Source organism: Bacillus sp. AFS077874 (assembly GCF_002566505.1).
GTDB lineage: Bacteria > Bacillota > Bacilli > Bacillales > Bacillaceae_G > Gottfriedia.
Genome location: NZ_NUYF01000005.1, coordinates 1 through 57,671 on the forward strand (window position 1 = coordinate 1; position 57,671 = coordinate 57,671).

The window sequence follows — 57,671 nt, forward strand, 5'->3', positions numbered from 1 at the left end:
GCTATTGGAGTTTTACCATCGCACAACTTTATAACTTTTCCAATATTTTATAGATGAAACTTTTATCTTTCTAAATTTATTGAAAAGAATTATAAAAATTATAGTTTTTGGGGTATGAGTGAAATTAATAAAGATATTTGAGAACGAATCCTTAATGATATTGAGGGATTGAATCTATATTTAACAAATAACCCTACTGAGAGTGAATTAAAGAATAGGATAGGGTTATTGTTTGTGGGCGAAACAGAAAAAAATTTTAGAAAAAACTACGAGCAAAATATTTAAAGTTTAACTTTTTTATAAATGAATTTAAAAAATGGATAACAGACCAACTATAAGATCAAGAGTATATAACTATTTTAGGGATATTATTGAAATATCGTTCTTTAACTACGCATGCGTTAGATGTACATCGTGAAGGCTGCTACTGCGGTCTTTTTTTTGTGTTGATTTGCAGTTAAGTTCAATTAAATATGTCTGGAAAATTCAGGGAATGATATAATTTTAGATAAAGTATTACTCTACTTTGTTTTTTATATACGTATTTAATAGAATGGTTTGATTTAAATGAATGCTAAAAGTAAAAAGTTTGCACTATTATTAGTTGTTATTTTCATATCTATTTTAGGTGTCTTATACACTAAATCATTTATGAATGAAAAGGAAAAGACAAGAAATCTAAAATATAAAGTTGCTGATGCTACTACTGATTATTTTGGAGATGGTAGATACCAGATCAAGCAGTTTGACCCTAATGGGGATTACTACGTAAAGGATATGAAAAGTTCTTTTTTACTTTTCATTAGTAATATCAAAGCATACAAAAAAATTGGTAATCAGGTATATTTCATTCATAAAGAAGGTTATACAATACTGGATTATAAAAATAACAATAACAAAAGACTTATTAAATTTTGATTTTTTTATCTTTATAGTTTTTAAGTTGTATCTCAATTCTTTTTGCCAAGTCAGATGATACCTTATTTAAATACTCCATACCATATAATTATCAGGATTAGTACTTAATACCATTTTCCCTACTGGTGTTTATGAATCAGGACTACTTAAGGGAGGTCGAGGTGTGTTAAAAAGTGTGGATGGAGGAAAACTTGAACAAATCCTTCCAAGGATCTCGACAATAGAAATGCTATAACACTTCAACTTTCTCCGGACGAGGAATATTTGTTTGTCGGCACATAAGGTGGCAGTGTTCAGCGATTGAAATTGTCTAAAAAACAACATTAAAAAACATTCCCCATTCTTTTTTATGAAGTGGGAAATGTTTTTGTATAAGCTATCAGGAATTTATAAAAGAATATTCAGTATTTCCTACATAAAGATTTTTCTTATTCACATGTGAAAGCAACATGTCCATAAAATTTCTAGCTGCAGTTCCAATATACTTTTTTTTGTGATGTACAATTGCAATTTCTTTACAAATAACAGGATTAACTAATTTAATTACTTTAAGTGATTGAGGATTCTCAAAAGCGAGAAGAGAATTAGGAAGAATGGTAGCTCCAACACCTGCTTTCACAATTTTTAAAATAGATTGAACATCAGTTAATTCTATGATTGGCTGGATGACAAATCCTTTAGAAGTAGCGGCATCATCAATTAATTTTCGGCAATAGTGGTTATTCGGACTTATGACAAATGGAATGTCCTTGATCTTCTCAAATTCAACAATATCCCTTTTAGCCAAATGATGGTCAATGGGAACTACTAAAGAAAATTCTTCATTATATAAAGGTATATTTGTTAACTGTTTTTTCTCATAAGGCTGGTGTGTCAAAGCTATATCGATTTCATTTTGAATAATTCTTTCTTCAATATTATCTAACTTAATGATTTTCATTTGTAAATAGGGGTGCATTCTGTGAAGCTCTAAAAATACTTCAGACGCCAATTTACTTAACTCCCCAGACATTGCTCCAACAATAAGTTTTCCTCTTTTTACTTTTTGAAGCTCTCCAATTTGTTCATAGATAAATTTTATATTGGAAAATATTTTATCGGATTCTTCTTTTAGAATTTTTCCCGCTTCAGTAATAGCAATTTTTTTACCTAAGCGATCAAATAAACGAACTCCTAATTTGTCTTCTAGGGCTCTCATTTGACGGCTTAAAGCAGGTTGTGATATTCCTAATTTTTCTGCTGCTCGTGTAAAATGTAATTCATCACAAATAGCCAAAAAGTATTCTATTTCCCTTAATTCCATTAATTTAACTCCTCAATAGTTTTTTATTTTATGGAAAGATACTCTCTCAATAAACTATCATGTGACTACCACTCTCAAAAAGTATATAAAGTAGTAGAACTGAAGGTATAACTACATTCCAAATAAGAAAAGTCTTTAAAGTAATTGAGAAGTTCAAAGAAGAATAAATCGAATACCATTTTCACCTTCTAAAGTCTCAGCTTTTACACTACTCACAAAGGAGCCTCGCACCTTCCATTCCAGTCATAGATGATCCTGAGAGTGCTCAAAAAGAAATTATTTACAAGCAATAAACCTGTAAAAATCTACATATCTATGTTTTTTTATTTACCTTCATTTCCTTTTTTAGTCTTTGTAACAGTAAACTTGTTCTTGCGAGTAGTTCTCTAATATCAAAAGGCTTCGTTATATAATCATCAGCACCAAACTCTAATCCTAATAACCGATCTATAATGTCATTCCTAACGGTTAGTAAAATAATGCCCATGCCATTTTTACTTCCAACTTGTTTACATAAATCTAATCCATTCATTACAGGCATCACAATATCGGAAATCATAATTTCAGGTTGAAAAACAGAAACTTTCTCTAGTGCCTCTTTGCCATTAAATGCTGTTTCTACATTATATCCTTCCCTTCGAAAAGCATATGCTAAGGATTCTACTATACTTATTTCATCATCTACAATTAATATTTTCTCATTCATAGACTCACCTAAATTCATTGTTAATTTAAATACTTATATAAACGATTGTTTTAATAATAAAAAATTAAAGTAAATTTCACTTTCTTTTTAGATCAAGTAAGTTGTACTTGCATATACATTGGGACCTTTATAAGAACCAACTGCCTAATAAAAACTAAAGTGAGGTTGTTGATATTGCATTGTCATTTCCTATAATAAAAAATACTCCTTTCTTCTTGATGGTTTAATAATATTGAATTATTATTTCAAATTTAATCATCAGTTGTTTCTAAGTTGTAAACTTTCGTTAAATTCTAAAAAGGTAAACCACTACAATGATGACCTATTAAAAATATAATGTTTCACTATTTATTTAATGTACGTGATATTTTCTCACCTGAAATATATTCGATTATTTTAACTATTGTACAAAAGTAAACATAACTAATTAACCTGCCCCCGATAAACATCGTGAACAGGTTTAATTTCAACTAGTTTTATCAGACCTTTTAAAAACTAACTTTTTCAAAAAGTACATGTATTACTCCCTATTATCTTTTAAAAAAAATCAATTTCTTCTTGAGTTCAAGTAACACCTCTTATGTATATCAAATAGAAATCCTAAGACTTCAAATCCTATCTTCTCGAATTCTAAATATTTTCAGAATTATATAAGTTAATCTATTAAAACTCGATTTATTGAGTAATCGGCAAAAATATTCTATCTTAAAATACTTCCACTGATTTTAAGAAAAACTTATTCGTTCAAACTTAAAAAATTATTAATACTTCCGATGAAAAAATGCTCAAATTTTTATTATTTACAACTTAGATACAAGTTGTGTCTAAATTCGAAACATCCAAATCTTATTATTCTTTTATAAGGTTTCGAAGGGAGATGAATTTAGAACATATGTAATAGGAATTGTTATAGATTTCATTTATTTTTATTTAATCAAATTTAAAGTAACTAAATTTAATTATAAATACATGTAAATCTTTAATCTTTTTATATTGTTTATGAAAATTCATAACAATGAAAAAGGGATTTAAAGGGTTATATATTGAGAAAAATAGTTTAGGGAGATAAAAAAATGAGCAAGAATCGAAAAATAACTTCTAGAAGAAAAAACGAATAAAAAGAACCTTTTCTCTTCTTATTTTTTTAATAATTTTATTTGTTTGTAAAAATGTTTATTCAATAACATTTGGTAACGAATTAAAAAATGAAGAAAATACTACAAAAAATGTAAATAAACCAATTAAACATACAAATACAATTAAAGCATCACCTCAAAAACAAGTAGAGAAAACCATTAAAATAAGTGCAGCTGGCGACTTTACACTTGGTACTGATGAAAGTTTTAATTATTCTGATTCATTTGTAGATGAAGCCAAGAGTAATGGTTTACATTATTTTGTTGATAGATTAAATAATATATTTAATGAAGACGATTTTACTACTGTAAATTTGGAAACTACATTGACAAATGCCACAGAAAAAGCTGTAAAAAAATATAAATTTAAGGGAGATCCATCTTACGCCAATATTCTAAACTACGGCGGAATAGATGCAGTAAATCTCGCGAACAACCATAGTCATGATTATTTAGAAAAAGGTTATGATGACACGATTAGTAACTTAAAAAAATACAAGATAGGTTATTTCGGATATTCCAATCGCTATTTAACAACTGTTAAGGGGATAAAAATAGGAGCACTAGGATATGAAGGTTGGAATGATACTTCTGAATTGAGAGTTAAAATTGCTAATGATTTAGGTGAATTACGAAATGCTGGTGCAAAAGTAATTTTCATCCATTTTCATTGGGGGATAGAGCGAGAGTATGTACCTAATAATACTCAAAAAAGCTTGGCTCACTATGCGATTGATCACGGAGCAGATTTAATACTTGGGCACCATCCTCATGTACTTCAAGGAATTGAAGAATATAATGGGAAATTTATTGTCTATATTGACAAATGAAAATGAGTTGAAAGTGATACCTTTTTCTATTTCCTCTGTTTCTTCAAGAAACAACTATCAGCCAAAGTTATTAGATGGCCCAGAAAAAGAGAGAGTTAAAAATAAAGTTATTGATATTTCCGAAAAAATTTCAGGGAATAGTTGGACTATGTACGAAAAATAACTTTTTATCCTTCTATATATGAACACGAATTTCAAAAACGAAATCAAATTTTTGACATATTAACAATTAGACAAAGCAGCATGTGGGGGTACTTACTTTTATGAAATATTTAGTTAATTCTATTTTTATTATCTTACTATTATCTTTAAACGGTTGTAGTAACCAACACCATCATCACAATGATTCTAGTCCTAAAAAAGAGTATCACCAATCAAATAAAGAAAATGCTAATAATCAGATGAACAATACAAACAATGAAAATGCTAATAATCAGATAAACAAAACATCAGATGTACCTAAAAATGTTATATATAGGACGAAACAAAATAATGCAATTAGAACCGTTTCACACCCTGATGTAATTACAGTTTTAGTAAATAAAAGATATTTTTTATCTCAAAACTACGTTCCAAAGGATTTAGTTTATGCAAATGTTTCATTCATTTTTAAAGAAAAGATTGAAAAGCGAAAAATGAGAAAAGAAGCAGCAATAGCATTAAAGAAATTATTTGAAGGTGCAAAAAGAGATCATATATTTTTAAGTGGTGTCTCAGGATTTCGCTCTTATGCAACTCAGAAAGTTATTTTTAATCGATACGTTAAAGTAGATGGATATGCGAATGCAAGAAAATATAGTGCATTACCAGGTTCTAGTGAACATCAGACAGGCTTATCAATTGATGTAAGTAGTAGCACTGGAAAATGTGCGGCTTCAAGCTGTTTCGCGAATACAAAAGAAGCCAAATGGCTTGAAAAAAATTCCTCTAATTATGGTTTCATTATTCGGTATCCAAAAGGTAAGGAGCAAATCACAGGTTACAAATACGAACCTTGGCATATTCGATATGTTGGCGTAGCAGCAGCTAAACAAATGAAAAAAAGAAACTTAACGTTAGAGGAATATTTAAACGTCTATCCAGTTTCAAAATAAAAATGACCAAGAGCATATAAAATATAGAAAAACTATCCGAAAAGGAGTTTTTGTATTCAACTATAATTAAATCTGCCCATCAATTACAAGATTTAGAGCTTGTTAGTCATAGCTCATTTACATTAAATGGTGGTAGCCCTTAATAAAGCCTTAGCTTTTAATTTAGAAAGAAAAAAACTAGAAAAATGGCTATTCATTAGCCTTACTTATGTTTCTAACGCATGCGATTCTTCAATAGAAGATCTCTTTTTTATTCGCGTGCCCAGCAAGCCGTTAATTGCTAACTGGTGAAAGTCCAGTCTAGGTAAGAACCAAGTCGCCTAGTAGCTAACAGGCACTGGGGAGACCCTACTTTACCCTTGAGTTTAAAGGAGCTAGAAAGCCTATAAGTTAACGCGAAATGGCGGACTGTAAAGAGGGAGTCAGAGGAGGGCATAGTACCAATTATTATCATGACAACACAACATGATATAGGAAAGGATCTCTACTTTGTTCATGTGTTTAGAAGGAGGTAAGAGTAAGCTTGATCAGAGTGTGGCGTTACTTCCTATTTCAGTTTGTAGAACATTGGGATTAAATTATATAAAAATTACTGAACACTCTGCTACATATTCAGTCAGTTTATCTTGGAAAAGACATAAATTATTGTCTTCTTCGGTAAGAAGTTTTCGTGACTTTATTATTTCGTACTATAAAGATAACTATGAAATGTTCAAGGTTTATTAAAGGTCAATTATTTTTTAAAAAAATTGTGTTTTTTAGATTAATTTCACTTTAAGTCTTCACTTAAACTAACCTGCCATAATGTGAAATAGAGGATAATCAATTAATGATAATCAACATCTATTTGTTGTACAACTAAAGCAAGCGTTAGTTGCACAAGAATCGACTGCGGCAGTTTTTTATAGCACTAGGTAATAGGATGCTTAAATAAGAATTGAAATACATTCGATTAATAGAAAATACATATTAATTATTAGTAAGGGAAGTAGTTCTTTGTTAAAAATATTAAAGAGTGTTTTAGGCCTATTTTCAATAGTTTTAGCAGTATTTTATATGCTTTAATTACTGTTAGATTTGTAATAATGCCATATATGATATTTTTATTAGGGGCAATGTTTGATCTGAATTTCAACTACAACGAAAAAACCGTTCCGTTCTCAGTACTTAATTTTGTAGAAATCATACCTCAGAATTCCATATCGTATAGTAAGTGGCTGGCAATCCGGACCACTCACTATATGGCATCCACTAAAGTGGGTTTACAATTCAATACGAGATTCTGGGAGGAAGAAGGTTTATATGGGGGAAGGTCAATTACTGATTTACCTATACGGTTTACTTATTAACCTAGTAGAAATTTAGGTAGTGATGGACCTGGAACTGTATTAGCTAACTATACTTGGGAAGACGATGCATTATATTGGGATAGTCTGTCTGAAAATGAAAGAATATAGCAAGCTTTAAAAGATCTATCCTATTTATTTGGAAATCAAGTATATACAGAATTTGTTTCAGGCTTCACTCATAGCTGGACCCAAGATCCGTTTGAAGCTGGAGTAGTTTCAATGTTAAAGCCTGATCAACAAAAAGAGATTGGTGATTATATTGCTACTCCAGAAGGAAGATTACATTTCTCAGGGGAAGATACATCATCAATACCTGGCTGGATGCAAGGGGCAATTGAATCTGGAATTAGAGTTGCATATGAATTAACTTCAATGTTGAATAATAATTTAACAAATATGAGCTAGTTGTATTTAAAGTTGATTCGGCAATTTTTTTGGTTGTACAGCTTCCATGAAAGTAAGTATTAAACTTCCATTCACTGCGGTGAATTCTTGATTCATGGAGGGCTAACGTATGAATTAGTGCATAAAAAATGACTGCTTCGGCAGTCATTTTTGTTGTGCTAACTAATAGTATTCACTACATATTACATTTTTCCTAAACTCACTGCAAATGCATATTGATCAACAAATTGTACATTAGATAACAATTCTGACTAGTATTTTACTTCAAAAATAGGGGATTCTAACTAATATTTATAAGTTTGTAGAATCGACGATTGCCTTTAAAGAAGTAGAGAGGAATTAGATTAGGAAATTAAAATGTATGTAGTAAAGGATTAAGTTACTGGAGGCGATTTGAATATAAGTTTAGCTGTTAGGATAGGGTTTTAATCATATTAAACTTCAAGATGGAAGGGTTTCAAAATACATGACTAATACTTTGAATAAAGAAAAAAATGAAAAAAGCGAAATTCAGTCTGATATACAAAAATCCATTGTTTATGATACACACAATTTATCTCTTTGGTATGGTCAAGATAAAGCTTTGAAAGATATAAACTTAAGTATTTATGAAAATGAAGTCACAGCAATCATCGGACCAAGTGGTTGTGGTAAATCCACCTATTTAAAAACTTTAAATAGAATGGTTGAATTAGTACCAACCGTTAGAACTGAGGGTCGTATTTTATATCGTGATCAAAATATTTTTGATAAAAATTATCCTGTTGAAGAATTACGAACCCATGTTGGTATGGTATTTCAAAAACCAAACGTTTTTCCTAAATCGATTTGGGAAAATGTAGCTTATGGACCAAAAATTCAAGGTATTAAAGATAAAAAAGAGCTAAATCAAATAGTTGAGAAAAGTTTAAAGGGTGCTGCGATTTGGGAAGAGGTGAAGGATCGTATACATGAAAATGCTTTCGGTCTTTCAGGAGGTCAACAACAACGATTGTGTATAGCACGATGTTTAGCAATTGAACCAGACGTTATTTTAATGGATGAGCCCACATCTGCATTAGATCCAATATCAACCTTAAAAGTAGAAGAGCTTATTCATAATCTAAAAAAAGAATTCAGTATTATAATCGTTACTCACAATATGCAACAAGCTGCTCGTGTATCTGATCGAACTGCGTTTTTCCTCAGTGGTGAAGTAGTTGAATACTCTGATACGAATAAATTATTTTCTACACCAAAAGATAAACGTACAGAGGATTATATCACTGGACGTTTCGGTTAATGGAAGGATTAAGAGGTGATCATTAATGAGACATAAATTTGAAGAAGATTTAAGAACCTTACAAGAATTAATCATCGAATTAGCTGAGAAAACGAAAAAGGCTGTAATTAAAAGTATGGATGCATTTAGAACCGAAAATATTGAAAAAGCATTAGAAGTAATTGAAGAAGATAATCGTATTAATAAACTAGAAGAAGAGATAAATGAATTAATTGTTGTAATAATTACTAGACAGCAACCTGTAGCTGTAGACTTAAGAAGGAATTTAACAGCTATAAAAATTTCACATGACCTTGAACGAGTTGCCGATTACGCTGTAAATATTGCGAAGTCGACGATTAGGATACGTGATCGACAGGAAAATTTACCATTAGAAAATATTGAAAAAATGCATGAATTAGGAATTGATATGTTATCTAGAGCAGTGGATGCATATCGTACGGAAGATTTATATGCTGCTAAACAAATTGGAGAAATAGATGATCAAGTAGATGATTTATATGGAGAAACAGTTAAATTTTTAATGAATAGCATTGCCGATTCACCTGATCATGTTACAAATTTAATGCAGATGGCATTTATTTGCAGATATCTTGAAAGAATTGCAGACTATGCAACAAATATTGCTGAGAATATTTATTATCTTGTAAAAGGCAAACATTATTTCTTAAACCAATAAAAAAAAGATTATAAAATTTATGAAAAGTTACAAGTGCACTTTAGTTAATTTCTAAAATGCACTTTAGTTAATTTCTAAAATATTGAATAGACAAAATTAATCTAGAATGAATCTAGATTGCATAGTGAATTTTTTTTAACACAAACTATTTAGTAAATGTTAGATTGCAATAGTTTGAAGGTTAACTAATTTTACTTTGGAGGTATCTTATGAAACGTTGTATTAAACTGATGTTTGCAATTATGTTAGTAGCAATCATGTTGGTAGGATGTAATACTCAAAAAAATACGAATAAAAAGAATCAAACTGGTGGTGGAAAATTAAGTGGTACGATTACAGCTGCTGGTTCAACTGCATTGCAGCCTTTAGCTGAGGAAGCTGCTACAGAATTTATGGGTAATAATCCAAGTGTTTCGATTACTATTCAAGGTGGTGGTAGTGGAACTGGAGTGAACCAAGTAACATCAGGAGCGGTTCAAATTGGGAATTCGGATGTGCCAGCTAGTGAAAAACTTAGTGACCCTGCTCTTGCAAAGGATTTAGTTGAAACAAAAGTTGCAGGTATCGGTTATTCGGTTATTGTTAATAAGGAAGTTACTGTTACTTCATTAACGTTAAAACAAATACAAGATATCTTCTCAGGAACAATTACTAATTGGAAAGATGTTGGAGGCAAGGACGAGAAAATAAATGTGATAAATCGTCCAGCTGCTTCTGGGACAAGAGCAGCTTTCGAAAAAACCGTTATGAGTGGTGTGAAAATAAACGATTCAGTCGGTACAGTCCAAGATTCAAATGGAGCTGTTGAACAAGCAATAAATAGTACTCCAGGGACGATTTCTTATTTAGCAAATTCATATCTCGTTGGAGATAAAAAGAATGCTTTAACGATTGTTCAAATAGATGGAAATGATTCTTCAATTGATAATATAACAAATGGAAAATATCCATTTTACTCATATGAGTACATGATTACAAAAGGTGATTTAAAAGACCCAGTAAAAAGTTATATAGATTTTGTTCAAGGCGATGATTTTTCAGCGAAAGTTGAAGAAATGGGTTATATACCGATGTCCAAAATGGGTAATTTAAAATAATGATCTGACTCTAAAGGGTGTTCTATTTCAAATTAAGTTTGATTAGGCACCCTTTATTAGCACTAAAATTATTATTAGGAGTTATTTATGAAAATAAGAAAAAGAAATTACTTTGCAAATGAATACTTAGGAAGAACATTAGTAACCTTTTGCGGTATTTTAATGGTACTTACCACGATCTTGATTATTATTTTTATTGTAGGTAAAGGAATACAATCATTTACTCAGAGTAATATTTCATTATTTGAAATGCTATTTTCTCCTAATTGGAGCCCAAATGACGCACAAAATCCTAGGTTTGGAGCATTAAAGTTTATTACTGGTTCAATCGTAGTATCAATTGGGGCAGTCATTATTGCAGCACCAATTGCAATCGCATTAGCTATTTTTATGAATTATATTTCACCAGTTTTTGGAGATAAAATATTAAAACCTGTTTTAGAAATACTAGTAGGTATCCCTTCAGTTGTCTACGGATTTCTGGGAGTAACAATTTTAGTCCCGATTATTCGTAATCAAATTGGTGGAGTTGGTTTTAGTTTAATCGCAGGAATAATTGTATTGAGTATCATGATTCTTCCAACAATTGCAAGTATAGCATCAGATGCTATTAGAGCAGTTCCAAAAGATTATTTAGAGGCTTCTTATGGATTAGGTTCTACTCGATGGCAAGCAATTAGTAAGGCTATTGTTCCTGCTGCAACCACTAATGTATTAACTGGTGTAGTACTAGGTTTAGCTAGAGCTTTTGGGGAAGCTTTAGCAGTTCAGATGGTTATTGGTAATACGCTTCAATTTCCTAAAAGCATTTTTGATCCCACTGTCACATTAACTGGTATATTAACAATGGATATGGCTAATACGATGAATGGAACCTCATGGAACAATGCGTTATGGTCATTGGCAATGATTTTATTATTCATTTCATTTTTCTTTATATTAATTATTCGATTTATAGGTAAAAGATAGGGGGAACAAGTATAATGAATGCTCGAAGTATTGATAAATTATGGACGATCATTCTCTATATCGTTTCATTAATTATTGTTTTACTACTTATTTATCTACTATGGGAAATCATTTCAAAAGGATGGGGATTTTGGGACCCAAATTTTTTATTTGGAAGACCAAGTAATACGCAAGCTGGGGGTGGCATAGGCCCACAATTATTTAATTCATTTTATATTTTAGTATTAACATTAGTGATTTCTATACCTCTAGGATTAGGATCAGGAATTTATTTGGCAGAATATGCAAAGCCAGGGAAATTTCTAAGTTTTGTAAGACTTTGTATAGAAACTTTAGCTTCTTTACCATCTATTGTAGTTGGATTATTCGGTTTACTTGTATTTGTTACCATGACTGGTTGGGGCTATTCTTTAATTGGGGGGTCACTCGCAATTACAATATTAAATCTACCAAGTCTTACCCGTGTATCAGAAACTGCACTTCTAGATGTTCCGAAAAATATTAAAGAAGGTAGTTTTGGTTTAGGGGCTACAAAATGGCAAACAATTGTTAAAATTAGTATTCCAACAGCAGTTCCACAACTTATCACTGGGATTATTTTATCAGCAGGCAGAATATTTGGAGAAGCAGCAGCGTTAATCTATACGGCAGGATTAACAACTCCAGTTTTAAATTCGCTAGCACCAATTAATAGTCAAATGAATCCATTTAATATTTTTCGACCTGCAGAAACATTAGCAGTTCATATTTGGAAACTGAATTCTGAAGGTATTGTCCCAGACGCTAAAGAAATTGCTGCAAAATCGGCTGCAGTTTTGATTGTTATGGTCCTATTATTTAATCTATTAGCTCGATTAATTGCTAATTTTATTCATAGAAGATACACGGGTACTAAAAGAAAAGTAAAGGTAATTACGTGAATTATCTGCTTAAATGCAGCTTTTTGCGCAACGGGCAGTCGCATAGGGTGCTGACTTAGTCAGCACCCTTCATTTGCTTATCTAGACAGAGACTACGACTCGATGTAACGACTAAATCATCAAGTTACCGAGATAAACCGTTTGAATGAACATCAAGGAAATACATGGAATAAGTAATGAATCAAGAGTGGAATAAAAATTACACAGTATTATAGTTAATTAATTTCAGTTTTGAGGACAAATTGAAGTTAAGAAGTTACCAATTTAATAAAATTCTACAGCAAAACAAAAAGGCCCATATTTTTATCCGAGCCTTTGTTCTAATTTAGGAGTTACTCCTTTTGACTGTACTTATTAAAATTATACTTTCATAATTTATTAAAAAACACTAAATCGCAAATGTTTTTTTGATTTAAGAAGATAACGTTCGATAAATTCAGCTAATCCATCATTTTCATGATGTCCAGTTACAAAATCAGATACCGCTTTAACTTCTTCGCTAGCGTTTCCCATAGCCACACCTGTACCAACATGACGAAGCATTTCAATATCATTTGGTCCGTCTCCTATAGCTACGACTTCGTTAGGATTAATTCGATATGCACGAAGTAGTTTTTTGATAGCAGACCATTTTGAAACATTTGGAGCAACCACCTCAAAACCGTCATTCCAATTTATAACTTCAGCTTCCTTTTTAAAGAAAGTAGATAATTAATTATTTTGTTCACCTGTTCGAACACAATATTTAAGAACAGCATTATAATTAGCTTGTCTTAAGTCATCAATGTATTGTGGTGGAATTTGCCCAACTTTTATCCAATAATCAATTTCTTCATTTGTTTCCTTACAGTAAAGTCCATTTGCTGTATGAATAATAACATTACAAGGGTTTTCAGTTGTCAGATGATGGAGTAATTCTTCGTTCAATTTGACTGTTTCTTTTTGTATCATTCTTCCTGTCTCTCCATCATGAATAGCGGCACCGTTCAAACAGATCATCGGAGTTTGTAATCCAATTTCTTTATGATAGGGAGCGGTTACTTCATAGTGTTGACCAGTTGCTAGAAAAATCATGACTCCTTGATCAATGAGTTTATTAACTTCCATATTTCGGTGGGAAATGTAGTTAGAGACTGTTAAGAGTGTACCATCCATATCGATAAATAACGCACGTATATTCATTAATTCTGCCCCCTCATTTGAAATTAAACCCATCAAATCATCTGAATATTATAATCTAGTAAACTCAGTTTATTAATTTATGAAAGATTAATGTGTAGCAGAGAAAAGAAAAGAATAACTACAAATCTTTATCGAACTGTGTGTCTACAAATATTATTAATTTTAAAATGTTAGTGTTTTGTTATCGATGTGATATTGAGTAAGAATGCATGAAATATTACCTTTACATGAGTACATAATTTTTTAAAAGACAATTTTGATTTAATTTGATCAATGTGAAAAAAGGGTGAATTGTAATGTTTTATTTATTATTAGTTATTGGAACTTTATTAGGGTACATTCTGTTAAATTTACCTGTGTATGTATGCGCAATAATTCTTTGTGTGGGTTCAGTGGGGTCATTAATTGCAATTTATATTGAATTAACAATTTTAGAGAAAAAAGTAAGAGCTAATTTATTATAATCTATCTAAATATTTTAACTATAAGTGAAATACAATTATTTGCTAAAAAGAGTGTAGAATTTTAAATATTCTACACTCTTTTGCATTCGTTTTTATTTTTTAAATCTATTACATATCCTCTAGTTCAAACATATAACCATATCGAGGGACAGAAACAATTCTTTGACCGTATTTACCTAATTTCTTACGTAATCTATATAAAAGGGTATTAATTTCTTCTCGTCCTACATCAGGCTGCTCAACGTCATTCGTAATTCGTTCCGGCCAAACATTTATTTTAATTTCGTTATAGCTAACTGCGCTATTGGCTCTTTGATATAACAACAAAAATAATTCTGTATCTTTACTAGTTAGATGGATTCTTACACCATCAATTAAAATTTCTCTTTTAACTAAATTCACAGTTAAACCATTGAAATCGTTTAGGTGTTTATCTAAAACTAATGGCATATCAAGTGTGTCTCCAAGGTTCTGCTCTGATAGATTATGAAAAATAAGTACAGCGGCACCACTTGCAAGACTTATACAATCGCCATCACGAAGGAAAAATGGTTTATTTTTCTCTATAGAAATATGATTTACTTGTGTTCCATGTTTACTCATGAGATCAACGATTGTGTAATTTTCTTCTTTATCGAAACTAATTAAAGCATGTTTTCTTGAAATATATTGACTTGTGAAAGGAATATCTGGGAAATCATCTCCCCATGTACGACCTAGCAATGTTTCATTAAAGGAAATAGGGATTCTGTTCTGGTTTGTGGCTGTTTCTCCTTGCTTTATAGAAAGATACACGTTTTGCATACTCATGAAGTTACTCCTTTGAAAACTAATCTAGTTAAACCAAAAAAGAGTATATCATATGCAACTAATTTGTAAAGATAATTGATTATTTATTGGGTGTTTTAGATGAATAGTTTAAATTAAAAATGAGAGAGCGTTCCCTTAAAAAAATATAAATTTAATAGTAGACCACTATTCAATTTATAAACCTAAAAATCTTAAAAACTAATTAAAGCGATAGTTTTTTTCAATGTAAATTGTAAAGAGCTAATCGTCAGATATTCGATTAGCTCTTTTTTCTGTTAATTGAGGCATACTTACAATTATTTTAGCTTAGGATTTTTATTTAGCATCTCAATATTTTTATTTCTTTCTCCGCCATCAGATAGGTCTTCAGAAAATTCATGGTCGGCTTTATTTCCTAACATTAGCTCAGATGTCCGAATTGTGCTGGATGGTAAATTATTATTCGCTGCGGCTTGTTCGTTCCATTTACTCATTAATATCACCTCTTTAGTTTAGTATTGGAATTTATTTGTGTATTTATTTAGAATCGTGTTAAGAAATGAGTATGCTAGAGGAGATTCAGTTTTATCAAGGAGTTCGAACCATGGAAATGATTGATTTTCTGTATTTACCTTAACTGTCTAGATGCCACTACAGCGGAATACTTCTTAATATTTTAATTGTTCTTAATTATACTGCATTGTACATCCATTTGTTAGAATACTTTACCAGTTGTCTCATATCGTTTAATAGAGGGACACGTAGTGAATGAATTGTGTTATATGGAAGAGAGGATGCTGGATGAAGAAACGATTTGCAACGTATTATCCATATGAACAAAAATTAGTAATCGAAGGTCATCACAAACTCATTCAAGGGGAAACGAAAAATGGACAATCGTTTGTTGATTCAAGATTCATGTTCGCTCATTTGGCCAAAGAAATAGGCATGAAAGTGGTACTTGTCGGGTTCGGAGTAGGTGTAGTAGGATTACTGATTCCAATGAGTAAACTTTTTCTATACCCAGTAAGTATGAACATAGAGAATGCTTACTATCATTTATTCGATTGGGTACATTATGATGTTGGGCATCATATTCACAATTTATTATCAATGAAGATCAGTTCTGCTCACTATATTGCTTCGATTGATGCACATCAAGCACCAAATAGTCCAATTGCAAAAGACGGTCATTATATCCTTGAGAAAATCGATGGAAAAATGAAGAATCATTTCGAAGGAGTTAAAGATTTTCTGGAACGAAATAAATGAAGACAAAACTCCTTGCCTTGTTAAGGAGTTTTTTATATTGGTCATTTCATATGTTCGTTCTAGTTGAGGATCTAAATAACAAGATTATATTTGTTTTATAAACCACACAATTATATAATTGTGTGAAAAAAGGATGCGAATTATGTCGATTAATTCTTTCGAAAACTATCCGATGAGTTGGAAGCCATCGATTGATAAAAATAAAAAGCCTATTTATCAGGCAATCGCAGGGCAATTGGAAAAATTTGGTTTCTTCGGAATGCCTCCAGAAGCACGTAAAAAAATGGATCATGATAAAATTTTAAAATTGGTTGTTGACCAATTAGTTAAACTTTTTGGAAGTGAAGCTAAAAACGTAAAGGCTATTTTTTATAAAGATTGGTCCATTGATTCTGAAACCACTGTTGATGAGGACTTAAGTCCACTTAAAAATTACCAGAGCTATGGTCCACTACAAGTAGAAGGTTTGTGGGAAAAGAAAATTATATTTGCTGGTACAGAGACGAATTCAGAATATAGTGGACATCTTGAAGGAGCCCTTCAGTCAGCTGAAAAGGCGGTTAGAGAAATCATTAAATTAACTGTTCAATAAGAATCGAATTTGACCTCAATTAATGGAGTTGGCAGAAGTCGGTAACAAAGAAATTAGCGGAGGAAATGAGATGATATCTTCTTTTTATTCTCCTCATATAAAACAAATTATCAATTGAAAGGAGTACGATAATGGATTTAATCTTTGATCACCTTGTTTGGTTCTTTAAGAAACCGGAGACAGCAATTTTACCATTAAAGCAAAGAGGTATTCATGTTGTGAAGGGAGGACGTCATGAATCTTGGGGAACATATAATACCCTAACTTATTTTGGCTTAAGTTATATTGAATTTTTAGGAATTGAAAATTTATCAATAGCTGAAAAACATGAGGAAAATCGATTAATTACGAAAATCGTAGAACAACTAGCAAAAGAAAGTCGGGAAGGTCCAGCGACAATAGCGATTAGAACAAATCAAATTGAAGAACTTGCAATTAAACTTAAAGCAGAAGAACTTACAGTATATGGACCGCTAGCTGGGGAGAGAGTTCGTGCTGATGGCCAGGTAATTAGGTGGTCATTGTTATTCCCTGAATACCCGAAAAAAAAGGTTAAATTACCATTTTTTATTGAATGGGAAAAATCAGATGAAGAAAGGTATTCGGAATTTGAAGACCAAGGACTGATTAGTTCACATAAATTAGGCGAACCAAAATTGGAAAGTGTTGGTTTTGTCGTAAATAATTTGGATGAGACATTAGAAATTTGGGAGAATTTGTTTGGCCTTAAACAAGGCGAGGAGTACATTGATACGGAAATCAATGCACGTTGTAAAAGAATAAAATTGAGCGGAACTAATTTACTATTTTGTACACCAATTGGTGATGGTCCAGCTGCTAAAGTATTAAAAGAAAAAGGGGAGTCACCTTTTTTAGTGAACCTTACTAACACAAATCAAAGTCACTTTTTTGAAATGTTAGATGGTTATTGGAAGTTCCAATAATCTATTTAAAGGTAGCCTCTTACATATTAGCGTCAAATTCGTGGTACGATACCGGATTGATGCTTATTTCAAAATGTTTGCTCATTTAATATAGTAAGTTTAAATGAATCTACTTATGGACCTTGGCCAGTGAATGAGGGACTTTGTACGTTAGAGGAACATCGTTTTCTTCCAATTGATGTAGTTGCACGCCATTTATTCGCAACTGGTTTAGTAGATGATGTGATCGTAGCCAATGCCTATGCAAGCGAAGATGAACTAAAATCACTTAGTAAGGTTAATCCAGCGAAGTTATCTTTCAAGATCGATTTAACGGACAACGTGAGCGATGTGGAAAAAGAAATTATTTTTAAATTCCCTCATTTTGTTCGTGGAGACATGAGTGAATACATGGCAAGATCGACGATGCCACGTATTTCATATAAAGATGCAAACATTGAGTCGCATCATACTCATGAATTAAAACGTGGTGACATCGTTATTATTAATAATGAATATGGTCGTTATAAAGGTGAACTCCATATTATTTTAAAGGACATGCCAAATGATGGTCGCAAAAATATAGTTGGCCGAATACCGGAAAATGAGTTAAAACTTTTAGATTACATTGATCCTTGGAGAGTATTTGAAATAATTCCTTAAAGAATGTCTCAAATTATATAAGTAACTGAAAAAGGGTGAAAACTCTTCTACTGTTCTTTAGAAAGTAGAAGTTTTCACCCTTTTTACAATTTACAGATTATACTTTAGACCTTGTTTTGCTACTTTCGAGAGGGACCACTATTGGAAGACTTGGCATCAGTTGAGATTATTTTTTAATATAAGCATATTTATAAGTGTTAGGACCGTATACATAGAAGTCTTTTAAATATGGACGTTGAAGATAAGAAGTCCCTTTTTGATATAGAGGCACAACTGCATCATCATTCAACAAGATCCTCTCGGCTTCTTTTAACGCTTCCCAACGTTTTGGTAAATTATAAAGTAAATCTGTTTTAGCGTGTTTAATTAAATCATCATATTTTGGATTAGAGTATCCAGTTTGATTAAATGCACCGTTTGTAAGGAACATATCCAAGTAAGTCATTGGATCTGGGTAATCGGCTCCCCAACTGGAAAGAGAGATATCATAATCCATATCCGATTCTAGCTTCAATTTTTGAGCATTAGGTTGTTGTTTAATATTAATCGTTAATCCACTTAAATTTTTCTCGAGTTGCTCTTTTAAATATTCTGCAATCAATTTAGAGCTGTCATCATCGTAATTTAACATCTCTAACGTTACATTTGTGACACCAAGTTCCTTTTTCGCTTTTTCCCAATAATCTTTTGCTTTTTTTATATCAAGATGTTCATATGTAGAAGTTGATTCTTGGAAATCTTTTCCGTTTGGACCGAAAGCTAACTCCTTAGGGACTAAGTAATCAGCAGGTACAGAGCCGTTGTTAAGAATTTCATCTGCAATTCCTTTTTTGTCGATACTTAAGCTAATTGCTTTTCTGGCATTAGGATTTGCTAACATTTTATTTTTTTCATTCAAACGTAAGAAGTTTGTTCTGCCATTCAAATATGTTTTCAGGGTTGCATCATTTTTATATTTATTCACAAAATCACCAGTCAAGTCCACACGGTCAATTTGCTTTGTTGTGTATAAGTTTACTGCGGTAGTAACATCTTTTACGACATTAATATTAACCTCCTGCAGTTTCACTTTATCTTTATCCCAATAATTTGGATTTTTTACAAGTTGAAGCTTCTGCTCATGATTCCATTTTTGGATGATGAATGGACCATCATATAATACAGCATTTGCTTCTAAACCATATTTTTTCCCTTGTCCTTCAACGAACTTTTGGTTCAATGGAAAGAAAGTTGAAGAAGAAATTAAATCAATAAAATATGGAACAGGATTCTCCAACTCAACTTGAAATGTATGTTCATCAATTGCTTTGATACCTAGTTCATCAACAGACAGCTGATTTTCGTTAATTTTTTTCGCATTTTTAACATCATATAGTAAATATGCGTATTCTGCACCTGTTTCTGGATTTACAGCACGCTTCCAAGCGTAAACAAAATCTTCGGCCGTAATCGGATCGCCATTGGACCACTTTGCATCCTGAAGTTTAAAAGTATAGGTCTTTTTATCTGGGGCAAGAGTATAGGACTTAGCTAGGGCTGGTTCCGGTCGATTATTCTTGTCCACGCGATACAATCCCTCGAATACGTTATTCATGGCAGAAATCGATACAGAATCTGTTGCCAACGTAGAGTCTAAAGTTGAAATTTCCGCTGTTTGAGTTACATTTACAATCTGTTTCGATGGTTTTGATATAGCAGATGTTTGCGTTTCTTCCGTTTTGTTGCTGCAGGCTGTAGTAAATAAGCTGGTAGTTAGTAGTACAGATAAGGCCGTAAATCCTACTTTTTGATTCATCTTCATATTCCCCTTCGTGTATATTGACTAGATGAAATTTTTCTTTGCATTTCCTTTAAAGAAAACAAAGAAAAATTATGAAACTAGTATGACAAACTTAATTATCATAGTATTCCGATGGAAAATCAAGGAATAAATAATAATAAAATGGTAGCCAAGGAGAGTATGATCATTAAAATTTATGATTGTTTTATTTTTGTTAATAGTAGATAGTATTGTTACTTATCTAGTTTTCTATTGCAATCAGTAACATCATTAGAGGAAAGGTAATTAATTGAATATCAATTGTTTATGTTTTAATCACTACAATACTATTAGGAGGTAAATATACAATGCATAATTGAGTAAAAATGCGTTGGTTTGGTATCGGTGTATTTAAAGTAGAAGAAGGTCCTGATTTAGTTAATTCTGTATAAACAATATAAACGTAATTATTCATTCCAACTTATGTCAATGATTTTAAAATATGAAACCGGGAGAAATCTATATGCATCTGAATTTAAAAGGGAAAACGGCACTGGTTACTGGGTCTACCGCAGGAATTAGGAAAGCAATCGCTACGTCATTGGTAGAGGAAGGTGCTACTGTACTTATTAATGGACGTAGTGCAGAAAATGTTAATCAAACTAAAAAGTTATTTGTAATCTTTAATAAGAGAAAATATAACGCTGTAATAATAATAATCTATAAATCTGGAAGTAATTACATGGTGCCCAATTTATGACTCCACTTTAACAAACACGAAAAGTCATTCCCATTTTTAGATTGGTTTACTGAATAATTTTTATAGTGTTGCAAAGAGCTTGTAAAAAACTTGTAAAAAGAGTGTAGTCTAATTTGCATAAAATTGTTACATTTCTAAGTTAACATATATAAGTATATGTCAAGCTTAGGGAGATAACGATGAAACGAATTATTAATAAATTAATATTAGTAGCTGCAAGTTTATCATTTACTATACTTCCAAATGGTGTACTTGCAGAGAATATAGATAATACAAAGATTAAGAGTATTCAAGATAAACGAGTAAAAGTTCAAGAAGAAGCAGAAAAAGCAAAAAATGAGATGGATCAATTAAATGATCAAAAAAAATTGTTATTAAACTCTTTAGATACAATTAACACATCAATTGAGGATGCAAAAATAAAGAAGAGTCAAAAAGAGGCAGAATTAATAAATGGCAAAAAAGAAATAGAAAAATTACAAGCTGAAATAGAGGAATTGCAAAAACGATTAGATCAACGTCAAGTAATTATAAATAATCGTTTAGTTACAATACAAAAATCAGGTGGAAATAACTCATATTTAGACGTTATTTTTGATGCAAAAGGTATCGGTGATTTAGTTCAACGAATAAACGCTATTGGTAAATTTATGAATGCTGACCAAGACATCGTTAAGGAACAACAAAACGATGTTGAAAAAGTTGAATTAAAAAAGAAAGACTTTATGTTAACTCAACATAAGTTGGAAAATGATAAAAAAGATCTTCAAAATTTAGAACGTTCACTTGTTAATCAAGAAATTCAAATGAATGCTATTCTAAGCAAACTTAAGGATGATGTATCTGAAAAGGAACAGGATATTTTAAGTTTAGAAGAACAGGAAGATCTATTAAATGAACAGGAAAAAGCAATAAAAGTAGCTTCAAGTATTTCAGGTGGTAATTTTACTCGACCAGCGGAAGGCTATTTATCTTCAGGTTTTGGATATCGATCATTTGATCATGAAACGCATTTTGGCGTAGATATTGCTAAAAATGGAAGTACACCGATTGTCTCAGTAGCAAATGGCGTTGTAATAAGAGCTTACCATTCATCTAGTTACGGTAATGTTGTCTTTATTACACATAATATTAAAGGAAAAGTATTTACATCAGTTTATGCTCATATGCAAAATTATCAAGTCTCAGCAGGGCAAACTGTTTCAAAAGGACAAAAAATTGGTATGATGGGGAATACAGGTCATTCTTTTGGTAAGCATCTTCACTTTGAATTGCATGCAGGTCAATGGAATGAGGCAAAATCAAACGCAGTAAATCCAGCAAAGTATATTAACTTTTAAAATTTCAACAATCTATAAACAGAAAACAGCCTATTTTTAGATAGGCTGTTTTTGATATTGGAAAGATATATGAGGGATGTTTATCGCATAAAGAGATATGGATTCTTGAGAAGGATGGATGAATTTAGATAATACGGGAATAGAGTGCGAACAATTCTTTAGATGGTGTACTATTTTAATTGTATTGAAATATAAATAAGTGAAAAATATAGTAAATCTTAGATTTAATATCGAAAGAGTTTTTATGTGTTCAGGAGTAATTTAAGTAACAATTTACCAAATGACAAGATCTGAATTTTTCATCAGATCGCAAGCATTGTCTATACTTACTAGAGAGGATGAAGTATATGGAGCAAATGCGATTTGCAACTAAAAGTGATTTTGACAGTCTCATCGAACTTGATGCTAGTGAGTATACAACTGACTGGTTAGTTACTAACGAATTTGCGACAGTCGCATGGGAACGAAATCAGGAAATTTACCGTGTGCTTGAATGTAATGGAGAAATTCAAGGTTTTATTGCTTTTTTTCCGTTAGAAAAATCAACATTTGAAGCGCTGTTAGCTCATGAGTTAGACGAAAACAAATTGTGCGACTATATTATGCCATATAAAAAAGGTGAAACCGTATATATATATTTGGCTAATATTATAGTTAACCAAAACCACATGGATCGAAAACGATTTGCAAAGTTGATTATTCAAGAAATCAAAAATGAAATAAACCGTGTTCAAACACTGGACTGTAATGTAGGAGAGATTGGAGCTATTGCAATTACAGATGCTGGGGTACGCGTTTTAGATAATTCACATTTAAGTTACTCTGGAAAATATCCTGGATATGAAACAGTATACGTATATCGAGGAACAACTTTTTAACTTGTTCAATAGTAGGGTGGTATAAAATTGCCATCTTTTTAATATTGATTTATTCTAGTTTACATAATATATATTATAGGAAGTTGAAGTAAAATCACTATTTTTCATCTCAATTAGCAAGTATTCTTAGTGTTTTGAGATGAAACGGAAAAAATCATCAATTTGAATATTCAGATCAAAAAAATTAATTTAGTTTAAATACTAACTAATTTATTAAGTAATAATTCTATATTGTAATTAAATCATTTAACATATGAGTAAAAATTAATAAATAAAAAATTCTTCAAAAAAATAAAAATTATATTAGTTAATTTGTTTTAGTTTCTACAGCAATTCAAACTTTTATTGTTTGTTCACTCATTAATTGTGTTAACTTTTTATTTGATTTCAATTACCGTTCCATCATTAAAAATAATATTTGTAACCCTTAATAAGCTATATTTTTAAAATCATATATCCTTTAATATTAATACTCTCCTTTAAAATTTCTTCATGTGATATCTCTCACAATATGTGTTCAAATAAAAAACATCACGTTTAAGCGATGTTTTTTAAAGTTAGTTACTTAACGATCCGTTTCAGTATATGTAATTCCTAAGTATCTTTCTGTTCTTGGTTCAAATTCTACATTTACATATACCCCGAATTCCCTGCTTCCATCTTTTAATCTTAACCATAATTTGAATTTTTCTACTGAGACTGTTGGTGTTTTTTGTTCTCTACCAATGTGTAAATAATCTATTACATCCGCTTGCGGATATCTTTGGATTGTTGTTTCAACTGCAATTTTCCCCCATTTAGCATATGGAGGCTCATAAACTGGTTGTGCAGTAGCTGGGTTTACTTTGCAAAAAATACAAAATAAGAATGAGAAAATGAAAATGGCTCTAAATGTTCTTTTCATAATACTTCCTCCTTTTTGCTCCTATCCTTACTATTCGACCCCTCTACGCTATCTATCCGTTTCTTGTTTGTGCAATTTATATCAGTTTTTACGCTTTTTACTAATAAAAAGAAATTTTTTACAAATAGTAATCCTATATGTATTTGATTAAGGAGGATTTATTTTGCAAAAGAATTTTCACTTTAAAACTGCATTTATTATCTTATGCATAATATGTATTTCACTGATTACTTTAAATATTTACTTACCCCCTAAAAAAGAAGTTAATGCCTTTAGTAGTCAAGTACTCAGCCGTGGTTCAACTGGCGATGATGTTAAGGAGCTTCAAGAGCGACTTATATTTATAGGATTTCTTGACGATAAAGCTGATGGAGTTTTTGGCTGGAATACATACTGGGCTCTTCGCAATTTTCAAAAGGAATTTGGTATGAAGGTTGATGGTGTCGCAGGAACAAAGTTAAAAGAAAAGCTGACAAAAGCAACTAAGAATTATAAAAGTAGTACGTCTAATGATACAGCAAATAATAATAATACAAATAATAACGCTTCTAACAATAATACGGCTAAACCGGATACAAATAAACCTAATAATTCGAATGCAAAACCAAATAATAAACCAATTGCAAACGCACCAAACGGTTATACAGATAACGACATTAAATTAATGGCAAATGCTGTATATGGAGAATCACGTGGTGAGCCATATATTGGGCAAGTTGCTGTTGCTGCAGTCATTTTAAACCGTTTAACAAATGCATCTTTTCCGAATTCAATCGCTGGTGTTATTTATCAACCAGGTGCTTTTACGGCAGTAGCTGACGGTCAAATTAATTTAACACCTAATGCTCAGGCTAAAAAAGCAGTAATTGATGCAATAAATGGCTGGGATCCAACAACAGGATGTATTTATTATTACAATCCTAAAACAGCAACAAACAAATGGATTCGTGGACGCCCTATCATTTTAACAATTGGCCAACATATTTTTTGCAAATAATTTTAGTGAGGTGTAATTATGAAAGGTAGTTGGATTGTTGCCGGTGCTTTAGCAGCCGCTCTAATCGGATCTGGTTACTGGGGATATTCGAAAAATCGCGAACTGAAAGAAATGAACTTAAGAGCCGAAAATAATTATCAGAGAGCTTTTAATGAATTAACATTTGATATGGATTTATTACACGATAAAATCGGTACGACTTTAGCTATGAATTCAAGAACGTCTCTCTCCCCTGCTTTGGCAGATGTATGGCGTATTTCGATTCAATCTAAATCTGACATTGCACAATTACCACTAAAATTTGTGCCTTTTGATAAAACGCAAGCCTTTTTAACTGGAGTTGCAAACTTTAGCTATAAAACAGCGGTGCGAGATTTAAATAAAGAACCTTTAACTGCAAAGGAATATGATTCTTTACGAAAAATTTATTCAACATCTGAAAAAATTCAAGATGGTCTACGTAATGTACAAACAAACATCATGAATAAAAACTTAAGTTGGATTGATGTTGATCAAATGTCTGAAGAAAAAAAAGCATCTCGAGACAATAGTATCGTGGATGGTTTTAAACATATTGAACAAGTAAAAGCAACTACAAACAATGATTTTGGTCCAACGTTTTCAAATGGTCAAGAAGAATCTAAAGGCTTAAATAAGTTAACTGGTAAAAAAATTGATGAAAATGAAGCTAAAAAAATTGCTGAAGACGCTGTACCGCTCAAAAATGTAACGAAAATCCAAGTGACTAGAAGTCAAAGCGATAATAAACGATTTGAACCTTTTTACTCAGTTTCGATGGCTCACAATCACCCAGTAGCTGATACGTATATGGAAATAACTGAAACTGCTGGCTTGCCAATCTTCTTTATTACAAATAGACCAATAGCGAAACAGCAAATCAGTTTAGACGATGCAGTGAAAAAAGGTTTAAGCTATTTAAATTCAAAAAACTATAAGAACATGGAATTATATGATAGTTCACAATACGATACGATTGGCGTACTTCAAATGGTTAAATCAATTGATGACGTACGCATCTATCCAGAAGCAATTCAATTAAAGGTTGCATTAGATAACGGTCAAATCATCGGATTTAATGCTAAAAACTATATTACGTCAAACCATGTACGTAAAATCCCTACTCCTAAGCTTACACTTGAGCAAGCAAAAGCAAAGCTTAATAAAAATGTTAAAGTTGAAGAAGAACGTTTAGCTGTTATCTTAAATGATTTTAATAAAGAAGTTCTTACTTATGAATTTTTAGGTACATATAATCACGATACATATGATATCTTTATAAATGCAACGACTGGTGATGAAGAAAAGGTTAAAAAACTTTGAGAAATATCAAAAAAAGCACAGGTTTATTACTTCCTGTGCTTTTTTATGTAGAAACGATTTAATTTAATTGCATTAATATGTTCGGATCTTTAATTTTTTGATCCTGAGCTAATAAAACAATTTTTGATAAAATTTCGGCTGTTTTTGGATCCTCATCAATAAATGGTAAAAAGATTTTCCCTCTATGCTGTGAATGAACTGGGATAATATATAAAGCTCCTTTCGCATTCTTATAAGTGTTTCCACTTCCAAGATGTACGTTGTATTCACCAAGTTTTCCATCTATTTTTGCATGATTTTGAGAGAAATCAACATTTGAGATTTTCATTAATCTAAGTGACTCATGAATAATTGCTTTTCGCATCTCAATGGTTGATAAACTTGCCTCGGGATCTACTCCTCCAACATGAGCTATACTTACAACCAAATCAACATCTCTCATAACCTCAGAGAAAATAATAGTCGGTATATCCTCAATTGAAATGTTTTCATATGTTTTACGATTAATAAATTCTATGGTCTCTAATGTAGGTGCTTCAACATCTGATGGCGAAAACCAATCCGCTGCAGCATAAATCTTAACAATAATATTTTCCTTATAAAAAACCTTCTGTAATCCCTCTTCGTAACTTGCTGTCCATAAACGGCTTTTTAATAACGACCCGGTTTTTCTTGGTTGTACCTGATGCCCTTCATATCTTCTCGAAATTTTACCATTTGCTAATTCATCAATAGTTGGTAAATATAATTCTCGGAAAACTTGTTTAAAAGGTTGAACGATTTTATTTTCAAAAATAAATTTTTGACATTCACTCCACATACCGCTCTTATATAAATGTGTAGGATGTGCAATTTTTAAGAAATCCGAATCGCTTAGTTGATATTCGTTACCATTTGGACTTATCAGCTTGTTATCTTCAAAAAATCCAATTTTATTTTCATTCACAAATAAAAGCTTACTCATTAGTTGTTTTACAATCATATTTTTAGTCAAATTCTCTAACTCTTTAACTGTAAATATCGTTTCTGAAACCATCGATTTTTCTAACTCAGTTTTTGCTCTTCTTAATTGATCTTTAATTTCTTTCTTTACTTCAGTCAATTTCAAAATATACTCATGCTTTTTATATTTAGCTGGAATGGATTTTAAAGCTTTGTCGTTTTTATCAATGATGAAATTAACTGCTCCTTTTTCATTTAATTCAAGTCTAATCATTAGTTCATCAATCTTTTTGGGTTCAAAATAGGTGATATATTCCTCCGCCTTTTTAGATTCTAAATCCCATGTCATTCGAATGGTATCTGAATAGCCAGCATTTCTAGCTAGATTTCCTAATGCAATTTCGACTATTTTCGTTTCACTAGCTCTTCTTTGGGCTCCATACTGTTTGCTTTCCTTTAAAAATTGTTGAATAAATTCATAGCGTATAACTAAATCTTTTGTAGTTGAATTATCTAAAGGAACTAAACTATAGCATAATAAGTGCTCTTTATTTCGTTTATCGACTACAGAAGTCTTTAGATTTTCTAAATTTAATTTTCCTAGAACAACATCAGCAAATAATTGTGATCTACGGTGATTTGCTCCACCTGAAATATATTTGGCGCAATCGTAAAGGATCTCAAAACGTTCTGATCCTAACTCTTTATACGCCTCAGTAAACCAATTAATGTCAAATGCACCATCATTAAATTGAATAGGCTCAATTGGAGAGTAATGTGCGACGATCGCAGCCTTTTTATCCTCAAAATCTTCGTTAATATGTGCATGGAAATACCATGCAGCACTTTTTAACCCGCACCAATTTAAATAGTCAGAAACGAGATCAAGCCATTGCGGCGCATACATCGCAGCTTCAAGTAAACGTTTTTCTGATATTTCTTTAGCATTTAATAAGTTAAATAGGATTTCAACATGATCATGTTCATTCGGATAACATGCTTTTAACAATGAACTAAACGATTCTTTCTTAGAAATTTCTTCACCACTTGCGTAAAAATATCCTCGAACAAATCCTTCATCGCCAAGCCTTTCAAGAATTTGAACAAAGTAAGAAGTACCTTCAAAATAATCAATCCCACCAGCAAAATTCGATACACTCGTTGCTAAATCTCCCCGCTTTAATTCAATCTCTAAAACCCTGTCTAGTATTTTTTGTGCTATTTTAGTAATTTCAGGGTATTTCTTTACTAATTCACTGTTTTCAACATAGATTTCCCTAAAGAATTTAGTTCGTTTTGGATCACTCAGAATTTCTTTAAGAAGCTCATTTTTATCTATTACATTTAAAGTGTAAGCACGTATTAAATCCTCTGGTGAGTGTTTAAATAAACGCTTTTTACAGTAATGGTAAAGATAATTTTTATATTCATAGTACTCAATAAATGATTCGTCGTCATAAATTGATTCTTCTAACCATTCAATTAACGACTCAGACAAATAATCATAAATCTTAAGCCAATTTGATCCATCTGCAATGAGTATTGAAAACGACTTTAGTTGATTTAATAGATAATGGAATTTATCTTCTTTAGGCAGATCATTAAAATATGCTTCGATAATACTTCTAATTTGTTGTTCGTAATTCAGCTCAACAATCGTTTTGCCTACTTTTTTTAAGCTCGAAATAGGAAAAAAAGAAGAAAGTAAGTCTTTCTGACGGCTATTTAATGGAGTAAGATTTTCTTCATCAGTTAAATCATAATTTCGATACTTATAATCCCAAGTGCTAAATGTATGATCGTAGTAATTTACTAAGTCATGTCCATTTAAATAAAACCATAATTCAATTATTTGGTTGGTACGAAGACCACTAGAAATCAAATAGTTTTTCCAAACATCAGGTAAAGGTAATTGATCAATCATTTTTAAGTCATCTGATTTATAATGTCTTATCATCTCTATATGACTACCTAATAAAACGGATTCTTTCTGTCCATCCCAATATTCTATTTCAAATTCATAATCTTTATTTTCATGTATTAGCTCTGTTAAACCATTTAGAAAAGATAAAATTGTAGCCTTATTAAGTGTAAACCATTCTTTTTGTTGGTATGATTTTTCAATTTCAAGTTTTCGAACTGGCCTAATTTTAATTGGGTCATATAAACCAAATCCATTTTTTTCGTTCCATTCTTGCTTTGTTAATTTATCAATCTGCAACCGCTCATTTTCCGTTGGATTAGAAATCAAATGGAGTAATTCCTTATATTGATCAAAGTTGGATTTGTGTACGTTATGTTCTTTCGTTTGGTTTACAATATCTAATGCCCCAAGTCGTTGTTGAGCTTTCTTACTACTCAATAAACGTTTTAACGATTCCTTTAACTGTTTGTCCTTAAGCTTTAATAGTAAATGGATTGCTTCTTGTCTAACTAATGGTGTTTTAAGCGTAAGTAATGCCTCAATTCGTGGGATATCAGAGTCGTTTAAAGACGTTATTTTTTTAATTTTAGCGATAGCTTCTTCTCTTATTAATACACTTCTATCTGATAAAGCATTAAAAAGATATTCCTTTTGAGTTGGGTCATCAATATTTACGATAAAATAGTCTAAGAATTGAGACCTAGTTTCAGCGGTCATATATTTTTTGTACTTCATTAGTTGAGCAATCCAATTATGATCTAAATCATACGCTGTTAAATAGATTAAAATTTGAATAATCGTATCCGGTGAATATGTTATTTCCATCTGTTTAAATGCGCTGGAATTTAGTACTTTGTTTGCTTTAGGACCATGTTCTACGAGATTACAAAAATAATTGAACTGCTTAGTACGAACATGTTTATCTTGTAAAAGCGGTTCTTTATAATATAAAAATTTATTTTCATTTCCACTTAAAAAGTTATATCTCGTTGAACAACGATATGGATAATTTTTAATCGTCCAGGCTTGCAATTCTATATCTGTTTGTTCGAAATGATTCGTTAATAGAGAATAAATAAGTGGTTTATTTTCTAATTGGCCAATTAAATAATGTGCAACTACTTTTTGATAATGTAAGCCGTTTGTTAAAATCAGACTAATTTCATTGATTAAATCAGCTTCCTCATATACACCTTTAGCCCATAAAGAAATATACAGCTTATCTACATTATTTTGAGAAGTCCAATCATTTTGTATATTTTCGTTATTTAATGCTAAAGAAATATAGGTAATAACTTGATTCACGATTCTTTTATTATTCGACTCAAATTCAACACCAGTCCAAACGGCTAGTGCTCTTACAATCGAACTAAAACGTGTTAAATTATTCTCAATAATTATTTGAAGAAGAAACTTCATCCCATCGATAGTACCTTCATCCATTGTTTCAACTATATTTTGTCTTAAGCCTTCTTGTAGACCCGCAGCTAAAAGTAATTTACCCAAATCTTCATAGCTTTCCTGTTTATGAGATTTAAACATCCCTTTAATCATCCATCTACTTAGTAAAGCCGTATTATTTTCACCGTAAATAATTTCTTTTAGTGAATTTTTTATTTCTTCATTTTCATGGTCAAGTTCATAAGCAATCAAATCACTTAATATGGAATGGTAATCATAGTCTTCACTTAATTCAGAGGGTGTGGTTAGAAGCGTTTTTAAATTCACATCGTGCTGATTCCATCGTACTAATTCAAATGATTTTTCGATCACTTTTTTTGTATGTACTGCCATATCCTTCGTTCGAAAAGGTCTTCTATAATAACTTTCTGAATGTGGAAAATCAATTACATGAGCTAGAATATAATCAAATTTGTTTAATTCTTGTTCACCTAATAAAGATTTTATAATGAATCGAATAGGTTCGAAGTATTCGTTTTTAGTTAAGTTTGGATTAGCGGAAAGCAATTTTCTGATTGGTTTAACATAATCGTGATTGTAATAAGAACTACTTTTTGCACCATTAATCATTAATCTAGCAATTTTTAAATGATCTCCGTCAAGTAAATGTAATTTTTCTTCTAAGCTTTGATAATATTCTTTATATTGATTCATGTTGAATTCCTTTCTACCACATACGGCCAGACAGCATTGTTAGTTTTATAAATGTAAACTCGTCATTTTCATGTAAGTCAATGTTTTCTTGAAGACTTTCTATTTCATTATCATTTAAAAATACTTTAAATAAGCCGTCTTGGAATGCTAGTAAAGCAGTAGATATTGCTTCCTTTACATTAGCATTCGTATCATTATTGATCTCATTAAACCCAATCTTACCGACCGTTGATTTCATATTGATTTCGTCCTGAGTTAGATAAGGAAGAAACGGAATTCCTATTTCTTTTTGATTAAATGAATTAACATTTATTGAGAGTAATTCTTGGATTAATTCTTCAAGGGTTAATGGGTTTTTTTCAATTTCAAATGGTTTTTTTTCTATAAATCCTTTTCGTCTAGATAAACTCTTTAGAGTAATAAAAATCTGCATCTGTCTTTTCTCCTGTAAGGTGATACTTTAATTTTAGTTGATAATTTGGTAACTTGAAATCTATTAATTATTAAAAATCCTTTATTTAAACAGATTTAATAAGACAACAATAGTCCTTGGCGTTTGTACCAAGGATTTAACTTCTAAATAAACATCATGAACTTTATTTAATGAATAAAAGAGCAGTAGATTCTGCTCTTTTTTTATCCATATAAAGTATTAAAATATCTTCAAATACTGAAGCACTACGATACTAACCCCTAAAAAAATAACATAATAGCCAAAAATATTCAGTGATTGTTTTTTCAATAAATTGATCATCCAACTGATGGCTAAATAACCGAATAGGCTTGCGGCTAATGTTCCAAGAAATAGTGGGAAAAACGCAATTTGCTCCGCGTTTCCGCCAAGAAGATCTTTTCCTTGGAATACGATTCCACCTAAAATTGCAGGGGTAGAAAGTAAGAATGAAAAATAGGCTGCGCTTTTTCGTTCCATTCCTTTAAATAATGCTGCAGCGATCGTTAAACCTGAACGAGAAACCGCTGGAAATATAGCAAGTGCTTGAAATGAGCCGATGAATAAGGCATCAACCCATGTTAGCTCCTCCATTGTTTTCTTCCCTTTTTTCCTTTTATCAGCAATAAATAAAATAATACCAGTAAAAATAAACTCCCACCCAATCGTTTTACCCGAAACAGAAATCTCATCAAAAAAATCTTTAAATAATAAGCCTACAATTACAGCGGGTAATGTTCCTACAAATAGTAATAAAGTTAATTTTGAAAAAGGTTTTTTAATCAAACCTTTCCACTCTTTACTGTAAAAAACAAAAACTGCTAATAAAGTACCAATATGCATTAACGTATCTAATAATAAGCCTGCCTCATCTAACCCGAATAAATGTCTACCAATATATAAATGACCGGTACTACTGATTGGGAGAAATTCGGTTAACCCTTGAATGATGCCTAATATAATTGCTTCAAAGTTAGACATAATCAATTCTCCTTTCATTCAAATTAGTAAATTATATGCAAAAAAAATTCAATTCTTGTCCAAATTATTAAAAACAAAATAAAAAAGCATCATGTTAGATGCTTTTTGGATGGTAATCTTGAAAATAACTTACTAGTAGGCTCTTCGTTTAATTGGTTTGAAATATAGTTTGTAGCATCTAGTAGTTTTACTTCGTCGACATCAGTTGAAATATCAAGTCGATGTAAAAATGAAATTAAATCTTCCGTTTCAATCATTCTATTTTGTTCATTAGAAGGAAAACAACCTCCGAACCCTCCATTTGCTGATTCAAACCGCTCTATCCCATACGAAAGTGAAGTATAGATGTTTGAAATGCCATTCCCATAAGTATTATAAAATTGCATCGAACAACGCTCTTTCGGTATTTTTATTAATAAATCCTCTAAAAATAACTTAAGTTGTTGAGGTGTTACTTTTCCGACCGTATCAACAAATGATAACGCCTCCACACCATCATCTAATAAGCGCGATGCTAAATCGATGGCTTTTTGATGACTTACTTTTTCATCGTGACAATCAAATACCGTTGTAATATAAGCACGCGATAGCTTTTCATAATCTTTCGTTACTTTTGTCATCTCTTTTATATCTTTCAATGATTGAGTAATCGAGCAATTTTTAACTTTAACATTATATGACTCACTTGTTGAGATAAAAAAGTTAATTTCATCTGCATCTACAACAAATGCTCTCATTAAACTTCTTTTATTTGGTACTAATACTCCATATGTTAAGTGATGATCTCTTTTTAGCTTCAATACTAATTCGGTAGCTTCACTAAACTGTTGTATATTCGGAAAATTCATTAAAGTGGATACTTCGATATGATTTAATCCACTATCAATCAGATAGTTAATCCATTGTAATTTTTGGTCAATAGATAATCGTGAACCATATTGAAAATTAATACGAGGTCCAATTTCTTTTATAAATACAGACTGTGGCAAATTCAATATGATCGACTCCTATTCTGCTTTTTATTTTTTTTACAAGCTCCTCTGTAAATATCCTTGTTTAAATTTTACTTGAGTCGAAAGTTATTTATGATAGACAAAGTAGAATCCTTAAAATAAAAAAAGCTCTCGATAAAAATATCAAGTGCTTTTTTTGAAATAATAGTATTTAATTACTAACCAAAATAAATTAGTGAAACTTCCATATTTTGCATAAATATCCATTTTAAAAGATATAAACTCGGCATTTCTTGGAAGAATATTCATTTATTTGGTAATTTATACTTCTAAGTCTTCGCCTTCTTCAATTACATGGAATAATAGATGAACTAAATGATGAATTGAACTAGAGGCATCCAGTTCAACTTCCTCTTCTTCAGAAGTTTCATCAACGAATTCTAAATCATTTAAATATAATGCCATGAATTCATAAAAATCTTTCATTGCAAATGAATAGCATGCAACTGGTTCTTCATCTTCTTCATTATATTGAAGGACTAAATGAGATACATTTCCTTCATTATCCTCTGAATCTAAAAACACAAAAAAGCCTATATTCGTATCGATTTCGAATAAATGTCTAGTTCCACCTTCAGTAGACTTATGGTATTCCTCGTCATTCAATTTTTGGATTAACATATTATCTACATTATCTTCTTTGTGAAATGTTACATTAAAAGATTTCATCATCATTCTCCTTTTATATCGATTAATCAACGCATGTCTTCATTATGTAACATTCCCTATTTTATAGCAATTATTTCCATAATTAAAAAAATCAATAAACGGGAAATCTACAACTAAAAGGAGTGGGTTTGATGAGTAGAAAAAATAAAATCTTAGTTCCTGAATCTAGAAAAGCTTTAGATGCTTTAAAAGCTAAAGTAATGCATACATCTAATCCTGAAGATGCTAAATTCGAAGCTGCTGAGGAAGTGGGGGTTCCTTTAACGAAAGGATATAATGGCAATTTAACGTCTCATGAAAACGGTAAAGTTGGTGGGCGTATTGGTGGGAATATGGTGAAAGAGTTAGTTAGAATGGCGCAGGAGAATTTGAATAAACGTTAATGATATTAGGTGTGGTTATTGTGAAAAAAAATACCCCTGTTTCCAAAAAGGAGTCAGGGATTTTTTATGATATAAAGTCTATATAAAAACTATTAGAAAAGTCCATGAACAATATATTTCACAAAATCAGTAAAACCTTCACCTACACCTGTAAAAACCATTTCGTGATAAGCGTTATTCATGCTTAATGCAACTGATATAATAATAAGGATGGGGACTATAATCATTACTTCCTTTTTCATATAAACAACACCCCTTAACGTACCATTTGAATTTGAATTTTCTAACTTATATAGAAATTGTATACAATGTGTACGTATTATTCAATTGTGAATTATTTCCAAAAAGAATCAAAAATAAAAAATAGGAGTGTGCTTAGCACGCCCCTATTTCTACTGATTAAACATTTTGAAAATATCCTTTTATTTTATGCTAGTCGTTTTTCCATTTCCTCAAATTGCTTTTCTACTTTTGGATTTGAATTTGAAGTTAATAGACTAACTATAATAACTGCTAATAAACTGAAAAAGAAACCTGGAACCATTTCATATAAGTTAATCGCTTCTTTAATCGCATCCACGCTGATCCAAATGATAACAGTTGCTGCCCCTACTACCATGCCTGCAAGTGCACCCCAGCTAGTCATTCTTTTCCAAAATAAACTTAATAATATAGCTGGACCAAATGCAGCACCGAAGCCTGCCCAGGCATTACCAACAAGATTTAGAATCGTATCATTAGGTGTTAACGATAAAAGTAATGATACAATCGCAACGATTAATACAGCTAATCTACCAATACGAACAAGGTCTTTATCAGATGCATTCTTTTTACCAAAGATACGATAAAGATCTTCTGTTAAAGCACTTGCAGTTACTAAAAGTTGAGATGAAATAGTACTCATAATCGCTGCAAGTATAGCAGATAACAAGAATCCCGTAATTAGTGGATGAAATAATGTTTCTGAGAAAAAGATAAAAATTGTTTCTGGATCATTTAATGTTAAATTGTTAACTGAAATATATGCAATTCCAACTAGTCCTGTTAACGTTGCACCAACAATCGTAAAAATCATCCATCCCATTCCAATACGACGTGCTGGTTTTAATTCCTTTACAGTTGAAATCGCCATAAATCGAACAATAATATGAGGTTGCCCAAAATACCCTAATCCCCAAGCAAGTAAAGAAACAATTCCAATAAATGAGGTTCCAGTAAAGATATTTAATAACTTAGGGTCTATATTTTTAATTTCATCGAAAGCAGGCTTTACTCCACCTACATCTGTAAAAGCAACAAGTGGTACCAAAATTAATGCAATAAACATAATTAGACCTTGAACGAAATCTGTTAAACTTACAGCTAAGAACCCACCAAATAATGTATAGGCAATTACAACCGCAGCTGTGACAATTAATCCTACTTTATAATCGATTCCAAAGGCTGACTCAAATAATGTACCTCCAGATACAAAACCAGCTGAGCAATAAAGTGTAAAGAAAATGATAATAACAACAGCTGAAGTAATTCTTAAAATTCGAGTTGAATCTTGGAATCTTTTTTCAAAGAAATTTGGTATTGTAATTGAATTATCGGCTACTTCAGTAAATACACGTAGTCGAGGTGCTAAAAGTAAATAGTTTAAATATGCTCCAATCGTCAATCCAATAGCAATCCAAGCAGATGAGATACCAGTCGCGTACATTGCACCAGGTAATCCCATTAACATCCATCCACTCATATCGGCTGCACCAGCTGAAAGAGCAGTAACTGCAGGTCCAAGACCACGATCACCAAGCATATACTCAGATAAACTATCAGTAGATTTTTTATAAGCGTAAACACCTATAGCTAACATAAAAATAAAGTAAATAGAAATTGATATGAGTACTTGCGTATCCATTTTATCCCCCCGTTTTAAAACTCTTACAATCTGATTTTATTTTAATCTTCATCCTTTACATCTAGGTCTTCAGGAATTGGTTCGTTATAGTAATCAGCAATCATTTTTTTTGCTTTTTCCATTTGTTCTAAATGATTATTAAATTGCTCTTTGTAGATTAAATATTGTTCACCATCATGGACTGCTCTTATTTTTCGTTCTTGAATTAATTGGTGAATATAAGATTCATCAAGATCCAAGTATTCCGCTGTTTCTTTAATTGTTAAATACATTTTGTTCTCCTTACCTACTCATTCTTACTTTTCATTGAAAATGTTCTTTTGTTTGTTATTCTTATACATACCTAAAACTCTGTTGGTGTGCCCTGATGAAAATACATTTTCCATTGACCGTCTTTAAACTTCCAAATTGAACTACGTAAGGAATGTTGTTTTTTTATTTCATTAAATATTCGATAAGTCACAAGTGTAATTTCGTCTGATAATGGATGAATTTCAAAATCACTTAATGTCATTTTTACGATTCCAATGCCATTTTCTAATTGATCATTTTTATATAAAACTCTACCTGAACTTCCGAATTCAAAAAATTCATCGGCTAGTAGATTTTTTAGTTCATTTTGTGAGGTGCGAATTTCTGGTTTAAGTAATTTTTCTTCTAACATACAAAGATGCTCTTTTAAAAAATCTAAACTTTCCATCAATCGTTCACCTTCTTCGTTTTATTAGTAAGCTTTACCCCAATAGACCATTACATCCGTTTTCTTTCCACAGCATACACATGTATCAGCAAGTTGTTCTTGTTCAAATGGAATACATCTTGAAGTTAAGCCAGCTTCTTCTTTTATTTGTTCTTCACAAGCTAGATCCTGACACCACATTGCTTTAATGAAGCCTTGTTTTTCATCACTGATTTGTTTTAGCTCTTCCATTGAAGTAGCTTCATATGTTTTTTCTGTACGATTGTTTAATGCTTTTTCGTAAAGAGATGTTTGGATTTCTTCAAGTAATTTTGTAATATTTTCTTCTAAAGCGTCTAATGAAACGACCGTTTTTTCTCGCGTGTCACGTCTTACTAAAACTGCTTGATTCTTTTCAATATCTTTTGGACCAATTTCAACACGAACTGGAATTCCTTTCATTTCATATTCGTTAAATTTCCAGCCTGGCATTTTATCAGAAGTATCAATTTTTACTCGAGCAATCTTTGTAATACGATTTTTTAATTCAGTTGCCTTTTCAATAACGCCTTCTTTATGTTGAGCAATTGGAATGACCATTACTTGAGTTGGAGCAACTTTTGGTGGTAATACTAATCCGCTGTTATCACCGTGAACCATAATTAAAGCCCCGATGACTCTTGTTGTCATACCCCATGAAGTTTGGTGTACATATTGTCTTTTAGAGTTTTTGTCTGTGTATTGAATATCAAAAGCTCTTGCAAATCCATCTCCAAAGTTATGAGATGTACCACTTTGTAATGCTTTCCCATCGTGCATTAAGCTTTCAATTGTATAAGTAGCTTTTGCACCTGCGAATTTTTCTTTTTCTGTTTTTTGTCCTTTAATAACAGGAATTGCTAAGAAGTCTTCTAAGAAATTAGCATAAACATTTAGCATTTGAATTGTTTCAGCTTGTGCTTCTTCAGCGGTTGCATGTGCTGTATGACCTTCTTGCCATAAGAATTCAGTCGTTCTTAAAAATGGTCTTGTTGTTTTTTCCCATCGAACAACTGAGCACCATTGATTATATAATTTTGGTAAGTCATTATAGCTTTCAACTGTTTTTGAAAAATGCTCACAAAATAGTGTTTCTGATGTAGGACGAACTGCTAATGGTTCAACTAATTCATCATGCCCACCATGCGTTACCCAAGCAACTTCAGGAGCAAAGCCTTCTACATGATCAGCTTCTTTTTGTAATAAAGATTTAGGGATAAATAATGGCATATATACATTTTCATGATCTGTTTGTTTAAATTGAAAATCTAATTCTTTTTGGATATTTTCCCATAGTGCATAACCATAAGGTCTTAAAATCATACAACCTTTAACACTTGAGTAATCGACTAATTCTGCTTTTTTTACGATATCTGTGTACCATTGTGCAAAATCAACATCCATATCTGTAATTGCTTCAACAAATTTTTTTGTCGTCATTTTCTCTACTCCTAATCATTTTTTAGAAAATAAAAAAACGCGCGAGAATAATCTCCAAAGGGACCATTCTCGGCGTTACCACCCTAATTACTATATAGAAAATACGAAATAAGCGGATGAAAAACAAAAAACGCCATGAATGATCAAAAGGGACCATTCATGGCGTTACCACCCTACTTATTATGTAAAAGCTCTACATAATCTCTTAACATCTTTAACGGGAAAACCGCTGTAGCCTACTTTTATTTCGGTACAGAGACTCCAAGGCTGGTTCAGTTTACTCACTTTAGGAATTTGCACCAACCATTCCCTCTCTAAAAAGCTTATAAACTTACTATTCCTTTTCTAAGTCGTTTATTAATTTAAAGTTATAATACGTGAACAAATTGTATCTGTCAATGTGTATTATACCCATTTTTTTAAAATTTCTTACATTTCTTACTATATTGCCTCATTTTTTACTTCTTTTGTTCGTTTCTTTGGTAAAGGTACTTCAGATAGCAGCATGCCACCTACAATAAAAGTCCCACCAATAATTGTTTGGATCGATAATGTTTCATTTGCAAATAGTACTGCTGTAAATGCCGCAAAAACAGGCTCAAAAATAAAAATTAATGCTGCTTTCGTTGAAGAAATATGTTGTTGAGCAAACATTTGAACCCAAAACGCAATACTCGTACAGAATACTGCAGTCACAATTACTGCAAAAAGGAATGTCGGGTTGACCCAAAGTTCTTTCGAAAATGAAACGTAAGTATCTTCAAAAATTAGAGAGAAAATCGTACTACTAATGCCTACTGTTGCTAGTTGAATCGTTGTAAAGGTGATTGGATCCATTTGCTTTGTATACTTTCCTGATAAAATAATATGGAATGCAAATGCAACTGACCCAATAAGTGTAAGTACATCTCCAAGATTTACAGAAAATGAATCACCTAAAGTTAAGAAACTTAATCCCAGTAATGCAATTAAACATGCGATTACGGTAGACCAGTTGGATCGTTCTTTATAGACTAAATATAAAAGAACAGGTACTAATACAACACAAAGACCAGTAATAAAACCTGATTTAGATGAAGTTGTATACTTTAATCCAAATGTTTGAAGTAAATACCCTAAAAACAACATGAATCCAATTCCACTAGTAATAACGATTTGTTTAACCGTTAATTTAGTTTTTTGCTTTCTTTTAATTAAAAATGGCAAAAGGACTAAAGTTGCCAGGATAAATCGAAATGCGTTAAATGCAAACGGTTCAACGTATGCAATCGCATTTTGGACTACTACAAATGTTGTGCCCCAAAGTAATGTTACGATTATTAATGAGATGGTAGCTATTCTATCTATTCTCAGGTCTCTCATCCCCTCTCCATATAGTTGGTCCCATAAAATTGCAAGTAAAGAAAACTCGTTGATTGACGAGCCTAATTGACGTTGAAATCACTTCATTTCTGCCAATTTATTCCCACTTAACGAAAAAAAGATGTGAAATTACCACATCCAAGTACTTTAATTTTTATTGGTTCCACATTAAATTATATCTTTATTTTATCATAGTGTGTAATGAATTTGTCTCATAACTGTAAAATTTCTCTATCTTATGATAGTTTTTATGGAAATTTTGCCCAAAACTTGATTAGTTCATGATTGACTCAACGAATCCTCATCCATATACTTAAATACAGAAAAATAGGAAAAGGTGATTGGATGGATTTTGAAATTACATATTTATCGTTTTATGTTGTTACTGTAGAAGGTAAAGGTGAACAATCCGATAAACGATATAAACATTTCCAAACATTAGATGAATCAATGTTTGAAGAAAGCGCATTGAAAGGCTTTTTAGAAGGTGAACTTGAACGAATTGTCAATCGAAAAGTTGAAAAACATCCAAAATCTGATTCTGTACCTACAAAATTAGGTCATTTTATCGTGGAAGAAGGCCACTCTTTAGACTCCAATCCAAATTATAATTTATTCCAGCGAATAAGAGATGCTAAATCAATTGAAGATTTTAAAGCAGAAAATGAAACGTTAGTCATAAATTACATTGATACAAGTGCAGTTCGCGGTGGAGCATTTTTAGTTATTCAAGCGAAACTAAGAAAATATTTTGATGATCCATTCTTATTTGTACTAAAATGCGATTTTGAACCAAAAGTAGCCTCCATTTCAGATGAATCTACTCTCATTAAAACTGTTGAAATGGCAATTACAACGAAAAATATGAAATCGATTCAATACCCCTATATGGAAGAATTAGGGATGATCTCAGAAAGTGAATTAAAAATCCATCAAGCATCTCACGCAAGATATTTTGAAGACTTTTTAAAATTTGTTTCCTATTCTGAATCAATGCCAGAAATTGTAAAATCTCAAGTAATGGAAATGGTTTATGACAAAATTGAAGACGTTTTTGAAGAGGAAAGTGTTGAAAGACAACAATTTGATGCAGCAATGGAAGTATGGGCAGCAAGTCCTAAACGTGAAATTCAAGAGCATTTTACACCCAATGAAGTAATCGAAGCAGCGGCACAGATCGTGGAACATACACCAGAAATTGAATTATCATTTAAAGCGGATCACTTTTCTGTAAAAGGGTTACTAGCTGATTTCGGTGATAACCTCCATATTGCAAAAGTAAACGGTCGATATGTCGTGATTTTAGAAGCTGATACATTGCAATTTGAAAAGGGATTTTCACCGATTGAGTTTTTGAAGCCAGACGAGTTGGATGATGTAATTGACCGAATTGGCCAGAAAGTAAATATTCCAGGATATTGAACAATCGAATAACTCAAATAAAATATCTTTAATATAATAAAATCGAAAAGACAGTTCGCTTACTAGCTTACTGTCTTTTCGATTTCAACTAAATTGCTATAGAGAGTCTACAGCTAAGTGAACACCTTAGAATTTTAATAAAAACATTCAGGACTTTTATCAAATATAATCATTTCTTAAGCTTCATATATATGTTTTAATAACGAGTTTAATTTTAGATTAGCTTTTTTAACTGATAGCCTAAATAAATAAGAAAATAATTTAAATATACAATATCCAATTAATGTTCCTGAAAAATTAAATATGACATCATTTAAATCAACAACTCTATCAGAGAAACCATTAAGTAGTGCAATAAGCCCTTGCAAAGACTCAATTATGACTCCTATTAATAATCCAGCAATAGCTATTTTTTAAAATGTACTTTTTGTAATAAAAGGAAGTCCAAAACCAAATGGTATTGTCATCAAAACATTCAAAAAAAAAGTCTCAAGGTCCTGCATTGTAAGATTAAACAGAGGAACTAGATTCAGGTTTTTCCATGCATGTAGTCCAATCATACTCCTGAAAGTTTGAGATGCATAGATTGGAAATTGAGTATATTTAAGTACGTAACATAAATAGATATACATAATAGTGAAGAAGAATAAATATACAATATCTTTTTTGAATTTTATCTTTAAAACAAATAATATCATACATAATATAATTATAGATCCATATAAAATCAATCCATTGAAATCTATCATTTTTTCCATTTTAAAATCACCTCCAATTCAAACCATACAAAAAGACAGTTTTTTTATGGATTTTTAATTTTTTGAACGTTTTATTTTACTGATTTTTTAGCGTTCCTGATCCTTTGAGATTATTTCCGTCGTCTTTACTATTGATCCTTTCAATTCTTAAAAAATACTTAGTTCCACCACCTACTGCTTTAAAGGTTCCAGAAAAATTACTACCTACTTTTGCTTGAACAGATCCAAAGTATTACCAGTAGTTGCATTCCAAAGACTAATCAATAAATCAGTAGGTGGGGTTTTAGCACCTGCATCTTTACTGTTAAACATAAGTAGAACCTTTAATTGCTATCTTACCTGCATCTAATTTGTGATAAGCCCCATCTACTCTTCCATCTAAATAAACTTTATCCATCTTGAAATTGAAGATACTTGTACTAGCAAAAGCAGGGATTGTAAAAACAAGACTCAACAATGATATTGTTAAGGTTGAAAATAATATAGATTTCAAATTTTTCATTAAATAACCTCTCCTTTTGTTTTATATCAATATAACACTTTAAATTCTAACAATTTATTACAAATTTGGAACAATTTTGAATGAATTGTCGAAAATTCGTTAAAATTAATATGGTTATTTTTTGGTAAACTATATGCATGTCCTTACTAATATAATAATGAGCCACAAATGCGCCCCATAATCATCAGTTACGCTAATTATCTACTTTCCACTAAAAATCGTTTAACTACTCCGAGATTTTAAAATAACTACAAGTCTATCCCTAATGGAATCCATCTATTTTTAGCATGTTTCCTAAATTTCTAGCAAAAGTGGATTTACCCGCTCCACCAAAACCAATTACTATAATTTATCTAAGTCCACCGGTCTATAAACGCTTCCCCTTCCTACTTTCGTCTTTTAATCTGTTTTCTTAGATTTTTTAGTTTTCTATCTTAATATAATATATGTTAACTAAATAAAATATTCAGTTGACATATAATTTAAGTTTCATTAATATGATAATAGTTATCAGAAAATTGACAGTAGGAGAATTAAAATGAAAATCAAAGAAATTACATTTGTAGCAATGTTTGCAGCAGTTATGGGTGTCCTTGGACAAGTTCCTCCGATTATGTTATCCTTTACACCAGTTCCAATTACTTTACAAACACTTGGTGTTCTTCTAACTGGTGGTGTTTTAGGTGCAAGATTAGGTGCATTAAGCCAAACCATCTTTTTATTACTAGTTGCAGTTGGAATGCCGCTTCTATCTGGTGGTCGTGGTGGTTTTAGTGTATTTGCAGGACCAAGTGTTGGTTATTTAATTTCATGGCCTATTACGGCTTTTGTAATTGGGTATTTATTATCTCGTTTTAAAACGTTAAAATTAAAACAAGTCTTATTGATTAACTTGACTGTTGGAATTCTATTAATCTACTTAATCGGTATCCCAATTCAAGCATTTATGATGGGAATTCCAGTTATGACAGCTGTTAAATTAAGTTTAGTATATATTCCAGGTGATGTATTAAAAGCGATTCTTGCTTCAATTTTAGTATTCAAACTAAGACAGCAACCAGTTTTTTCAAGCTCATTGACAAAAAACTATTCTAAACAATCAACAGAAAATATGTAAATTTTTGAGACACTCTTGTTGTGTCTCTTTTTTATAGAGGTGATTTAAAATGGCCAATATTACAGAAACCTATCAGAAAAACGCTATATTGTCGCCTGACAAAATCGCGATACATACTAGTAATCAACAAATCAGTTATAAAGAATGGAATCAATTAATTAATCAAACGGCTAATTGGCTACACTCTTATCAATCAAATTCGAAAACAATTGGTATTCTTTTACCGAATGGCATCTCCTTCTTGCAGATGTTTACAGGAGCGTCTAAAGCGGGTTGGATTGCCGTTCCGTATGATATGAAATGGAATCTAGCGGATTTGGAAAAAAGGGTAAAGCTTTCGAATCCTTCTGTTATTGTTACAACAAAAGATATGTACAATAAGATTCATTCGATCCTTCCAAATGTGAAGATTATAGATGATATCTTTCAAGAAATAGGTCAATTTGATTCCTTATATACGATAGAAATAAATGAGAACTTACCTTTCTATGTCGGATTTACCTCAGGTACAACCGGGAGCCCGAAAGCATTTATCCGTTCTCAAGATTCATGGGTTGCTAGCTTTGATTGCAATCGCTTTGACTTTGGATTAGATGAAACGGATCAAACTCTTATACCTGGAGCTTTAATCCATTCTCATTTTTTATATGGTGCAATTAGTACCTTATATTTAGGTGGAACAGTTATCCTTTTAGAAAAGTTTTCTCCTTTAAATGTAATATCACGAATTAATTCTTTTCCTATTACGACAATTTATGTTGTTCCGACAATGATCGAAGCATTAATAAAAGAAGGTATTCAAGTCGATCGAGCGATGAAAATACTTTCGTCTGGTGCAAAGTGGACCGAAAAATCCAAAATTGAATTTCGTCATTTGTTCCCTGGTATGACGATCTACGAATTTTTTGGGGCTAGTGAATTAAGCTTCATTACTGTTTTGTCGGATCAAGATGGTGTCGATAAGGCAAAAACGGTCGGAAAGCCTTGTTATGGTGTGCAGTTACAAATTCGTCGACCAGACCAAGAATTAGCTAAACCGAATGAAACTGGAAAAATATATGTGAAAAGTAAATATTTAATAAATGGATACTTTGAAGAAAACGAAAGAACCATTTATTCAATTCAAGATGATGATGGCTGGGCTACAGTTCATGATATGGGCTTTATTGATGAAGACGGTTTTTTAACAATAAACGGACGTGAAAAAAATATGATTTTATACGGAGGTATTAATATATTTCCTGAAGAAATCGAAAAAGTTATATCTCTTCATCCGGATGTTGAGGAAGTTGCAGTCGTTGGTCTTTCAAACCCGTATTGGGGTCAGATTGTTGCTGCAGTGATCAAAGGCAAATCTAATTCTTTTGTGTTAAAAAGATTTTGTAAAACACACTTATCAGCTTATAAAATACCTCGTAAATGGTTTTTTCAAAATGAAATGCCGTATACGACTAGCGGAAAAATCGCACGCGCTGAATTAATTAAACAAATCGAAATGCAGGTGACTAACAATTAAAAGAGCTGTTATTGTCAAAGCAAAGCGAACACCTATTGGAAAAAAAGGTGGAATTTTACGAGATTTTCAACCACATGAACTTGCTGCCCCATTGCTCAAGTATTTGGCTGATGGGTTAGATGAAAAGATTGATGACATCATTTTAGGAAATGTTGTTGGCCCAGGGGGAAATGTCGCTCGTGTTTCTGCATTGGAAGCGGATCTTTCTCTTACAGTCCCAGGAATCACAATTGATCGTCAATGTAGTGCAGGATTAGAAGCGATTCGAATGGCTTGTTACTTAGTCCAAGGTGGTGCTGGAACTTGCTATCTTGCTGGAGGTGTTGAAAGTACTAGTACCTCCCCATTTCCTGCTAGAGCAAGATTTTCACCTGACAAAATTGGTGATCCTGATATGGGGATTGCAGCGGAAAATGTAGCTGAAAAATATGGCATCTCAAAAGAAGCTCAAGATCAATATGCATTATTAAGTTATACACGAAGCTGGGAATCTCATCATAACGGACACTTTAATCAAGAGATAATTCCAGTTGGTGATTTCGACCATGATGAAGTATTTTTAAAAAAAAGAAAGATGGAAGAACTTTTAAAAAGAGCAAGACCTGTCTTTAAAAAGAACGGTACAGTCACAGCTGCAAATAGTTGTGGCATTCATGATGGGGCCTCCGCTGTTCTAATTATGGAAGAAAATGAAGCGATAAAAAACGGTTTAAAACCAGTTTTACGATTTGTGGATAGTCAAGTTTCTGGTGTTCATCCTAATTATCCAGGTACAGCACCGATTCCTGCTATTCAAGATTTGTTAAGTAGAAACAAATTAACAGTGGCTGATATAGAACTTTTTGAAATAAATGAGGCTTTTTCTTCAAAAGTACTAGCCTGTTCTAAAGAACTTTCCATCCCTACTTCCAAGTTAAATAGTTGTGGTGGAGCATTAACGATTGGCCATCCATATGGGGCTTCCGGAAGCATCATAGTCACAAGACTCTTTTATGAAGTACAAAGAAGAAAAAATTTAGATTCAAATTATGTAGTCGCTGCAATTGGAAGTGGTGGTGGAATCGGATTAGCTGTCTTATTCGAAATCGTAAACCAAAATTAAAAAATCATGAAGTAGTAAGAAGTATAAAGAGAGGTAAACATATGAAAGTAATCGGTTCAATCGATCTATATACACGTTGTAAACATTACCATACAGCAAGAGATATCATTGCTATCAAATTCAAGTGCTGTAATACATACTATGGCTGTTATTATTGCCATGAGGAAAGCGCTAATCATGAGCCAAAAGTCTGGGGTAAAGATGAATGGCAAACAAAAGCAATTCTTTGTGGTAACTGTCATGAGGAATTAACAATTCAAGAATATCAAGATTGTAACTACAAATGTCCTAAATGTGAATCTGATTTTAATCCAGGGTGTAAAAACCATTACCATTTGTATTTTGAGTGATTTAATCAAGAAAACCAAAGTTGGATCCTCTGTAAAATAAGAACAATAAAAAAGGATGCCAGTCGGCCTCCTTTTTATATTGAATATTATTAATCTGTTACGATTGTGTTTGAAGAGCAACTCTTAAACCCAACCCTATATAAACTAAGCCAATCGCTTTCCCCATCCATTTTGGACCTTTTGTTTTTTTACTAAAGATCTTTTTACCGATTACACTTGATAAAAGCACTAGTAAAGTTGTGTACAAAATACTAAGTAATACAAATGTCAAACCAAGAGTTAACAGTTGAATGAATACCGGATGTCCATTATGTTGAACAAATTGTGGTAAAAGGGCTAAGAAAAATAGTGCAGTTTTAGGGTTTAATACTTCGATCAGCACTGCTTGACGAAAGGAAAGTTTACTATTTACTTCTTTTTGTTCAGTTGTTTTTTTACTGTTTTTTGATTTTTTAATAATAGCAGTGATTCCTAAATAAAATAAATAAGCTGCACCTAAATATTTAACGATTTCAAAAGCAAATGCAGAAGTCATTAAAATTGCAGAAAGTCCAAATACGGATGCACATGTATGAATTAGATCACCGACAGCAATCCCAACGCCTGTTAAGATACCATTCCATTTCCCACCTTTCATAGTTTGGGATAATGTTAAAAGTACAGCTGGTCCTGGGATTAAAAATAGCATTAATACAACTAAAATAAATGAAAGCATGATGATCATCTCCTCTCGTTACTTTATATTTAGACTATTATACAATATATTTTTGCAGTAATTGCCTAAATTGTTATTTATTTCAATAAAAATAAGCCGCTTTCCACAATTGGAAAAACGACTTATTCATTCTACATTTATAATATTTCAATATAGCCTTCTGTTCCATGAACACGAATTCTTTGCCCGTCTTTTATCAGTTTGGTAGCATTCTCTACACCGACAACTGCAGGTAACCCATATTCTCTTGCGATAACCGCTCCGTGTGTCATCAGTCCACCAACTTCAGTGACCAGTCCTTTTATTGCAACAAATAAAGGTGTCCAGCTTGGGTCAGTGAATGAAGTAACTAATATGTCACCCTCTTCTAGGTTTGCATCTTCCATATTTAAAATAACACGTGCTCTTCCTTCGATCACACCTGAAGAAACAGCTAAACCTAAAATCGCTTCTGTTGGAAGATTTTCATGTTTGTATTCACCTACAATGATTTCACCATCAGATGTTAAAACTCGTGGAGGTGTTAGTTTAGTATATAATTTGTACTCGTTTTTTCGTTTATTAATGATTTGATAATCTAGTTTATTTGTGCGAACGACTTCATGAAGTTCTTCAAATGTGAGATAAAATAGATCTTCCACTTCAGAAATGACATTATTTTTAACTAGTTGTTCAGCTTCTTTCAATAAAGCTAGCTTATACACAAAATAGCGACTAATCATTCCATACTTTGGATATTCACGATATCCAATGAAATTCCTGATTAGACTAATAACTTCCTTTATCTCCTCCGCTTTTTGTTTACCATCCGGTAATAGCAACAATCGTTCTACAAGCTCTTTTTCTTTTTGCATTGCTTTTTCTAGGCCTTGCTCAAATTTCCGTCTACTTTCATGCGGCTCAAAGTTTTTAATGTTACTAAGAATCATGGGGACAAGTGTAGATGGTTTTTCGCTCCAACGTGTCCTAGTCAGATCAATTTCACCAGTACATCTCATTCCGTATTTTCTCAGATAATCATCAATTGCATATTTAGTTTCTTGTCCACCCTCAAATTTAATTACTTCATCCAAAAAGTTATCATCTTTTACATGTTGCAAATAATCGATTACTTCTGGATAAGGACGAATTACATCGGCGACATCCATTAGTGCTAGACCCATTTCTGAAGTAATATTATTCGGTACAGATTGCGAAAGCGTATCTCCTACATTCTTTTCATCTAACCATTCGTATATTTTTTCATTAATCCATTCTGTCGCATTCATAGCGGACATAAACACTGCGGAACTTCGCGGGTCAAATAATAACTCTCGTAATTTCTGAAGATCTTCTATAATAAAATCCATTAAATCTGATCCTGATTTCTTTTGAATGTTTTGTTTTAATTCTTCGATTGATGTTTCGTTTTTCTTAATCAATTCAGTTACAATTGTTGGATCGTTTTCGATTAGTGCTTTAAAACTCGACGACGAATGTTCTTGAACATTTTTAGTGGGGGTTGGTGCTTTATTCTCAGTTGATGATTCTAGATAATCTTCTCCTGCTACAACCTTTAATAGAGCGTCTTTTAAGAGCGGATCTGATTTTCCTATTGCCTCTATAAACATATTTCTTCTGTCAGGTGAAGCAAGATGTTGTGAGATATCAACAAATAATCTACCTCCTGCTTTACGCATAGGTGCCCTAGAGGTTAACATCCAAAACGACAATCCCAATGGTTTGATTGGATCGGTCATCATTTGTTGATGGCCAACAGATAGATAAACGTGTTTTTCTTGATCATCTACTTCTGGAATCGGAAAGAGAGTTGTGATTGGACGACTTTGGACAATATAAAATGTATCTTCTACTAAACACCATTCGATATCTTGTGGACATCGGAAATAAGCTTCAATTTGTCTACCAATTTGTGCTAGTTGTAAAATTTGTTGATCAGTAAGTGTTTGAGTGATTTGTTTTTGTGAATCAATCTGCTGTGACTCTGTTCCGCCTTCTCTTCGACCATAAATAGCCAATTTTTTCGTTGCGATTCTCTTATCGATGATTTTATTATCTTGTACCTTATAACAATCGGCCGATACTAAACCAGAAACTAAAGCTTCTCCAAGTCCAAAACTTGCATCAATTGATACTACCTTTCGATTAGAAGTAATGGGATCAGCAGTAAATAAAATCCCTGAAGCCTGAGGGAAAACCATTTTTTGAATAACAACGGATAGATAAACTTGATTGTGGTCAAATTCATTTTGCATACGGTAGATTACCGCACGATCCGTAAATAAAGAAGCCCAACATCTACTAATATGTTGTAAGATATTTTCTTTACCAATAATATTTAAATACGTGTCTTGTTGGCCAGCAAAAGAGGCATGTGGCAAATCTTCAGCAGTTGCACTAGAACGGACAGCGTATGCAAGTTCCTCGCCGAATTTGGAGAGATAGGTAGAAACTGCATTAACAACCTCTGAAGGGATTGCTACTTCTAAAATAAGGTCTCTAATCTTACTGCAAATCTTACTAATTTGATCTCGATCCTTTACATTTAGCAGTGTTAGTTGATCCAATAAAGCATGATAGGATTGATTTTGCTCGATAGCTTTTTGAAATGCCTCTGTTGTAATACAAAATCCTTTTGGTACTTTTATATCTTGAATTTTTGATAATTCACCTAAATTTAATCCTTTTCCGCCAACGAGAAAAAGTTGGTTTTTATTAATCTCTTGGAAATCGAGAACTAAAGAATTCATTCCACATCTCTCCTAACCTTTAATGTCTATTGATTTTATCAGTTGAAAATAAGAAGATAAAGTCTATTTTAGCCATTTTTTTTATGGTATAATTAAAGTAGGAAGAGTATGTAAGAAAATCAAACAACTAAAAATCTATTCAACACATATAGAATGAAAAAAGCACAGAAATTAATCTGTGCTTTTTTTCTATTCAATAGATGCGATTGGTTTTTTACCAAACTGTTTATTGTACAATTCTTTATATAATCCATTTTGCATTAACAATTCTTCATGTTTGCCTTCCTCAACAATTTGACCATCCTTTAACACAATGATGTGATCCGCGGCCATAATGGTTGAAAGTCGGTGAGCAATAACAATGGACGTTTTATTTTTTAATAATCCTTGTATTGCACTTTGAATATAAAACTCAGATAAAGTATCTAATGAAGAAGTTGCTTCATCAAGAATAATGATTTCAGGGTTTTTCAATAATACACGAGCGATTGATATTCTTTGTTTTTCTCCTCCTGAAAGTTTGATCCCTCGATTTCCGACAATTGTCTCATAACCATTTGGTAAGTCCATTATGAAATCATGAATATATGCTGCCTTACAAGCATTGGTAATTTCTTCGTCTGATGCTTCAGGGCTTGCATATAATAAATTTTCTTTTATCGTTCCATTAAATAAATAGCTATCCTGTGTAACAAGTCCAATATGTGACCGTAATGATTCTAACGTGAATTCTCTAATATCTCGACCGCCTATTTTGATTGAACCTGATGTAAAATCATACAAACGAGGAATTAAATTGGTAATGGTTGTTTTACCAGCTCCACTAGGTCCAACTAATGCAGTCATTGTACCGGATGGAGCAATAAAGGAAATATTTTGCAAAGCGGTTTTATCTTTCTGATAAGAAAATGATACATCGTTAAATTCAATATCTAAATGAGTAACACTCATTACAGTCGCATCATCACGATCTTTAATCGTTAATTTCATATCAAAATATTCAAAAATACGTTCGAATAAAGCGATCGAACTTGTAATATTTACATAAAGATTTGTTAATTGTCCAACTGGCCCGTATAAACGACCAAGTAAAGCAACAAAGCTAATAATAGCCCCAATTGTAATCTGACCGTGAATAAATAAATATCCACCATATAAATAGATGAGCATTGGGCCGATGCTAGTAAAGGTTGATAAAATCATCATAAACCAGCGGCCTGCCATAGATTCCTTTATTTTAAGATTAGTAGCCTGTACATTAATCTCATCAAAATTTTTAAATTCCTTTTGTTCTTTTGTAAAAAGCTTCATTAATAAATAACCACTAATATTTAATGTTTCTTGTATAATATGATTTTGCTCACTTGTTTTTTCCTGTGTCTGTTTTGCAATACTCCAACGAACACTCCCCATTTTACGAGTCGGTAGAATAAATAATGGTACAATGATTAATCCTAGTATTCCAAGCCTCCAGTTCACTATTAACAATGTGGTAGCCGTAGAAATAAGAATGAATAGATTATTAGCGAAACTCACAATCGTACTATCAAAAACAGCTTTAACACCAGAAATATCAGCCGTCATTCGGGTGATCACTTCACCTTGCTTAACGTTCGAATAAAATTGGTATGGCATTTGTTGTAAATGGAGATACATTTGGTTTCGCATATCGTAAATAATTTTTTGAGCAACATATGCATTTAAATAATTTTGCCAAACACCCAATAACTCTGAAATAATCGTAGTACTAAGTGAGGCAAGTACAAGATAGATTAGGAGACTTAAATCTTTATTTGGTAAGGCTGTATCAACAATATGTTGAATGATAATAGGCGGTAAAATGCCTAGTACTGAAGTAACTAATAAAATAAGCACGACAAGTGTTGTTTGCTTCCAATACGGAATAAAATATTTTGCAATTCTAAGTAGTATTGCCTTTGTTATATTTGGTTTTTGTGCGTTTTTATCATATTTCATTCGCCCAAAACCATGGGGACCCATCGGAGGTCCACCACCCCATCCTGACATAATTAAACGTCCTCCTTATTTCGAACAATTAGTTTGTTCATTTGATAAATCAGTTAAAATTTTTTTTTGCATGTCTATAAGTATATTAAGCTCATCCTGTGAAAATTGTTCCAGTGAATTTGCTAAACTCTTATATGCTTCTGATTCTTCTCGGTAGCGTTGACATAATTCTTCACCATCGGGCGTTAAAAATAATTGAGTTTCGCGGCGATCAATAGCTGACGTTTCTCTTTTTACATAATTTTTCTTCTCTAACTCATCAATACTAAGACTCACTCTGCTTTTAGCAGTCCTAATTCGTTCAGTTAGTTCCTTTTGTGATAAACCTTCATTATTTCGAATTGAATTGAGGATAATTAACTGTTGGAAGGTTATCCCAAGTTTAGTTGCAGTTTGTAAGTTTATTCTTTTTAGTTGACGCGCAATTGAAACAAACGAATTTGTTAAATCGATTGCTTGTTGAAAATCTGGCATCATATCACCCCTTACATTAGTTTACTTTATAAACTGTTTACATTGTAAACTAATAATAAAACTTTATTGTTCATTTGTACAATTGAAAATTATTAATAAATAGACAATAGGATATTTTCTACAGCATTTCTTAAATTATTTAGTGATTTGGTTGATCTTAAATTGTGAAGTGTATTCAAAAGTGATTTGTGAAATAATTGTAGGTAAAGATCGTCAGAATGAATGGAGGTACATTAAGGATGGCAGATAACACACCAATTAATGATTCAGTAAAGATGCACTTTTTGCTAAAATCTATTCCCCCAAGAACAACCTTTCAACAGGACATGACAGATGAAGAACGGAATATTATGGGAAAACATATTGCTTATTGGACAGAAAAACAAAACCAGGGAATTGTTCTAGTGTTTGGACCGGTTCGAAATCCTTCTTCACCTCATGGCATTGCAATAATTGAAGTTGAAAATGAGGCCCAAGTCCCAAAACTTATCAAAGAAGATCCAGCCGTGATAGCTGGGATCATGTCTACGGAATATTATCCGATGCTTGCAGTACTCCCTAAACAAAATACATGATGTAATTGTTGAAAAAATTGAACGAAATTAAAAAAAGCAAACGGATCAGTGGTGAACTGTCCATTTGCTTTTTTATTTCATTTATTGATTACATACTCTATATAATTTTAGTCACTCAATTAAGTAAGTATACTTAAAAGTCAGTATCTTATGAAGAAAATGAAGGGCGGGTGCCTATCTTAATCCTTAACTAATCATCGTAAATAACTCCTAATATCCAATGATTTCTAATTAAAAATTAAAGAAAATCCTTTAATTGCCAATTAAATAAGTGAAAAGTCCTATTTTTTTAGTAAGAGAATTTGATTATCTTACATTAAATTGCTATTATATAAACATTAAATGTGTTCAAGCACATAAGGAGGAAATAAAAAATGGAACATGGTAAAGTAAAATGGTTTAATGCAGAAAAAGGTTTTGGATTCATCGAGCGTGAAAATGGTGATGATGTATTCGTTCACTTCTCAGCAATTCAATCTGAAGGATTCAAATCATTAGACGAAGGTCAATCAGTTACATTTGATGTAGAACAAGGACAACGCGGACCACAAGCTACTAACGTTAAAAAAGCATAATTAAAAAAGTCGGATTCTATTTATAGAATCTGACTTTTTTTATAATAAAAATAACCCCCCTATTCATTGATTAGGGGGGGTTAAACGTGGAGCTCGGGTAAAGAAATGGTTTAAAGTATTATAGCCTATAAAAAATGAATACACAACATTCATTTTATACCTACATTAAGTTAATTTTATTCACAATACTATGTGTATTTGTATATTGAAAGTGTATGAGAATTATTAACGTTATACTCTGAAGATAAAAAAATCATCCTACAAATAATTTGTAATTTAATTTACAGGACAACACCTCTTCTGTGTCGAATTATATAATTTAGAAGGGAGATGTGAAAATGAGTAAGGAAAATCTATTAAAGAACCTTCGACTTGCAACAAGAGGAAATTTCTTTATATTCGACATTAAAAATTCATTGGAAAATGATACAAATATGATTGAAAAACTAGCTAAGGAACTAGAACTAGATGGATTAATCAAACTAAAAGAGTGCACACAGTTAGAAGATTCACTCTTTTTAAGCGGAATACTTAAGTATGCATCCAAATAAATTGGATGCTTTTTTGTTATGAACAAGTTGAAAATGAAATGGATACTCGATTTCATTTATTCAATAAATAATGGTTTAATTTTTATTAGCAACACTATATTCAAAATGGAATTTAAAAGTAGGAACACTAGCATAGATTGAACGGAGCTAATGTCTTATATAAGGGGTATCGTTTCATACACGATTTGAAAATTTGAAATTCTGTAATCTTCCTTTGTAAGTTGAAATAAAGATTTTTTACCCGAATAATAGTTCTTTGGCTTGACTTTCTGATATCCCTTTAACTAATTCAAGTTCGCTTATAAAAATTTTACTTGCGTTACCTAACATCTGTTTTTCACTTGAATTAAGAGATTTTTCTTTATCTATACGCATTAAATCACGTACTACTTCTGCGCCTTCTTCAATATTACCTGTTTTCATTTTCTCAGTATTTAGTTTAAATCTTTGTTTGTATGATAGAGAACGATCAGATTCTCCATTATGAAAATTTATTAATATATTGTCGAGTGTATTTGAATCAACGACCATTCGAATTCTTGAATTACTCATTTTTGAAATTGGAATCATTACTTCCATCTTTTTAATTAGTAATCTTATAATAAAATACTGCTGTATTTCACCTTGAACTTCTTTTTCTTGAATGGATTCGATCACACCTGCTCCTTGCATTGGATAAAAGATGCTATCACCAACTTCAAACATTATCTACACCCCCATTTAATTATGAACCTATATAAGCATAACATTTATTATTTTTTTGTCAAAATAAATATTTTACCAATAATAAATTAGTCATGTCAATAAGCAAATGAATTTTTTAGTTAGTGTTTTTATTCTTAAAATTAATGACTAAGAATTAAGTAAAAATTAATCATAAAAAATATGTAATTTTCATCAATATTTAGGTGAATTTGATTATTTTTGCATTTAATGTTAAGATTGAATTATTACATTGTGTGAAAGCGCACTAGGAGGAAACAAAAATGGAACAAGGTAAAGTAAAATGGTTTAATGCAGAAAAAGGTTTTGGATTCATCGAGCGTGAAAATGGTGATGATGTATTCGTTCACTTCTCAGCAATTCAAACTGACGGATTTAAATCATTAGATGAAGGTCAAGCAGTTACATTTGATGTAGAACAAGGACAACGCGGACCACAAGCAACTAACGTTAAAAAAGCATAATTAAAAAAATTAAAAGTCGGATTCTACTAGTAGAATCTGACTTTTTTAATTTATATCTAATAAAAATAAAAACCCCCTATTCATTTAAGAATAGGGGGAAATTTAAACGTGGAGCTCGGGTAAAGAAATGGTTTAAAGTATTATAGCCTATAAAAAATGGATATACAAATTTTTACTAAAAGAAAATCGTTAGTAAACTAATAAGATTATTCGGATTTCTATTAAAGAACATCCTATGCCCTGAAATTTTGAATAATTACGATAGTTATTTTCCTCTCTTTGAACGTGACGACTGTTTCCCAAGGTCAAGCGAAAAGACTCAAGAACTATTAGGATGGCGACCAACACATTCAAGTTTGATTTCGGATCTTGAGACGGGGCATTATTTTTAAAAATTGAAGAGTATACTATTAGTACTGGATTTCACATTTTTGTTTAGTGTGGATTTTTCCTTTAATTCAGTAACAAAATTGGTTTACACGATCAATGTGTAAACCAATTTTCATTAAACGGTCAATTAGGTACTTCCATATCCATCTCCAAATTATTTTGTTTCACAATCGGTTTCGCAGCTTTTGAAAGCAGACCGGAGATCGTTACAGCAATAAGTACGAAAATTAAAGCACGAAGTAACCCTATATGTTCACCGATAATTCCTAAAAATGGTGGTCCTACTAGGAATGCTAGGTAACCAGCCGTCGATACTGCACTTACTCTTGCAGCTACTCTATGAGGATCGTCTCCTGCTGCGGACAGTCCAACTGGAAAACCAAATGCTGCTCCAAGTCCCCAAAATACAATACCGATCGTTGCTACCTCGAAACTGTGGGTCATTATAACAATAATCAGGCCTACAACAGCCAAAATTGCTGATGCACGCAAAACGATAACTCGACCGAAACGGTCTAATATTTTATCACCTATTGCACGGCCAAAAGTCATTGAACCGACAAAAATGCCATATGCAATGGAGCCCATAGCTGGCGTAACATTGTAGCCATCAACCATAATAAGGGGTAGCCAGTCATTAGCAGAGCCTTCAACGAAAGCCATTCCAAGTACAATGATACCAATCATTACTGTACGTCGCTCTTTCCATACAGACATATATTCCTTCGTTCTGTTTACCTTAACAGCGTCACCAGCAACTTCTTTACCTGTGTTAGCAGGTATGAAACGGTATAAAGACAAAACAGTCAGAACGATAACTAAGGCTGTTAGTAACAAGTGAATAGGTACAGAGATTCCTGACTTAGTTATTGTCGAACCAACTAATGCTCCAAGAAGCGTACCCAAACTGAACGCAGCATGTCCTTCAACATTCATCGCTACATCGCATATTCCTTGGCCGAAACCAAAAATGACAAGCCCTAAAAATACCATAATATTATTTGATAGCCATGAACCACTGATTCCAACTATTAAAAGTCCAATAGAAACTACAGAAAGCCCAAAAACCATGACAAATCGTCCGCCCCTTTGAGCAATAAGCATACTGGCACTTATCAGTCCGATTATCGATCCTACGGAAAGCCCAAATATGATTACACCCATCTCTGCTGTTGTTGAACCCAGAGCATCCCTAATTGCAGGCGT

Annotated in this window: 53 protein-coding genes, 5 pseudogenes and 1 other annotated feature (1 of these 59 running past the window's edge); of the genes and pseudogenes, 31 read left to right on the plus strand and 27 right to left on the minus strand. The window is 31.9% G+C overall.

Annotation, left to right across the window (positions count from 1 at the left end; translation table 11 throughout):
• Window positions 1-567: 567 nt before the first annotated feature.
• Window positions 568-918 (plus strand): hypothetical protein, encoded by a 351-nt coding sequence (locus COJ46_RS01755; protein ID WP_098565626.1) that lies wholly within the window; start codon window positions 568-570, stop codon window positions 916-918.
• A gap of 379 nt (window positions 919-1,297) precedes the next feature.
• Here the strand turns inward: COJ46_RS01755 and COJ46_RS01760 are convergent, their stop codons facing one another.
• Together COJ46_RS01760 and COJ46_RS01765 are read right to left on the minus strand one after the other, a co-directional pair.
• Complete coding sequence (locus COJ46_RS01760; protein WP_098565627.1) at window positions 1,298-2,221, minus strand: LysR family transcriptional regulator; 924 nt, start codon at window positions 2,219-2,221, stop codon at window positions 1,298-1,300.
• Window positions 2,222-2,534: 313 nt separating this feature from the next.
• A complete protein-coding gene (locus COJ46_RS01765; protein ID WP_098565628.1) occupies window positions 2,535-2,927 on the minus strand; it encodes a response regulator transcription factor in 393 nt (130 codons plus the stop codon).
• Between the two features lie 1,114 nt (window positions 2,928-4,041).
• Here COJ46_RS01765 and COJ46_RS01770 point away from each other — a divergent pair.
• From COJ46_RS01770 to pstA, 9 genes and pseudogenes are all read left to right on the plus strand, one after another.
• A pseudogene (locus tag COJ46_RS01770) lies at window positions 4,042-5,056 on the plus strand (CapA family protein).
• A gap of 100 nt (window positions 5,057-5,156) precedes the next feature.
• Entirely contained in the window at window positions 5,157-5,987 is an 831-nt protein-coding gene (locus COJ46_RS01775; RefSeq protein ID WP_097976221.1) for a M15 family metallopeptidase, read from the plus strand.
• A gap of 519 nt (window positions 5,988-6,506) precedes the next feature.
• Window positions 6,507-6,713 (plus strand): annotated as a pseudogene (locus COJ46_RS25190) (LysR family transcriptional regulator); the annotation flags it as partial.
• 389 nt (window positions 6,714-7,102) lie between these two features.
• Window positions 7,103-7,741 (plus strand): annotated as a pseudogene (locus tag COJ46_RS24855) (flavin monoamine oxidase family protein).
• Between the two features lie 466 nt (window positions 7,742-8,207).
• Complete coding sequence (pstB, locus tag COJ46_RS01790) at window positions 8,208-9,023, plus strand: phosphate ABC transporter ATP-binding protein PstB (RefSeq protein ID WP_097976224.1); 816 nt, start codon at window positions 8,208-8,210, stop codon at window positions 9,021-9,023.
• Between the two features lie 25 nt (window positions 9,024-9,048).
• The gene (gene phoU / locus COJ46_RS01795) at window positions 9,049-9,702 is read left to right on the plus strand and encodes a phosphate signaling complex protein PhoU (RefSeq protein ID WP_097976225.1); all 654 of its coding nucleotides are present in this window, start codon (window positions 9,049-9,051) and stop codon (window positions 9,700-9,702) included.
• A gap of 209 nt (window positions 9,703-9,911) precedes the next feature.
• A complete protein-coding gene (locus COJ46_RS01800) occupies window positions 9,912-10,799 on the plus strand; it encodes a phosphate ABC transporter substrate-binding protein PstS family protein (protein ID WP_098565629.1) in 888 nt (295 codons plus the stop codon).
• 87 nt (window positions 10,800-10,886) lie between these two features.
• Window positions 10,887-11,768, plus strand: coding sequence for a phosphate ABC transporter permease subunit PstC (gene pstC / locus COJ46_RS01805; RefSeq protein WP_097976228.1), 882 nt, complete (start codon window positions 10,887-10,889; stop codon window positions 11,766-11,768).
• A 14-nt stretch (window positions 11,769-11,782) separates the two neighbouring features.
• Window positions 11,783-12,688, plus strand: a complete 906-nt coding sequence (pstA, locus tag COJ46_RS01810) for a phosphate ABC transporter permease PstA (protein WP_097976230.1) — start codon at window positions 11,783-11,785, stop codon at window positions 12,686-12,688.
• A gap of 378 nt (window positions 12,689-13,066) precedes the next feature.
• On the opposite strand, the gene COJ46_RS24860 is transcribed toward pstA, so the two are convergent.
• Together COJ46_RS24860 and COJ46_RS24865 are read right to left on the minus strand one after the other, a co-directional pair.
• The gene (locus COJ46_RS24860; RefSeq protein ID WP_286133557.1) at window positions 13,067-13,366 is read right to left on the minus strand and encodes an HAD family hydrolase; all 300 of its coding nucleotides are present in this window, start codon (window positions 13,364-13,366) and stop codon (window positions 13,067-13,069) included.
• Between the two features lie 33 nt (window positions 13,367-13,399).
• Window positions 13,400-13,870 carry an HAD family hydrolase gene (locus tag COJ46_RS24865; protein ID WP_286133556.1) on the minus strand — a complete coding sequence of 157 codons (471 nt, stop codon included), beginning with the start codon at window positions 13,868-13,870 and terminating at the stop codon, window positions 13,400-13,402.
• Between the two features lie 296 nt (window positions 13,871-14,166).
• On the opposite strand from COJ46_RS24865, the gene COJ46_RS24295 reads away from it, so the two are divergent.
• A complete protein-coding gene (locus COJ46_RS24295; protein WP_176522533.1) occupies window positions 14,167-14,334 on the plus strand; it encodes a hypothetical protein in 168 nt (55 codons plus the stop codon).
• A gap of 108 nt (window positions 14,335-14,442) precedes the next feature.
• Here the strand turns inward: COJ46_RS24295 and COJ46_RS01820 are convergent, their stop codons facing one another.
• Window positions 14,443-15,144: an FHA domain-containing protein gene (locus tag COJ46_RS01820; protein WP_098565630.1), complete on the minus strand. Its 702-nt coding sequence runs from the start codon at window positions 15,142-15,144 to the stop codon at window positions 14,443-14,445.
• A 296-nt stretch (window positions 15,145-15,440) separates the two neighbouring features.
• The gene (locus COJ46_RS24300) at window positions 15,441-15,617 is read right to left on the minus strand and encodes a hypothetical protein (RefSeq protein ID WP_176522534.1); all 177 of its coding nucleotides are present in this window, start codon (window positions 15,615-15,617) and stop codon (window positions 15,441-15,443) included.
• 307 nt (window positions 15,618-15,924) lie between these two features.
• Between COJ46_RS24300 and COJ46_RS01825 the strand changes: the two genes are divergently transcribed.
• The 5 genes and pseudogenes from COJ46_RS01825 to COJ46_RS01840 all read left to right on the plus strand — a co-directional run bounded on the left by COJ46_RS01825 (window position 15,925) and on the right by COJ46_RS01840 (window position 18,573).
• Window positions 15,925-16,395 carry a hypothetical protein gene (locus COJ46_RS01825; protein WP_097976233.1) on the plus strand — a complete coding sequence of 157 codons (471 nt, stop codon included), beginning with the start codon at window positions 15,925-15,927 and terminating at the stop codon, window positions 16,393-16,395.
• A 142-nt stretch (window positions 16,396-16,537) separates the two neighbouring features.
• Window positions 16,538-16,639 (plus strand): annotated as a pseudogene (locus COJ46_RS24870) (hypothetical protein); the annotation flags it as partial.
• Window positions 16,640-16,678: 39 nt separating this feature from the next.
• Window positions 16,679-16,987, plus strand: a complete 309-nt coding sequence (locus COJ46_RS01830; RefSeq protein ID WP_286133558.1) for an FAD-dependent oxidoreductase — start codon at window positions 16,679-16,681, stop codon at window positions 16,985-16,987.
• Between the two features lie 131 nt (window positions 16,988-17,118).
• Window positions 17,119-17,931, plus strand: a complete 813-nt coding sequence (locus tag COJ46_RS01835) for a VOC family protein (protein WP_098565631.1) — start codon at window positions 17,119-17,121, stop codon at window positions 17,929-17,931.
• Window positions 17,932-18,021: 90 nt separating this feature from the next.
• Window positions 18,022-18,573, plus strand: coding sequence for a phospho-sugar glycosidase domain-containing protein (locus COJ46_RS01840; RefSeq protein ID WP_098565632.1), 552 nt, complete (start codon window positions 18,022-18,024; stop codon window positions 18,571-18,573).
• Between the two features lie 166 nt (window positions 18,574-18,739).
• Here the strand turns inward: COJ46_RS01840 and COJ46_RS01845 are convergent, their stop codons facing one another.
• Window positions 18,740-20,374 carry a peptide ABC transporter substrate-binding protein gene (locus tag COJ46_RS01845; RefSeq protein WP_483294973.1) on the minus strand — a complete coding sequence of 545 codons (1,635 nt, stop codon included), beginning with the start codon at window positions 20,372-20,374 and terminating at the stop codon, window positions 18,740-18,742.
• 481 nt (window positions 20,375-20,855) lie between these two features.
• Here COJ46_RS01845 and COJ46_RS01850 point away from each other — a divergent pair.
• The 3 genes and pseudogenes from COJ46_RS01850 to COJ46_RS01860 form a co-directional block, all read left to right on the plus strand.
• Window positions 20,856-20,996, plus strand: a pseudogene (locus COJ46_RS01850) (SDR family NAD(P)-dependent oxidoreductase); the annotation flags it as partial.
• A gap of 275 nt (window positions 20,997-21,271) precedes the next feature.
• Window positions 21,272-22,432, plus strand: a complete 1,161-nt coding sequence (locus COJ46_RS01855; RefSeq protein ID WP_097976242.1) for a murein hydrolase activator EnvC family protein — start codon at window positions 21,272-21,274, stop codon at window positions 22,430-22,432.
• Window positions 22,433-22,779: 347 nt separating this feature from the next.
• Complete coding sequence (locus tag COJ46_RS01860; protein ID WP_097976243.1) at window positions 22,780-23,310, plus strand: hypothetical protein; 531 nt, start codon at window positions 22,780-22,782, stop codon at window positions 23,308-23,310.
• A gap of 565 nt (window positions 23,311-23,875) precedes the next feature.
• Here COJ46_RS01860 and COJ46_RS01865 read toward each other — a convergent pair.
• Complete coding sequence (locus COJ46_RS01865; protein ID WP_097977297.1) at window positions 23,876-24,214, minus strand: DUF3889 domain-containing protein; 339 nt, start codon at window positions 24,212-24,214, stop codon at window positions 23,876-23,878.
• A 163-nt stretch (window positions 24,215-24,377) separates the two neighbouring features.
• Here COJ46_RS01865 and sleB point away from each other — a divergent pair, with 163 nt between their 5' ends.
• Both sleB and ypeB read left to right on the plus strand, forming a co-directional pair.
• Window positions 24,378-25,211, plus strand: coding sequence for a spore cortex-lytic enzyme (gene sleB / locus COJ46_RS01870; RefSeq protein WP_097977298.1), 834 nt, complete (start codon window positions 24,378-24,380; stop codon window positions 25,209-25,211).
• 15 nt (window positions 25,212-25,226) lie between these two features.
• Entirely contained in the window at window positions 25,227-26,552 is a 1,326-nt protein-coding gene (gene ypeB / locus COJ46_RS01875; RefSeq protein ID WP_483295507.1) for a germination protein YpeB, read from the plus strand.
• Window positions 26,553-26,610: 58 nt separating this feature from the next.
• Here ypeB and COJ46_RS01880 read toward each other — a convergent pair whose 3' ends face one another.
• The 5 genes from COJ46_RS01880 to COJ46_RS01900 all read right to left on the minus strand — a co-directional run bounded on the left by COJ46_RS01880 (window position 26,611) and on the right by COJ46_RS01900 (window position 34,647).
• Window positions 26,611-31,533 (minus strand): DUF4132 domain-containing protein, encoded by a 4,923-nt coding sequence (locus COJ46_RS01880; RefSeq protein ID WP_097977302.1) that lies wholly within the window; start codon window positions 31,531-31,533, stop codon window positions 26,611-26,613.
• A gap of 13 nt (window positions 31,534-31,546) precedes the next feature.
• The gene (locus COJ46_RS01885) at window positions 31,547-31,966 is read right to left on the minus strand and encodes a hypothetical protein (RefSeq protein ID WP_097977304.1); all 420 of its coding nucleotides are present in this window, start codon (window positions 31,964-31,966) and stop codon (window positions 31,547-31,549) included.
• Window positions 31,967-32,185: 219 nt separating this feature from the next.
• The gene (locus COJ46_RS01890; RefSeq protein ID WP_097977305.1) at window positions 32,186-32,965 is read right to left on the minus strand and encodes an undecaprenyl-diphosphate phosphatase; all 780 of its coding nucleotides are present in this window, start codon (window positions 32,963-32,965) and stop codon (window positions 32,186-32,188) included.
• Window positions 32,966-33,054: 89 nt separating this feature from the next.
• Complete coding sequence (locus COJ46_RS01895; protein WP_176522585.1) at window positions 33,055-33,960, minus strand: beta/alpha barrel domain-containing protein; 906 nt, start codon at window positions 33,958-33,960, stop codon at window positions 33,055-33,057.
• A 279-nt stretch (window positions 33,961-34,239) separates the two neighbouring features.
• Entirely contained in the window at window positions 34,240-34,647 is a 408-nt protein-coding gene (locus COJ46_RS01900; RefSeq protein ID WP_069033110.1) for a cytosolic protein, read from the minus strand.
• A 131-nt stretch (window positions 34,648-34,778) separates the two neighbouring features.
• Between COJ46_RS01900 and COJ46_RS01905 the strand changes: the two genes are divergently transcribed.
• Window positions 34,779-35,030: an alpha/beta-type small acid-soluble spore protein gene (locus COJ46_RS01905; RefSeq protein ID WP_097977309.1), complete on the plus strand. Its 252-nt coding sequence runs from the start codon at window positions 34,779-34,781 to the stop codon at window positions 35,028-35,030.
• A 92-nt stretch (window positions 35,031-35,122) separates the two neighbouring features.
• On the opposite strand, the gene COJ46_RS24305 is transcribed toward COJ46_RS01905, so the two are convergent.
• The 6 genes from COJ46_RS24305 to COJ46_RS01930 form a co-directional block, all read right to left on the minus strand.
• Entirely contained in the window at window positions 35,123-35,272 is a 150-nt protein-coding gene (locus COJ46_RS24305; RefSeq protein WP_176522586.1) for a hypothetical protein, read from the minus strand.
• Window positions 35,273-35,457: 185 nt separating this feature from the next.
• Complete coding sequence (gene putP / locus COJ46_RS01910; protein WP_097977310.1) at window positions 35,458-36,933, minus strand: sodium/proline symporter PutP; 1,476 nt, start codon at window positions 36,931-36,933, stop codon at window positions 35,458-35,460.
• Window positions 36,934-36,974: 41 nt separating this feature from the next.
• Window positions 36,975-37,205 (minus strand): excisionase family DNA-binding protein, encoded by a 231-nt coding sequence (locus COJ46_RS01915; RefSeq protein WP_097977312.1) that lies wholly within the window; start codon window positions 37,203-37,205, stop codon window positions 36,975-36,977.
• A gap of 71 nt (window positions 37,206-37,276) precedes the next feature.
• On the minus strand, window positions 37,277-37,633 hold the full coding sequence (locus COJ46_RS01920) for a nuclear transport factor 2 family protein (RefSeq protein ID WP_097977313.1): 357 nt from the start codon (window positions 37,631-37,633) through the stop codon (window positions 37,277-37,279).
• Between the two features lie 24 nt (window positions 37,634-37,657).
• Window positions 37,658-39,091, minus strand: a complete 1,434-nt coding sequence (gene proS / locus COJ46_RS01925) for a proline--tRNA ligase (RefSeq protein ID WP_097977315.1) — start codon at window positions 39,089-39,091, stop codon at window positions 37,658-37,660.
• Between the two features lie 145 nt (window positions 39,092-39,236).
• Window positions 39,237-39,448, minus strand: a binding site (T-box leader).
• Between the two features lie 84 nt (window positions 39,449-39,532).
• Window positions 39,533-40,453 carry a DMT family transporter gene (locus tag COJ46_RS01930; protein ID WP_097977317.1) on the minus strand — a complete coding sequence of 307 codons (921 nt, stop codon included), beginning with the start codon at window positions 40,451-40,453 and terminating at the stop codon, window positions 39,533-39,535.
• Between the two features lie 345 nt (window positions 40,454-40,798).
• Here COJ46_RS01930 and COJ46_RS01935 point away from each other — a divergent pair, with 345 nt between their 5' ends.
• Window positions 40,799-41,875 carry a DUF3900 domain-containing protein gene (locus tag COJ46_RS01935; RefSeq protein ID WP_097977319.1) on the plus strand — a complete coding sequence of 359 codons (1,077 nt, stop codon included), beginning with the start codon at window positions 40,799-40,801 and terminating at the stop codon, window positions 41,873-41,875.
• A 176-nt stretch (window positions 41,876-42,051) separates the two neighbouring features.
• On the opposite strand, the gene COJ46_RS25195 is transcribed toward COJ46_RS01935, so the two are convergent.
• On the minus strand, window positions 42,052-42,285 hold the full coding sequence (locus COJ46_RS25195; RefSeq protein WP_097977321.1) for a VanZ family protein: 234 nt from the start codon (window positions 42,283-42,285) through the stop codon (window positions 42,052-42,054).
• Window positions 42,286-42,937: 652 nt separating this feature from the next.
• Complete coding sequence (locus COJ46_RS01950; RefSeq protein ID WP_097977324.1) at window positions 42,938-43,135, minus strand: hypothetical protein; 198 nt, start codon at window positions 43,133-43,135, stop codon at window positions 42,938-42,940.
• Window positions 43,136-43,673: 538 nt separating this feature from the next.
• Between COJ46_RS01950 and COJ46_RS01955 the strand changes: the two genes are divergently transcribed.
• From COJ46_RS01955 to COJ46_RS01970, 4 genes are read left to right on the plus strand one after another with little or no spacing between them, the layout of a single operon-like run.
• The gene (locus tag COJ46_RS01955) at window positions 43,674-44,252 is read left to right on the plus strand and encodes a biotin transporter BioY (protein WP_097977326.1); all 579 of its coding nucleotides are present in this window, start codon (window positions 43,674-43,676) and stop codon (window positions 44,250-44,252) included.
• 49 nt (window positions 44,253-44,301) lie between these two features.
• Complete coding sequence (locus COJ46_RS01960; protein WP_097977327.1) at window positions 44,302-45,768, plus strand: AMP-binding protein; 1,467 nt, start codon at window positions 44,302-44,304, stop codon at window positions 45,766-45,768.
• Window positions 45,764-46,870: an acetyl-CoA C-acyltransferase gene (locus COJ46_RS01965; RefSeq protein ID WP_097977329.1), complete on the plus strand. Its 1,107-nt coding sequence runs from the start codon at window positions 45,764-45,766 to the stop codon at window positions 46,868-46,870. The genes COJ46_RS01960 and COJ46_RS01965 overlap by 5 nt, the downstream gene beginning before the upstream one ends.
• Window positions 46,871-46,911: 41 nt before the next feature.
• Window positions 46,912-47,220, plus strand: a complete 309-nt coding sequence (locus COJ46_RS01970) for a CHY zinc finger protein (RefSeq protein WP_097977331.1) — start codon at window positions 46,912-46,914, stop codon at window positions 47,218-47,220.
• 97 nt (window positions 47,221-47,317) lie between these two features.
• Here COJ46_RS01970 and COJ46_RS01975 read toward each other — a convergent pair whose 3' ends face one another.
• From COJ46_RS01975 to COJ46_RS01990, 4 genes are all read right to left on the minus strand, one after another.
• Window positions 47,318-47,935 (minus strand): LysE family translocator, encoded by a 618-nt coding sequence (locus COJ46_RS01975; RefSeq protein WP_097977333.1) that lies wholly within the window; start codon window positions 47,933-47,935, stop codon window positions 47,318-47,320.
• Between the two features lie 137 nt (window positions 47,936-48,072).
• Entirely contained in the window at window positions 48,073-50,685 is a 2,613-nt protein-coding gene (gene ppsA, locus COJ46_RS01980) for a phosphoenolpyruvate synthase (RefSeq protein ID WP_098565634.1), read from the minus strand.
• 189 nt (window positions 50,686-50,874) lie between these two features.
• Window positions 50,875-52,713 (minus strand): ABC transporter ATP-binding protein, encoded by a 1,839-nt coding sequence (locus COJ46_RS01985; RefSeq protein ID WP_286133600.1) that lies wholly within the window; start codon window positions 52,711-52,713, stop codon window positions 50,875-50,877.
• Between the two features lie 15 nt (window positions 52,714-52,728).
• Window positions 52,729-53,187, minus strand: a complete 459-nt coding sequence (locus tag COJ46_RS01990; protein ID WP_176522588.1) for a MarR family winged helix-turn-helix transcriptional regulator — start codon at window positions 53,185-53,187, stop codon at window positions 52,729-52,731.
• A gap of 239 nt (window positions 53,188-53,426) precedes the next feature.
• On the opposite strand from COJ46_RS01990, the gene COJ46_RS01995 reads away from it, so the two are divergent.
• The 3 genes from COJ46_RS01995 (at window position 53,427) to COJ46_RS02005 (ending at window position 54,888) form a co-directional block, all read left to right on the plus strand.
• Entirely contained in the window at window positions 53,427-53,762 is a 336-nt protein-coding gene (locus COJ46_RS01995; protein WP_097977338.1) for a YciI family protein, read from the plus strand.
• A 374-nt stretch (window positions 53,763-54,136) separates the two neighbouring features.
• Entirely contained in the window at window positions 54,137-54,337 is a 201-nt protein-coding gene (locus COJ46_RS02000) for a cold-shock protein (RefSeq protein WP_097977340.1), read from the plus strand.
• Between the two features lie 338 nt (window positions 54,338-54,675).
• Window positions 54,676-54,888 carry a hypothetical protein gene (locus COJ46_RS02005; protein ID WP_097977342.1) on the plus strand — a complete coding sequence of 71 codons (213 nt, stop codon included), beginning with the start codon at window positions 54,676-54,678 and terminating at the stop codon, window positions 54,886-54,888.
• Between the two features lie 237 nt (window positions 54,889-55,125).
• Here the strand turns inward: COJ46_RS02005 and COJ46_RS02010 are convergent, their stop codons facing one another.
• Entirely contained in the window at window positions 55,126-55,593 is a 468-nt protein-coding gene (locus COJ46_RS02010; protein ID WP_097977343.1) for a CarD family transcriptional regulator, read from the minus strand.
• A gap of 281 nt (window positions 55,594-55,874) precedes the next feature.
• Between COJ46_RS02010 and COJ46_RS02015 the strand changes: the two genes are divergently transcribed.
• Window positions 55,875-56,075, plus strand: a complete 201-nt coding sequence (locus COJ46_RS02015) for a cold-shock protein (RefSeq protein WP_025568369.1) — start codon at window positions 55,875-55,877, stop codon at window positions 56,073-56,075.
• Between the two features lie 513 nt (window positions 56,076-56,588).
• Here COJ46_RS02015 and COJ46_RS02020 read toward each other — a convergent pair.
• Window positions 56,589-57,671 carry the 3' portion of an MFS transporter gene (locus COJ46_RS02020; RefSeq protein ID WP_098565635.1) on the minus strand. The gene runs 102 nt beyond the window's last position, so the window shows 1,083 of its 1,185 coding nt (coding positions 103-1,185); its start codon lies off the right edge, out of view; the stop codon is at window positions 56,589-56,591.

Bases quoted from the DNA above. Each gene is read 5' to 3' on its own strand.
- COJ46_RS01960 (WP_097977327.1), top strand. From the start codon at position 44,302: ATGGCCAATATTACAGAAACCTATCAGAAAAACGCTATATTGTCGCCT.
- COJ46_RS02010 (WP_097977343.1), bottom strand. From the start codon at position 55,593: ATGTTTGAAGTTGGTGATAGCATCTTTTATCCAATGCAAGGAGCAGGT.
- pstA (WP_097976230.1), top strand. From the start codon at position 11,783: ATGAATGCTCGAAGTATTGATAAATTATGGACGATCATTCTCTATATC.
- phoU (WP_097976225.1), top strand. From the start codon at position 9,049: ATGAGACATAAATTTGAAGAAGATTTAAGAACCTTACAAGAATTAATC.
- COJ46_RS01825 (WP_097976233.1), top strand. From the start codon at position 15,925: ATGAAGAAACGATTTGCAACGTATTATCCATATGAACAAAAATTAGTA.
- COJ46_RS01885 (WP_097977304.1), bottom strand. From the start codon at position 31,966: ATGCAGATTTTTATTACTCTAAAGAGTTTATCTAGACGAAAAGGATTT.
- COJ46_RS01765 (WP_098565628.1), bottom strand. From the start codon at position 2,927: ATGAATGAGAAAATATTAATTGTAGATGATGAAATAAGTATAGTAGAA.
- COJ46_RS02005 (WP_097977342.1), top strand. From the start codon at position 54,676: ATGAGTAAGGAAAATCTATTAAAGAACCTTCGACTTGCAACAAGAGGA.
- COJ46_RS01760 (WP_098565627.1), bottom strand. From the start codon at position 2,221: ATGGAATTAAGGGAAATAGAATACTTTTTGGCTATTTGTGATGAATTA.
- COJ46_RS01800 (WP_098565629.1), top strand. From the start codon at position 9,912: ATGAAACGTTGTATTAAACTGATGTTTGCAATTATGTTAGTAGCAATC.
- COJ46_RS01930 (WP_097977317.1), bottom strand. From the start codon at position 40,453: ATGAGAGACCTGAGAATAGATAGAATAGCTACCATCTCATTAATAATC.
- COJ46_RS01915 (WP_097977312.1), bottom strand. From the start codon at position 37,205: ATGTATTTAACAATTAAAGAAACAGCGGAATACTTGGATCTTGATGAA.
- COJ46_RS01820 (WP_098565630.1), bottom strand. From the start codon at position 15,144: ATGAGTATGCAAAACGTGTATCTTTCTATAAAGCAAGGAGAAACAGCC.
- COJ46_RS01975 (WP_097977333.1), bottom strand. From the start codon at position 47,935: ATGCTTTCATTTATTTTAGTTGTATTAATGCTATTTTTAATCCCAGGA.
- COJ46_RS01855 (WP_097976242.1), top strand. From the start codon at position 21,272: ATGAAACGAATTATTAATAAATTAATATTAGTAGCTGCAAGTTTATCA.
- COJ46_RS01920 (WP_097977313.1), bottom strand. From the start codon at position 37,633: ATGGAAAGTTTAGATTTTTTAAAAGAGCATCTTTGTATGTTAGAAGAA.
- COJ46_RS01775 (WP_097976221.1), top strand. From the start codon at position 5,157: ATGAAATATTTAGTTAATTCTATTTTTATTATCTTACTATTATCTTTA.
- COJ46_RS01835 (WP_098565631.1), top strand. From the start codon at position 17,119: ATGGATTTAATCTTTGATCACCTTGTTTGGTTCTTTAAGAAACCGGAG.
- COJ46_RS01890 (WP_097977305.1), bottom strand. From the start codon at position 32,965: ATGTCTAACTTTGAAGCAATTATATTAGGCATCATTCAAGGGTTAACC.
- COJ46_RS24295 (WP_176522533.1), top strand. From the start codon at position 14,167: ATGTTTTATTTATTATTAGTTATTGGAACTTTATTAGGGTACATTCTG.
- COJ46_RS02000 (WP_097977340.1), top strand. From the start codon at position 54,137: ATGGAACATGGTAAAGTAAAATGGTTTAATGCAGAAAAAGGTTTTGGA.
- COJ46_RS01970 (WP_097977331.1), top strand. From the start codon at position 46,912: ATGAAAGTAATCGGTTCAATCGATCTATATACACGTTGTAAACATTAC.
- COJ46_RS01955 (WP_097977326.1), top strand. From the start codon at position 43,674: ATGAAAATCAAAGAAATTACATTTGTAGCAATGTTTGCAGCAGTTATG.
- proS (WP_097977315.1), bottom strand. From the start codon at position 39,091: ATGACGACAAAAAAATTTGTTGAAGCAATTACAGATATGGATGTTGAT.
- COJ46_RS24305 (WP_176522586.1), bottom strand. From the start codon at position 35,272: ATGAAAAAGGAAGTAATGATTATAGTCCCCATCCTTATTATTATATCA.
- COJ46_RS01830 (WP_286133558.1), top strand. From the start codon at position 16,679: ATGGATCATGATAAAATTTTAAAATTGGTTGTTGACCAATTAGTTAAA.
- COJ46_RS02015 (WP_025568369.1), top strand. From the start codon at position 55,875: ATGGAACAAGGTAAAGTAAAATGGTTTAATGCAGAAAAAGGTTTTGGA.
- COJ46_RS01900 (WP_069033110.1), bottom strand. From the start codon at position 34,647: ATGAAATCTTTTAATGTAACATTTCACAAAGAAGATAATGTAGATAAT.
- ppsA (WP_098565634.1), bottom strand. From the start codon at position 50,685: ATGAATTCTTTAGTTCTCGATTTCCAAGAGATTAATAAAAACCAACTT.
- COJ46_RS01990 (WP_176522588.1), bottom strand. From the start codon at position 53,187: ATGCCAGATTTTCAACAAGCAATCGATTTAACAAATTCGTTTGTTTCA.
- COJ46_RS01950 (WP_097977324.1), bottom strand. From the start codon at position 43,135: ATGAAAAATTTGAAATCTATATTATTTTCAACCTTAACAATATCATTG.
- putP (WP_097977310.1), bottom strand. From the start codon at position 36,933: ATGGATACGCAAGTACTCATATCAATTTCTATTTACTTTATTTTTATG.
- COJ46_RS01755 (WP_098565626.1), top strand. From the start codon at position 568: ATGAATGCTAAAAGTAAAAAGTTTGCACTATTATTAGTTGTTATTTTC.
- pstB (WP_097976224.1), top strand. From the start codon at position 8,208: ATGACTAATACTTTGAATAAAGAAAAAAATGAAAAAAGCGAAATTCAG.
- COJ46_RS01995 (WP_097977338.1), top strand. From the start codon at position 53,427: ATGGCAGATAACACACCAATTAATGATTCAGTAAAGATGCACTTTTTG.
- COJ46_RS01880 (WP_097977302.1), bottom strand. From the start codon at position 31,533: ATGAATCAATATAAAGAATATTATCAAAGCTTAGAAGAAAAATTACAT.
- COJ46_RS01860 (WP_097976243.1), top strand. From the start codon at position 22,780: ATGGAGCAAATGCGATTTGCAACTAAAAGTGATTTTGACAGTCTCATC.
- COJ46_RS01905 (WP_097977309.1), top strand. From the start codon at position 34,779: ATGAGTAGAAAAAATAAAATCTTAGTTCCTGAATCTAGAAAAGCTTTA.
- COJ46_RS24865 (WP_286133556.1), bottom strand. From the start codon at position 13,870: ATGAATATACGTGCGTTATTTATCGATATGGATGGTACACTCTTAACA.
- pstC (WP_097976228.1), top strand. From the start codon at position 10,887: ATGAAAATAAGAAAAAGAAATTACTTTGCAAATGAATACTTAGGAAGA.
- COJ46_RS01845 (WP_483294973.1), bottom strand. From the start codon at position 20,374: ATGAAGATGAATCAAAAAGTAGGATTTACGGCCTTATCTGTACTACTA.
- COJ46_RS01985 (WP_286133600.1), bottom strand. From the start codon at position 52,713: ATGTCAGGATGGGGTGGTGGACCTCCGATGGGTCCCCATGGTTTTGGG.
- COJ46_RS24300 (WP_176522534.1), bottom strand. From the start codon at position 15,617: ATGAGTAAATGGAACGAACAAGCCGCAGCGAATAATAATTTACCATCC.
- COJ46_RS01935 (WP_097977319.1), top strand. From the start codon at position 40,799: ATGGATTTTGAAATTACATATTTATCGTTTTATGTTGTTACTGTAGAA.
- COJ46_RS01865 (WP_097977297.1), bottom strand. From the start codon at position 24,214: ATGAAAAGAACATTTAGAGCCATTTTCATTTTCTCATTCTTATTTTGT.